Source organism: Nocardia sp. NPDC049526, assembly GCF_044465765.1.
Lineage (GTDB): Bacteria > Actinomycetota > Actinomycetes > Mycobacteriales > Mycobacteriaceae > Nocardia.
The window spans coordinates 1-56864 of sequence record NZ_JBITMA010000028.1; the positions used below are offsets into that span (position 1 = coordinate 1).

Annotated in this window: 53 protein-coding genes (1 of these 53 running past the window's edge); 24 read left to right on the top strand and 29 right to left on the bottom strand. The window is 67.0% G+C overall.

The window, feature by feature from the left end:
* The first annotated feature begins 200 nt into the window (after positions 1-200).
* Complete coding sequence (locus ACIBW7_RS41935; RefSeq protein WP_397056525.1) at positions 201-920, top strand: hypothetical protein; 720 nt, start codon at positions 201-203, stop codon at positions 918-920.
* 105 nt (positions 921-1025) lie between these two features.
* Positions 1026-2432: a DNA repair protein RadA gene (radA, locus tag ACIBW7_RS41940; RefSeq protein WP_397056527.1), complete on the top strand. Its 1407-nt coding sequence runs from the start codon at positions 1026-1028 to the stop codon at positions 2430-2432.
* Between the two features lie 26 nt (positions 2433-2458).
* On the opposite strand, the gene ACIBW7_RS41945 is transcribed toward radA, so the two are convergent.
* Both ACIBW7_RS41945 and ACIBW7_RS41950 read right to left on the bottom strand, forming a co-directional pair.
* Complete coding sequence (locus ACIBW7_RS41945) at positions 2459-3142, bottom strand: hypothetical protein (RefSeq protein WP_397056529.1); 684 nt, start codon at positions 3140-3142, stop codon at positions 2459-2461.
* Positions 3143-3263: 121 nt separating this feature from the next.
* Positions 3264-3887, bottom strand: a complete 624-nt coding sequence (locus tag ACIBW7_RS41950; RefSeq protein WP_397056531.1) for a carbonic anhydrase — start codon at positions 3885-3887, stop codon at positions 3264-3266.
* A 147-nt stretch (positions 3888-4034) separates the two neighbouring features.
* Here ACIBW7_RS41950 and ACIBW7_RS41955 point away from each other — a divergent pair, with 147 nt between their 5' ends.
* Positions 4035-4919, top strand: coding sequence for an A/G-specific adenine glycosylase (locus ACIBW7_RS41955; RefSeq protein ID WP_397056634.1), 885 nt, complete (start codon positions 4035-4037; stop codon positions 4917-4919).
* An 80-nt stretch (positions 4920-4999) separates the two neighbouring features.
* Here ACIBW7_RS41955 and ACIBW7_RS41960 read toward each other — a convergent pair whose 3' ends face one another.
* The 4 genes from ACIBW7_RS41960 to mrf form a co-directional block, all read right to left on the bottom strand.
* Positions 5000-5752 (bottom strand): alpha/beta fold hydrolase, encoded by a 753-nt coding sequence (locus ACIBW7_RS41960; protein WP_397056533.1) that lies wholly within the window; start codon positions 5750-5752, stop codon positions 5000-5002.
* A 447-nt stretch (positions 5753-6199) separates the two neighbouring features.
* Positions 6200-6373 carry a 50S ribosomal protein L32 gene (gene rpmF / locus ACIBW7_RS41965; RefSeq protein WP_397056535.1) on the bottom strand — a complete coding sequence of 58 codons (174 nt, stop codon included), beginning with the start codon at positions 6371-6373 and terminating at the stop codon, positions 6200-6202.
* A 1-nt stretch (position 6374) separates the two neighbouring features.
* The gene (locus ACIBW7_RS41970) at positions 6375-6656 is read right to left on the bottom strand and encodes a type B 50S ribosomal protein L31 (protein ID WP_397056537.1); all 282 of its coding nucleotides are present in this window, start codon (positions 6654-6656) and stop codon (positions 6375-6377) included.
* Complete coding sequence (mrf, locus tag ACIBW7_RS41975) at positions 6653-7918, bottom strand: ribosome hibernation factor-recruiting GTPase MRF (protein ID WP_397056539.1); 1266 nt, start codon at positions 7916-7918, stop codon at positions 6653-6655. The genes ACIBW7_RS41970 and mrf overlap by 4 nt, the downstream gene beginning before the upstream one ends.
* Positions 7919-8150: 232 nt before the next feature.
* Here mrf and rpmB point away from each other — a divergent pair, with 232 nt between their 5' ends.
* Genes rpmB through rpsR form a run of 4 tightly spaced genes read left to right on the top strand, consistent with a single transcriptional unit; the run spans position 8151 to position 9197 of the window.
* Complete coding sequence (gene rpmB / locus ACIBW7_RS41980; protein WP_329413492.1) at positions 8151-8423, top strand: 50S ribosomal protein L28; 273 nt, start codon at positions 8151-8153, stop codon at positions 8421-8423.
* Between the two features lie 10 nt (positions 8424-8433).
* Positions 8434-8604, top strand: coding sequence for a 50S ribosomal protein L33 (gene rpmG, locus ACIBW7_RS41985; RefSeq protein WP_397056542.1), 171 nt, complete (start codon positions 8434-8436; stop codon positions 8602-8604).
* The gene (gene rpsN, locus ACIBW7_RS41990) at positions 8604-8909 is read left to right on the top strand and encodes a 30S ribosomal protein S14 (protein WP_063036845.1); all 306 of its coding nucleotides are present in this window, start codon (positions 8604-8606) and stop codon (positions 8907-8909) included. The genes rpmG and rpsN overlap by 1 nt, the downstream gene beginning before the upstream one ends.
* Before the next feature lie 33 nt (positions 8910-8942).
* A complete protein-coding gene (rpsR, locus tag ACIBW7_RS41995; RefSeq protein ID WP_040695439.1) occupies positions 8943-9197 on the top strand; it encodes a 30S ribosomal protein S18 in 255 nt (84 codons plus the stop codon).
* A gap of 60 nt (positions 9198-9257) precedes the next feature.
* Here rpsR and ACIBW7_RS42000 read toward each other — a convergent pair whose 3' ends face one another.
* Positions 9258-9848 (bottom strand): LysM peptidoglycan-binding domain-containing protein, encoded by a 591-nt coding sequence (locus tag ACIBW7_RS42000; protein WP_397056545.1) that lies wholly within the window; start codon positions 9846-9848, stop codon positions 9258-9260.
* A 246-nt stretch (positions 9849-10094) separates the two neighbouring features.
* Here ACIBW7_RS42000 and ACIBW7_RS42005 point away from each other — a divergent pair, with 246 nt between their 5' ends.
* Complete coding sequence (locus ACIBW7_RS42005; protein ID WP_397056547.1) at positions 10095-10553, top strand: hypothetical protein; 459 nt, start codon at positions 10095-10097, stop codon at positions 10551-10553.
* Here ACIBW7_RS42005 and ACIBW7_RS42010 read toward each other — a convergent pair.
* The 7 genes from ACIBW7_RS42010 to ACIBW7_RS42040 form a co-directional block, all read right to left on the bottom strand.
* Positions 10550-12115: a family 20 glycosylhydrolase gene (locus tag ACIBW7_RS42010; RefSeq protein ID WP_397056549.1), complete on the bottom strand. Its 1566-nt coding sequence runs from the start codon at positions 12113-12115 to the stop codon at positions 10550-10552. The two genes, ACIBW7_RS42005 and ACIBW7_RS42010, sit on opposite strands and share 4 nt — an antisense overlap.
* Positions 12116-12322: 207 nt before the next feature.
* The gene (purH, locus tag ACIBW7_RS42015; protein ID WP_397056551.1) at positions 12323-13897 is read right to left on the bottom strand and encodes a bifunctional phosphoribosylaminoimidazolecarboxamide formyltransferase/IMP cyclohydrolase; all 1575 of its coding nucleotides are present in this window, start codon (positions 13895-13897) and stop codon (positions 12323-12325) included.
* Positions 13894-14526, bottom strand: a complete 633-nt coding sequence (gene purN / locus ACIBW7_RS42020) for a phosphoribosylglycinamide formyltransferase (RefSeq protein ID WP_397056553.1) — start codon at positions 14524-14526, stop codon at positions 13894-13896. Before purN ends, purH begins: the two co-directional genes overlap by 4 nt.
* A gap of 168 nt (positions 14527-14694) precedes the next feature.
* Entirely contained in the window at positions 14695-16281 is a 1587-nt protein-coding gene (locus tag ACIBW7_RS42025; RefSeq protein ID WP_397056555.1) for a DUF6350 family protein, read from the bottom strand.
* Between the two features lie 83 nt (positions 16282-16364).
* On the bottom strand, positions 16365-17432 hold the full coding sequence (locus ACIBW7_RS42030; RefSeq protein ID WP_397056557.1) for a DUF5336 domain-containing protein: 1068 nt from the start codon (positions 17430-17432) through the stop codon (positions 16365-16367).
* 247 nt (positions 17433-17679) lie between these two features.
* Positions 17680-17937, bottom strand: coding sequence for a hypothetical protein (locus tag ACIBW7_RS42035; protein WP_040695446.1), 258 nt, complete (start codon positions 17935-17937; stop codon positions 17680-17682).
* Positions 17938-18020: 83 nt separating this feature from the next.
* Positions 18021-21152, bottom strand: a complete 3132-nt coding sequence (locus ACIBW7_RS42040) for a BTAD domain-containing putative transcriptional regulator (protein ID WP_397056559.1) — start codon at positions 21150-21152, stop codon at positions 18021-18023.
* A 384-nt stretch (positions 21153-21536) separates the two neighbouring features.
* Between ACIBW7_RS42040 and ACIBW7_RS42045 the strand changes: the two genes are divergently transcribed.
* Positions 21537-22478, top strand: a complete 942-nt coding sequence (locus ACIBW7_RS42045; RefSeq protein WP_397056561.1) for an undecaprenyl-diphosphate phosphatase — start codon at positions 21537-21539, stop codon at positions 22476-22478.
* Positions 22479-22535: 57 nt separating this feature from the next.
* Here the strand turns inward: ACIBW7_RS42045 and sucD are convergent, their stop codons facing one another.
* Together sucD and sucC are read right to left on the bottom strand one after the other, a co-directional pair.
* Positions 22536-23450 (bottom strand): succinate--CoA ligase subunit alpha, encoded by a 915-nt coding sequence (gene sucD / locus ACIBW7_RS42050; RefSeq protein ID WP_364340945.1) that lies wholly within the window; start codon positions 23448-23450, stop codon positions 22536-22538.
* 11 nt (positions 23451-23461) lie between these two features.
* A complete protein-coding gene (gene sucC, locus ACIBW7_RS42055) occupies positions 23462-24628 on the bottom strand; it encodes an ADP-forming succinate--CoA ligase subunit beta (RefSeq protein WP_063036868.1) in 1167 nt (388 codons plus the stop codon).
* A 705-nt stretch (positions 24629-25333) separates the two neighbouring features.
* Between sucC and ACIBW7_RS42060 the strand changes: the two genes are divergently transcribed.
* Together ACIBW7_RS42060 and ACIBW7_RS42065 are read left to right on the top strand one after the other, a co-directional pair.
* The gene (locus tag ACIBW7_RS42060; protein WP_397056564.1) at positions 25334-26419 is read left to right on the top strand and encodes a peptidoglycan DD-metalloendopeptidase family protein; all 1086 of its coding nucleotides are present in this window, start codon (positions 25334-25336) and stop codon (positions 26417-26419) included.
* A gap of 1049 nt (positions 26420-27468) precedes the next feature.
* Positions 27469-28314 (top strand): M23 family metallopeptidase, encoded by an 846-nt coding sequence (locus ACIBW7_RS42065; RefSeq protein WP_397056636.1) that lies wholly within the window; start codon positions 27469-27471, stop codon positions 28312-28314.
* 404 nt (positions 28315-28718) lie between these two features.
* On the opposite strand, the gene ACIBW7_RS42070 is transcribed toward ACIBW7_RS42065, so the two are convergent.
* Both ACIBW7_RS42070 and pcrA read right to left on the bottom strand, forming a co-directional pair.
* Entirely contained in the window at positions 28719-29144 is a 426-nt protein-coding gene (locus tag ACIBW7_RS42070; protein ID WP_397056566.1) for a hypothetical protein, read from the bottom strand.
* Positions 29145-29196: 52 nt separating this feature from the next.
* Positions 29197-31824, bottom strand: a complete 2628-nt coding sequence (gene pcrA, locus ACIBW7_RS42075; protein ID WP_397056568.1) for a DNA helicase PcrA — start codon at positions 31822-31824, stop codon at positions 29197-29199.
* Positions 31825-32204: 380 nt separating this feature from the next.
* On the opposite strand from pcrA, the gene ACIBW7_RS42080 reads away from it, so the two are divergent.
* Positions 32205-32495, top strand: coding sequence for a chorismate mutase (locus tag ACIBW7_RS42080; RefSeq protein ID WP_397056570.1), 291 nt, complete (start codon positions 32205-32207; stop codon positions 32493-32495).
* 118 nt (positions 32496-32613) lie between these two features.
* On the opposite strand, the gene ACIBW7_RS42085 is transcribed toward ACIBW7_RS42080, so the two are convergent.
* Positions 32614-34068, bottom strand: coding sequence for an NAD-dependent succinate-semialdehyde dehydrogenase (locus ACIBW7_RS42085; protein ID WP_397056572.1), 1455 nt, complete (start codon positions 34066-34068; stop codon positions 32614-32616).
* 195 nt (positions 34069-34263) lie between these two features.
* On the opposite strand from ACIBW7_RS42085, the gene pgi reads away from it, so the two are divergent.
* Positions 34264-35901 (top strand): glucose-6-phosphate isomerase, encoded by a 1638-nt coding sequence (pgi, locus tag ACIBW7_RS42090; protein WP_397056574.1) that lies wholly within the window; start codon positions 34264-34266, stop codon positions 35899-35901.
* A gap of 3 nt (positions 35902-35904) precedes the next feature.
* On the opposite strand, the gene ACIBW7_RS42095 is transcribed toward pgi, so the two are convergent.
* The 3 genes from ACIBW7_RS42095 to ACIBW7_RS42105 all read right to left on the bottom strand — a co-directional run bounded on the left by ACIBW7_RS42095 (position 35905) and on the right by ACIBW7_RS42105 (position 38057).
* Positions 35905-36327: an SRPBCC family protein gene (locus ACIBW7_RS42095; RefSeq protein WP_397056576.1), complete on the bottom strand. Its 423-nt coding sequence runs from the start codon at positions 36325-36327 to the stop codon at positions 35905-35907.
* A gap of 81 nt (positions 36328-36408) precedes the next feature.
* Positions 36409-37089: a nucleoside/nucleotide kinase family protein gene (locus tag ACIBW7_RS42100; protein WP_397056578.1), complete on the bottom strand. Its 681-nt coding sequence runs from the start codon at positions 37087-37089 to the stop codon at positions 36409-36411.
* A 65-nt stretch (positions 37090-37154) separates the two neighbouring features.
* Complete coding sequence (locus ACIBW7_RS42105) at positions 37155-38057, bottom strand: LysR family transcriptional regulator (protein ID WP_397056580.1); 903 nt, start codon at positions 38055-38057, stop codon at positions 37155-37157.
* A 71-nt stretch (positions 38058-38128) separates the two neighbouring features.
* Between ACIBW7_RS42105 and ACIBW7_RS42110 the strand changes: the two genes are divergently transcribed.
* Complete coding sequence (locus ACIBW7_RS42110; protein ID WP_397056582.1) at positions 38129-38530, top strand: nuclear transport factor 2 family protein; 402 nt, start codon at positions 38129-38131, stop codon at positions 38528-38530.
* Here the strand turns inward: ACIBW7_RS42110 and ACIBW7_RS42115 are convergent.
* Positions 38527-39204, bottom strand: coding sequence for a class I SAM-dependent methyltransferase (locus ACIBW7_RS42115; RefSeq protein ID WP_397056584.1), 678 nt, complete (start codon positions 39202-39204; stop codon positions 38527-38529). The two genes, ACIBW7_RS42110 and ACIBW7_RS42115, sit on opposite strands and share 4 nt — an antisense overlap.
* Positions 39205-39278: 74 nt before the next feature.
* Between ACIBW7_RS42115 and ACIBW7_RS42120 the strand changes: the two genes are divergently transcribed.
* Complete coding sequence (locus tag ACIBW7_RS42120; RefSeq protein WP_397056586.1) at positions 39279-40145, top strand: helix-turn-helix transcriptional regulator; 867 nt, start codon at positions 39279-39281, stop codon at positions 40143-40145.
* A gap of 235 nt (positions 40146-40380) precedes the next feature.
* Here ACIBW7_RS42120 and ACIBW7_RS42125 read toward each other — a convergent pair whose 3' ends face one another.
* Together ACIBW7_RS42125 and ACIBW7_RS42130 are read right to left on the bottom strand one after the other, a co-directional pair.
* Positions 40381-42000, bottom strand: a complete 1620-nt coding sequence (locus ACIBW7_RS42125; protein WP_397056588.1) for an acyl-CoA dehydrogenase family protein — start codon at positions 41998-42000, stop codon at positions 40381-40383.
* On the bottom strand, positions 41987-42616 hold the full coding sequence (locus tag ACIBW7_RS42130; RefSeq protein ID WP_397056590.1) for a TetR/AcrR family transcriptional regulator: 630 nt from the start codon (positions 42614-42616) through the stop codon (positions 41987-41989). Before ACIBW7_RS42130 ends, ACIBW7_RS42125 begins: the two co-directional genes overlap by 14 nt.
* A 54-nt stretch (positions 42617-42670) precedes the next feature.
* Between ACIBW7_RS42130 and ACIBW7_RS42135 the strand changes: the two genes are divergently transcribed.
* Both ACIBW7_RS42135 and ACIBW7_RS42140 read left to right on the top strand, forming a co-directional pair.
* Positions 42671-43444 (top strand): crotonase/enoyl-CoA hydratase family protein, encoded by a 774-nt coding sequence (locus ACIBW7_RS42135; protein WP_397056592.1) that lies wholly within the window; start codon positions 42671-42673, stop codon positions 43442-43444.
* A gap of 2 nt (positions 43445-43446) precedes the next feature.
* Positions 43447-44763, top strand: coding sequence for a hypothetical protein (locus tag ACIBW7_RS42140; protein WP_397056594.1), 1317 nt, complete (start codon positions 43447-43449; stop codon positions 44761-44763).
* A gap of 325 nt (positions 44764-45088) precedes the next feature.
* Here ACIBW7_RS42140 and ACIBW7_RS42145 read toward each other — a convergent pair whose 3' ends face one another.
* Positions 45089-46330 (bottom strand): FAD-dependent monooxygenase, encoded by a 1242-nt coding sequence (locus ACIBW7_RS42145; RefSeq protein WP_397056596.1) that lies wholly within the window; start codon positions 46328-46330, stop codon positions 45089-45091.
* Positions 46331-46407: 77 nt separating this feature from the next.
* Between ACIBW7_RS42145 and ACIBW7_RS42150 the strand changes: the two genes are divergently transcribed.
* The 3 genes from ACIBW7_RS42150 to ACIBW7_RS42160 all read left to right on the top strand — a co-directional run bounded on the left by ACIBW7_RS42150 (position 46408) and on the right by ACIBW7_RS42160 (position 49251).
* A complete protein-coding gene (locus tag ACIBW7_RS42150) occupies positions 46408-46959 on the top strand; it encodes a TetR/AcrR family transcriptional regulator (RefSeq protein ID WP_397056598.1) in 552 nt (183 codons plus the stop codon).
* A 149-nt stretch (positions 46960-47108) separates the two neighbouring features.
* Positions 47109-48299 (top strand): NAD(P)/FAD-dependent oxidoreductase, encoded by a 1191-nt coding sequence (locus ACIBW7_RS42155; protein ID WP_397056600.1) that lies wholly within the window; start codon positions 47109-47111, stop codon positions 48297-48299.
* Between the two features lie 10 nt (positions 48300-48309).
* A complete protein-coding gene (locus tag ACIBW7_RS42160) occupies positions 48310-49251 on the top strand; it encodes a sigma-70 family RNA polymerase sigma factor (protein WP_397056602.1) in 942 nt (313 codons plus the stop codon).
* A 79-nt stretch (positions 49252-49330) separates the two neighbouring features.
* On the opposite strand, the gene ACIBW7_RS42165 is transcribed toward ACIBW7_RS42160, so the two are convergent.
* Positions 49331-50008 carry a pyridoxamine 5'-phosphate oxidase family protein gene (locus ACIBW7_RS42165; protein WP_397056604.1) on the bottom strand — a complete coding sequence of 226 codons (678 nt, stop codon included), beginning with the start codon at positions 50006-50008 and terminating at the stop codon, positions 49331-49333.
* 81 nt (positions 50009-50089) lie between these two features.
* Here ACIBW7_RS42165 and ACIBW7_RS42170 point away from each other — a divergent pair, with 81 nt between their 5' ends.
* From ACIBW7_RS42170 to ACIBW7_RS42185, 4 genes are all read left to right on the top strand, one after another.
* A complete protein-coding gene (locus ACIBW7_RS42170; protein WP_397056606.1) occupies positions 50090-51487 on the top strand; it encodes a PLP-dependent aminotransferase family protein in 1398 nt (465 codons plus the stop codon).
* A 547-nt stretch (positions 51488-52034) separates the two neighbouring features.
* Positions 52035-52280: a DUF2630 family protein gene (locus tag ACIBW7_RS42175; RefSeq protein ID WP_327093878.1), complete on the top strand. Its 246-nt coding sequence runs from the start codon at positions 52035-52037 to the stop codon at positions 52278-52280.
* Positions 52277-53707 carry a dihydrolipoyl dehydrogenase family protein gene (locus ACIBW7_RS42180; protein WP_397056609.1) on the top strand — a complete coding sequence of 477 codons (1431 nt, stop codon included), beginning with the start codon at positions 52277-52279 and terminating at the stop codon, positions 53705-53707. The genes ACIBW7_RS42175 and ACIBW7_RS42180 overlap by 4 nt, the downstream gene beginning before the upstream one ends.
* A gap of 14 nt (positions 53708-53721) precedes the next feature.
* Positions 53722-55227 (top strand): carboxylesterase/lipase family protein, encoded by a 1506-nt coding sequence (locus ACIBW7_RS42185; RefSeq protein WP_397056611.1) that lies wholly within the window; start codon positions 53722-53724, stop codon positions 55225-55227.
* Between the two features lies 1 nt (position 55228).
* On the opposite strand, the gene ACIBW7_RS42190 is transcribed toward ACIBW7_RS42185, so the two are convergent.
* Both ACIBW7_RS42190 and ACIBW7_RS42195 read right to left on the bottom strand, forming a co-directional pair.
* Positions 55229-56098, bottom strand: coding sequence for an Fpg/Nei family DNA glycosylase (locus tag ACIBW7_RS42190; protein WP_397056613.1), 870 nt, complete (start codon positions 56096-56098; stop codon positions 55229-55231).
* Positions 56099-56232: 134 nt separating this feature from the next.
* A protein-coding gene (locus ACIBW7_RS42195; RefSeq protein ID WP_397056615.1) for an NAD(P)H-binding protein crosses the window boundary here: on the bottom strand, positions 56233-56864 show its 3' portion. The gene runs 229 nt beyond the window's last position; the window shows 632 of its 861 coding nt (coding positions 230-861); the start codon falls outside the window, past its right edge — the gene reads right to left on this strand; the stop codon is at positions 56233-56235.

Below are 56864 nucleotides of genomic sequence, written 5' to 3' on the forward strand. Positions count from 1 at the left end.
CGAGTCGTCGAAGCGCATGCGACGAAGTCGCGAGTCTCGACGACTCGGACGCGAGACACCAGGGGGCCGCGAACCCGCCGCGCCGAAGGCGCGGCCAATCCAACACAGCCCCGACGCTCGTGCCGCGGAGGGTACTACTACGCTGCCTAGTTATTACTCTCCCTAGCGGAGTGAGCCCGGTCGACATGGAGGGACAACCCGTGACTGCCCTGAAAGCTGTGACCGCCTCGACAGGGGCGCGTCGTCGCATGGTTTCGGTTGCCGCGCTCGCTGCCGGAGCGGCGCTCGTGCTGTCCGGCTGTAGTGCAGGCCAGGTCGCGCAGACCGCGACCCAGGTCGCCGCGGTCAACGGCAATCACGCCGACATCGACCGGATCTCTCTGCGCAATGTGCACATCGTCTTCCCGGCCACGGGCACCGACTACACCAACACCAAGGGCGGCAAGGCGATCATCGCGCTGTCGGTCGTCAACAACGGCGAGACCGTCGCCGACGAGCTGACCAGCATCACCACCGATCTGGGCACGGTGAAGCTCACCCCGCCCGCAGGCGCCTCGGCCTTCCAGATCGCCCCGCAGCAGACCGTCGTGGCGGCGACCGCCCCCACCACCGGAACCGCCGCCAAGTCCGACGAGCACGGTGCGACGCCGAGCGGCTCCGCCGCGCCGAGCACCAGCGCCGCGCCCGACTCGCACGGGGCCGGCGACAAGACCACCGTCGATCCGGAGAAGAAGCCGGGTCTGATCGAGATCACCGGTCTGACCAAGGACATCATCCCCGGTCTCACCTACCCGGTGACGTTCAACTTCAAGCAGAACGGCACCGTGACCGTGCAGGTCCCGGTCGACGCCGGTGCGGTCACCGAGCGGCACGAGGGCCAAACCGCCGCGACCGAGGGCGAGCACAAGGGCGGACACTGATCCGCTGACCGCTCCCGGGCAACGTACGGCTGTCGTGCATTCGCGCGGCAGCCGTTTTCGTATCTGTCGAGCCCGCTTGTCGGGGGTGGTACGTAAGGTGCGCCTGTGGCCAAGACCAAGTCGATCTTCCGATGCTCCGATTGCCGGTACGAGGTCGCCAAGTGGGTGGGCAAATGCCCGGAGTGCGGCGCATGGGGCACCGTAGACGAGGTAGCCGGGTCGGCGGCGACCGCGGCATCGCCGGTCGGGCGCAAGGCCATGCTGCCGAGCACAGCCGCCGCACCCATTTCGCATATCGATTCGAAGGTCACCAAGGCCAGGCCGACCGGGGTCGAGGAACTCGACCGGGTGCTGGGTGGGGGCATCGTGCCCGGATCGGTCGTATTGCTCTCCGGTGAGCCCGGTGTCGGCAAGTCGACGCTGCTGTTGGAGGTTGCCCACCGGTGGGCCACTCAGCGCGACGAGAAGTCGCTGTATGTCACGGCCGAGGAATCGGCGGGACAGGTTCGGCTGCGCGCCGACCGGACCAATGCGGTGCACGAAAGGGTCTATCTCGCAGCGGAATCGGATCTGTCGATCGTGCTCGGCCATGTCGAACAGGTGCGCCCCACCCTGCTGGTGGTCGACTCGGTGCAGACCATGCTCGTCCCGGAGGTGGACGGCACCATCGGCGGCGTCACCCAGGTGCGCGCGGTGGCGGCCGCGCTCACGTCACTGGCCAAGGCGAGCGGGATCGCGGTGCTGTTGGTCGGACATGTCACAAAGGACGGCAATGTCGCGGGCCCGCGCACGCTCGAACATCTGGTGGATGTGGTGCTGCAGTTCGAGGGCGACAAGAACTCCACACTGCGCATGGTGCGCGGTATCAAGAACCGCTTCGGCAGCTCCGATGAGGTCGGCTGTTTCGAATTGCACGACGACGGGATCTCCTGCGTCACCGATCCGTCCGGGCTGTTTCTGCACCACCGCACCGATTCGGTATCGGGTACGGCGGTCACCGTCGCGATGGACGGTAAGCGGCCGCTGGTCGCCGAGGTACAGGGCCTGACCGTGCACACCGAGATCCCGAATCCGCGGCGGGCGGTGAGTGGGCTGGACTACAACCGGGTCGCGATGGTGCTCGCCGTACTTCAGAGCCGCGGAAGGGTGTTCCTGGGCAAGCACGACGTGTACGCCGCGACCGTCGGTGGTATGCGCCTGCTGGAACCCGCCGCGGATCTGGCTGTGGCACTTGCCATTGCGAGTGCCGAGCGCGATCAGGCACTGCCGGTCGGCTGGGTCATCCTCGGTGAGGTAGGGCTGGCGGGCGAGGTGCGCCGGGTCACCGGCCTGGAGCGCAGACTCGCCGAGGCCGAACGCCTCGGCTTCACCACCGCGCTGGTTCCACCCGGGTTGGCACGCACCAAGGGCGGCATGAAGATCCACGAGGTGACCGACGTGAAGTCGGCCATCCGTCTCGCAGGTCTGCGCAAACAGCGCGCGACAACCACCGAAACCGCCCCCGACTTCTGAGCCGACAATGGCTGTCGCACAACCCGTCAGGCGATGTTGAAGGGTTCGGCGGCGCTGCGGAGTGAGCCCAGTTGGGCGACAACGGCGTATGCGCCGGGTGGGACCTGGACGCGGTCGCCCGCACAGTTGGGTTGGGAGGTCGAGCCCGACCAGGTGACCATGAAGGCCGCCTGTTCGCCGCGGTTCAGGGTGCGGACGTCGGGAGCGCCGTCCGGGTAGCAGTCGGTGCTCGACCATAGGCGGCGCTGGCCGTCGAGGCTGGTCACCGAGACCTGCTGCAGGCCGGAGCCGACATCGCGCGAACAGGCCGTGGACGAGATATTGGTGATCACGATGCCGAATACCGGGTTCTCACCGGTCTTGTAGGTCGGCTGCTCGACGGTCACCTTCACCGCCAGCGACTGATCCGGGCAGATACCCGCGGCGACCTGGCTGCCGCTCGCAGCCGCAGCTGTGGTGCCGGAGGGCTTCGCGCTGGATTCGCCGGTGGTCGGCGGCGGCGGCGTCGAGGAGGACACGCCCGCGGGCTTATTCGTCGCCGATGCGGAACTGGTCGCGGCCGCCTTTGTCGTACCCGGCGAATCGCCGCCGCGCGTGACCGTCAATACCAACCAGATCACCAGTGCGAGCGCCACGACCAGAACACCTACGGCGAGCGCGCGGCGTCGCCAATAGATCTCCGGAGGCAGCGGTCCATTCGGTTCCAGCACGGAGTCAACGGTAAGGGCACGATCCGGTACAGCGACTCAGGACCCCGGCGTGTCGGATCGGAAAACCCGCGCGCGGCAGGTAAATTCCGCTCCCACCGCTGGATGTCTCGGATCGGCCGTATCAGGCCAGCTCACCGATATTGCCGACGACCCGCTGCAACTTGACTTCGCCCTCGGCCAGTTTGTAGGTGACGCAGGCGATCGCGCATTCACCCGTCGCAACGCGCTGCGAAATGATCATCGAGCGCTGCATGAGCAGTCGGCTGGTCTCCACCACATGCCTGGCCTCCATCTCGTCGACGGTGGACAGCCCCTCCCGGCGCCCGACCAGAATCGACGGCGTGACCCGCTCGACCACACTGCGGATGAATCCGCCGGGCACCTCGCCGCCGTCCAGCGCGTCGATGGTGGCCTTCACCGCGCCGCAGCTGTCGTGGCCGAGCACCACGATCAGCGGCACGTTCAATACCTGCACCCCGTACTCGATCGAGCCGAGCACCGAGCTGTCCACCACATGGCCCGCGGTGCGCACGACGAACATATCGCCGAGGCCCTGGTCGAAAATCAACTCGGCGGCCACGCGGGAGTCACCGCAGCCGAAGAGGATCGCGTGCGGGTGCTGGCCGCTGACGAGCTTGGCCCGGTCGACCGCGCCCTGACTAGGATGCAGCAACGTGCCGTTCACGAAGCGCTCATTACCCTCACGAAGGGATTTCCAGGCACTGATCGGGTTGGAATCCGGCATACCGACCATTGTGCACATGGCAGTGGTTACCAGCGAGTCCGGTTCGTTACGGCTCGGCAAATATCGACCGGCCGCGGGACAATAGGAACGGTGAGGGCAGTGTCGGAAGGCGGCGCAGCGCAACAGCGTGCAGGCGGAAAACCCAAGATCACGACGGGTACCAACCGGGTGGATGCCGAGTCGTTGCTGGACTGGTACCGGGCGACCGCGCGGGATCTGCCGTGGCGACGCCAGGACGTCACCGCCTGGCAGATTCTGATGAGCGAAATCATGCTGCAGCAGACGCCGGTGGTGCGGGTCGAACCGATCTGGCGGGAGTGGGTCGCGCGCTGGCCGGTCCCCTCCGCCATGGCGGCCTCGTCGCAGGCCGAGGTGCTGCGCGCCTGGGGCAAGCTCGGCTATCCGCGGCGGGCGTTGCGGTTGCACGAGTGCGCGAAGGTACTCGCCGAGGAACACGGTGACGAGGTGCCGACCGATGTGGATGTGCTGCTCGGCCTGCCGGGTATCGGCGCGTATACCGCGCGGGCGGTGGCCTGTTTCGCCTACGGACAGCGAGTTCCGGTGGTTGACACCAATGTTCGCCGGGTGGTGGCGCGCGCCGTGCACGGGCGCGCGGCGGCCGGTAATCCGTCATCGCGCGATCTGCCCGAGACCGAAGCGCTGCTGCCGCGCCGAATCGACCATGCCGCAATGTTTTCCGCCGCGCTGATGGAACTCGGCGCCACGGTGTGCACAGCGCGCACCCCCGACTGCTCGCGTTGCCCGCTGCCGCAATGCGCGTGGGTCTCGGCGGGCAGGCCGGTCTCCGATGTGGTGCGCAAGACGCAGAAGTACGAGGGCACCGATCGTCAGGCGCGCGGTCGGCTGCTCGACGTGTTGCGCGACGCGACCGGTCCGGTCGAGCGAATCCGGTTGGATCTGGCCTGGACTCGCGATCCCGGCCAGCGCGACCGCGCTTTGGACTCCCTACTCGTCGACGGCCTCATCGAACAAACCCCGGATGGGTTGTTCGCGCTGGCCGGTGAGGGCTAGAACAGCCTGTGCCGGGGTCGTCGAGGTCCTGACGAACCACCCCCAACGGGCCGTTCGCCCTGGCGAGGGCCTGAACAACCTCATACCGGAAGGTTCAGGACTTTCCGGAGGAATGCTTCGACTTCGGTGCGGTAGCGCTCCGGTTGGTCGTCGTGCACCAGATGGCCCGCGTTCGGGATCCGGACGTAGGTGGCGTCGGGATGGACGTCGGCCATCTGCCGCATCTGGCCCTCGGGGGTGATGGTGAATTCGCCTTCGATCAAGAGAACGGGCGCTTCGACCGCATGCCATTGCGCCCAGAAGTCGCGGGTGCCCCACTCCTCGGAGATATCGCGGAAGGTCTCGACCGGACCGTGCAGGCGGTAGCCATCGGGGCCGTGCTCGAAGGAGTCGAGGAAGTAGCGCCCGGCGACCGGGCCGAAGAAATCCAGCACCGCATCCGCATTCGGAAACGGCTGCGGCCAGGCCTCGATCATGGCCGCCCAGTTCGCGGCGGTGCGGCCACGGAAGTCGGGGGCAATATCCTCGACCACCAGCGCGCGCACCCGCTCCGGATACCGCGCCGCGAAGACCCAGCCGTGCAGCCCACCCATCGAATGTCCGAGGACCACCATGGGTTCGGAAATTTCGGCGGTGGCCGCGGCGAGGTCGTCGATGAAGGCCTCGGTGGTCAGTTCCGCGGGCGCGGGACGACCGTGACCGGCGGCGTCGAAGGTGTAGACGTGGCCGATCTCCCGCAGCCAGGACAGGTGATCGCGCCAGGTGCGGGCACTGCCCATCAGTCCGTGCAGCAGCAGGATCGGCACGCCCGCTCCGCCTTCGTCATACAACACTGTGACATTTTTGCAGTGTTTGATTTGCCGCGCCTTCGGCGCGGCGGGTTCGCGGCCCCCTGGTGTCTCGCGTCCGAGTCGTCGAGACTCGCGCCTGCGGCGCATGCGCTTCGACGACTCGGACGCAAGACGGGCCGCGAACTCCTCGCTCGTAAGACGCGCTCCGTAGTGGTCGCCGAGGGCGGATCGCTCGGCGCCTGACGGGCGCGTGCCGGGCGGGCGGGGCCCGCGCCTGCGTCGTCGCATGCACTTCGACGACCCGGACGCGAGACGGGCCGCTCGTAAGACTCGCTCCGCGCTGATCGCCGATGGCGGAGCGCTCGGCGCCTGACGGGCACGCGCCACGCAGGCGGACCCCACGACTTCGTCCCATGCACTTCGACGACCGGACGCGAGACGGGCGAACGGGCCGCTCGTAAGACTCGCTCCGTCGTACTTACCCGGCCGTCAAAGTCGCTCTGGATCTACAAGTCCGCGTTTGACCGCCTGCACCAAACGACGCGGCACCTTGTGCACGACCCCACCGACACTGACCGGCACCAGGTCCGGTGGGGTCGCCTTCCACTGCGAGCGGCGGCTGCGCGTATTGGACCGCGACATCCTGCGCTTGGGCACCGCCATATCAGCCCTCCCCTCGTGAAGGCTGGGACGCGGCCCGCGCCCGCTTGCCATATTTGCGCTCGAACTTCTCCACCCGGCCCTGGGTATCCAGTACGCGGTGCGCGCCGGTCCAGAACGGGTGCGAATCGGAGGTGACGTCCACGACCAGCAGCGGGTAGGTATTGCCGTCTTCCCACTCGACGGTGCGTGCGCTGGTGGCGGTGGACCGGGTCCGGAACCGCTTTCCGGTACTCGAATCCTCGAACACCACGGGGTGGTAGTCGGGATGTGAGCCAGTCTTCATTTCGCTTCTCCTCTCGGGCTTTTCGCCTGACCGTCGATCGGCAGACCGGTGGGTTCGCAGGGGTCGGCATGCCATTCGCCGAAGGGGTCCTCCCACTGCGCGACCCGCTCGGGTGCGCGTTCCACCAGGCGCAGTTCGTCGTCCTCGACCAGCGCCCAGTGCAGGGCCTGCCGGATCTCGGCCGGGTCGGCGTCATGGGCCAGGATGACCAGCGAAATATCGCGGTCGCCGAACTGCTCGTCCCAGCGCAGCGCGGCCATGGCCCGGCGCGCGGGGTCGGCCTGTTCCAACTCGCTCGGACTCATGGCGGCCAGCCACGGTCCCGCGCCGCCGACGCGCAATCCGCCACCCGCCGATTCCAGCCACACCACCTCGTTCGGCTGGGTGGCCAGCCACATCCGTCCGCGTGCGGTCACGACGCCGTCGAAAAGCACGTCGAGGGCCTCATGCAAGCGAGCCGGATGGAACGGGCGGCTCGCGGCGAATTCGACCAGGGCGACGCCGTATTCGGCGCCGAGCGGCGGCTGGCCACGCAACAGCGGCGCATGGGCATCGAAGACGCGGCCGCGCCGCGAATGGGCCGGAATGCGCGCGAGCAATGCCTCGACATCGGCCGAGTCGACCAGATCGATATCGTCGATCCAGGCCACCGGCGCTTCGGGCACGAGCCGGGACAGCACCGCGGCGAGTCGCGCCCGATCGATGGGATCGCCGGTACTACCTTGTGCCACAACGGCATCCGCGAAGTCGACCTGACCGACCGTCACCTGGGCCACGGTCCGGTCGTCGGCTGCGGTCGCCAGTCCGCGCTCGGCGAGGGTGTCCTCGCCGGTGGCATCGGTCAACCAGGTTCGCGCGTCCACGCAGGTGAGCACGGCCTCGACCCGCACATCGCGGCCCGCCGGGCCGTCGACGCGGCCGACCACACCGGTGACGACGATATTCTCGATCGCCTGGCAGATCGCTTCCGCCTCGAAGGCCGGATCCAGTTCCAGCACAATCCGATCCACCGATTCACGGGCGGCGAGCGCGCACAGCAGCGGCAGCAGATCGATGCGCAGGGTGCAGGAGATGCAGCCGTGCGCCAATTCGAGCACGGTCGCGGTCGCCTGCTCGCCGATGCGCACCGTGCGATGCACGATGCCCTCGCCGAGTCCGCTCAGGTCGTGGCGGATGGTGACGGTGCCCGGCGTCTCGCGCAGTGCGGCGGCCAGTCGTGCCACACCCGCCGCGGCCGCTCCGGAGCATCCTGCGAGCACCACGACGGGGGTTCTCCGGTCGGACTGCCTCCCGGGTGGGAGTAGGTCGGGTTCCACGCAGCACCCCTTTCGGTATCCAATTCGGCATGAGCGGAGGCCCTGCGCGGTCACGCAGGCAGCCCCCTCCGGGCCTGATCCATCCATACTGGAAACGATTTTCATTTACTGTCAGGCAACGGTACATTGTCGAACGGCCGTTGTCGAAAATGATTGTCAAATACTGGAAGGAGTCCGCATGTCGGCCCACTGCCAGGTCACCGGGCGCAAGCCTGGATTCGGCAAGTCCGTATCGCACTCGCACAAGCGGACGAGCCGGCGCTGGAATCCCAATATCCAGCGCAAGACCTATTACCTACCCAGCGAGGACCGGCGAATCACGCTGAACGTCTCCGCCAAGGGCATCAAGACCATCGACCGGGACGGGATCGAGGCGGTCGTCGCCCGGATCCGCGGGAGCGAAGCGAAGCGGTCGAAAAGACACAGCCGAGCTCGCGGCGACAAGATCTGAAAGGAGCACCATGGCCTCGAAATCGACCGAGATCCGGCCGATCATCAAACTGAAATCCACTGCGGGAACGGGATATACGTACGTCACGCGGAAGAACCGGCGCAATGATCCGGACCGCATGATGTTGCGCAAATACGATCCGATGGTGCGCAGGCACGTCGACTTCCGCGAGGAGCGCTGATGGCCAAGAAATCGAAGATCGCCCGCAATGAGCAGCGCAAGGAGATCGTCGCCCGCCATGCGGCGCGGCGCGCGGAGCTCAAGGAACTGATCCGCAAGCCGACCACCTCCGAGGAAGCCCGCGCAGCGGCACAGTCGGCGCTACAGCGGCTGCCCCGCGATGCCAGTCCGGTACGATTGCGCAATCGGGACGCCGCGGACGGACGACCGCGCGGTCATCTCCGGAAGTTCGGACTTTCCCGCGTACGTGTACGCGAGATGGCCCATCGGGGTGAACTCCCCGGTGTGCACAAATCGAGCTGGTAGACAACCACTGATCTCGAGAAGGAAACCCGTCACATGGCAGTCAAGCGAGCACCCTCGAAGAAGGTTCGCGCCGAGCAGGCCCGTCGCCCGAAGAAGAACCCGCTGATCGCGGCGGGCGTCGAGACGGTCGATTACAAGGACGTCAACCTCCTGCGCACCTTCATCTCCGACCGCGGCAAGATCCGCAGCCGCCGGGTCACCGGGCTTACCCCGCAGCAGCAGCGCCAGGTCGCCGTCGCGGTGAAGAACGCCCGCGAGATGGCACTTCTGCCGTTCACCAGCCGGTAGACACCGACGTGGCAGGGCCCCGAAGCTGAATCAGCCTCGGGGCCCTGCGTCGTCAGCACGTCACGGGATGGTGAGCACCTGGCCGGGGTTGATGGCATCCGGGTTGTCGATGCCGCTGGCGTCGGCGATCTCCTGGTAGCGGTTGCCGTCGCCGTAGAAGCGCTCGGCGATCGCCCACAGGGTGTCGCCCGGCTCGACCGTGTAGGTCTGCGCGGCCGGCGGCGGGGGCGGAACCTCTTCGGCGGCGGGCGCGGCGGCCTGCTCGGCAACCGGCTCCGGCTCCGGCTCCGGCTCCGGCTCCGGGGCGGGCAGCGGGTTGTCGGTCTGTGTGTCCGACGCCCACAGCGCGCTGCCGTCCGTGCCGTACAGCACCACATTGCGGTCGGCCTGCACGGTCAGCCGGTCCGCTTCCCGGCCATTGGTTTCGGTGGCCCAGGCGGCGCCCTCACCCTTGTAGAGCACGAAGTTGCCGTCCTCCTGCAGGACTGCACGTTCGACACCTTGATCGTGAGTCAGAGTGGACCACACGACATTTCCATCCGGTTCCGACAGCACCAGATTGCCATCGGGCTGCAGGGTCAGGGTGTACGCACCGCCGACCAGAGACTGGCCGAGCCCGAGTTCTTCACCTACGCGCAGCGTGTCGCCCACGTTCTTCCTTTCGAAGGTTTACTGTGCCAAGCATTCCGGCTCGATGCGTGCCGCTCGACGCGCATCGGCCCCCGAATGTACTGTGCGCGCCAGCAGCGCGGAGGTATTACGCGCAGGCTTAGCCGAATGTTCACTGTGTTGGCTTCATCGCTCTATCATCTTGTCGCACAATCAGACGCGACCGTCCTGTTGGTTTGCTGGCACGGTTCGCCTCGACGCATCGGCACGTGGATTAGGGTGGTCGGTATGTATCGGATGTCGCGAGTTCGGCCCGCCGCAGTCGCCGTCGCATTGTTCGTCGGCCTCGCCGTCACCGCATGCGGTGGCTCCGATAACGGTGGGACACAAGGGAAGACAACGACAACGAGTGCGGCGAAGAGCACGCCGACCGAGGGGACACCCGCCGACGCGGGCCGGATGTTCGTCGCCGATCCGACGATCGTCGGCGCGCATCCGATTCCGTTCACGTCCTGGTCACGGGTTGCCGATGATCGGATCGCGGTCAACTTCGAGACCGGATCGCCGGAGTGCTACGGCGTGGATGCCGGCGTGACCGAGACCGATTCGACGGTCACCGTGGAACTGCGATCGGGTACGCGTGCCGATGCGGTCGGCCGAATGTGCACCATGATCGCGGTTTTCGGCACCCTCGAAGTGCCACTGAAGGCTCCACTCGGCAGCCGACAGGTCCTCAGCGCGGTCTAGACGGGTTCGGCGACTACGTCCGCGAGGGCGGCGAATTCCAGGTAGGTTGCGGGTTTGGCTGGGCCCCAAGTCTTTTGCGCCATGACGCGCAACGGCATCGTGATCGATGTGGCTATCTGCGCCGGAGTTTGTGCGGTCGGGGTATCGCACCATACGTATAGACCGGAGCCGAGATTGCTCGCGCTCTGGTCCGGAGTCAGGCGCGTGCCGTCCACGAAAAGCGTTGGGTCCCAGAGCTCATAGGCCAGTGGGGCCGGAATATTGCCGATGGCGGCCGGTCCGCCGGTCACGTAATAGGCGGGCGTGAAGGCCGCATTCTTCACCTGATGTCCGGCGGCGATGAGATCCGGTGCGGTGCGCGCATTTCCGAAGAACGGCAGGGGCAGCTGCGGGATGCCGGCGCGGCTCCAGAAGTCGATGACGATACCGCGGTCGGGGATGATTGTTCCTTCGCCGGTGTGCAGTCCGTCGTTCCAGATGCGTGGACGTTTGCCGTGTGCGCGCACTATTTCGGCGCCCCAGTTGATCAGTCCGAGGTAGGCGTCGACCGGTTGGGCCTGCGGGCCGTAGGTGGCGCGGGCGTATTCGCCCAGTTGCGGGTATTCGTCGATGGATACGACGCGGGTGCCCCGCAGTAGGAACTCGTCCGCGCCGAGATGCCAATAGCCGCCGGGGAATTGGGGAAGGAATTCCTCCAGGATGTCGCGCAGCAAGTCGTAGCTTCGCGGGTTCGAGATATCGATGGCGGAGTCCGAGACGACTCCGGCCGCGCTGCGCAGCTTCAGTTCGGGACGGGCAGCCAGGATTCCGTTCATATGGCCCGGGAAGTCCACCTCGGGCACGATCTCGACCTGGTAGCGCGCGGCATATTCGATCAGATCGCGAATGTCTTGCCTCGAATAGTGTTCCGGTGCAGTGATTTCCGGATGACGCATACTCTCGAGGCGAAATCCGAAGGAGTCCGAGAAGTGCAGGTGCAGCAGGTTGAGTTTGAGCTGGGCCATGCGCCGGATCTGATCGCGCAGCATATCGACCGGCATGAATTCCCGGCCGACGTCGAGCATGAGTGAGCGTTCGCGGTAGTCGGGCCAATCCGTCACGGTGCCGCCGGGAATCGCGGTGTTCCTGCGCAGCATCTGCAATGCGGACCTGGTGGCGTAGAAGGTTCCGGCCGTGTCCGAGCCCTGGAGATCGAGGGTGTCGCCGACCGCTATCCGGTACGACTCCGGAGTGTTCGGCGCGCCGTCGACCGGACCGTTCCTTAGCACGATGTCACCCGGTCGGCCGGACGAACCCGACTGTGCCACAACATCATTGCCAGTGAGGGTGTGCAAGCCGTCGACAAGATCGACCGCGGCGTCGCGCAGCCCGTCAGCTGCGTACACGACGCGCGCATGTGCGCCGAGGGAGAATCCGGCCCCACCCGGCACCCAGCGCTTTACCGACGGCACGGTTGGCGGTGCGAAGTACTCGGCCCGGACCGGCGAGGCGCCACCGAGCGAAGCGGTCGCCGCAACCATCAAGGCGACTACCCACGAAGCCAGCACCGTGCGATCCGACATGCGGCCACTCTACGAAACCCGACACGCCACGCCCGCCACCGCGCGCCGCATATCCGATCCCGGGCCCGCCGAGGCGGGTAGACGTCTATCAGCGGTAGTCGAATGGCGGGTCCGCGCCGTCGACGGCCACCATTCGACTACCGTCGGCGGCTGCTCTGCCGTGCGGACCGGCGGGAGCCGTGGCTCCCGCCGTCCTGGCGGGGTGGCTCAGTGGGCGAAGTGGCGAGAGCCCGTGAGGTAGAGGGTGACTCCCGCTTCCCGGGCCAGGTCGATCGTGTCCTGGTCGCGGACCGAGCCGCCAGGCTGCACAATGGCCCGGATACCGGCCTGGATGAGCTGCTGCGGGCCGTCGGAGAACGGGAAGAACGCATCCGATGCGGCGACCGAACCCTTGGCGCGGTCACCGGCGCGCTGCACCGCGAGACCGACCGCATCGACCCGGTTGACCTGGCCCATGCCGACGCCGACCGAGGCGCCGTCGTGTGCGAGCAGGATGGCATTGGACTTCACGGCACGGCAGGCGCGCCAAGCGAACTCGAGATCGGCAAGGGTTTCCGCATCGGCCGCCTCACCCGCCACCAGGGTCCAGTTCTGCGGGTTGTCTCCAGGGGCGTCGAGGATATCGCGGCTCTGCAGCAGTGCACCGCCGCTGATCGGGCGCAGCTCCGCACCAGCGCGCCGCGGCGGCTCGGCGACCAGGATGCGCACATTCTTCTTGCGCTGCAACACCTCGACGGCGCCATCGGCATAGGACGGTGCGACGATCACCTCGGTGAAGATATCGGCGACCTGTTCGGCCATCTCCACGGTGATCTCACCGTTGGCCGCGATCACACCACCGTAGGCGCTCACCGGATCACATGCGTGCGCCTTGCGGTGCGCCTCGGCGAGATCCGCGCCGATCGCGATGCCACAGGGGTTGGCGTGCTTGATGATCGCGACCGCCGGTGCCGAATGGTCATAGGCGGCGCGCCAAGCGGCGTCGGCATCGGTGTAGTTGTTGTACGACATTTCCTTGCCGTGCAACTGCTTTGCCTGCGCCAGGCCCCGACTGCCGTCGTTCTGGGTGTACAGCGCGGCGGCCTGATGCGGGTTCTCGCCGTAGCGCAGCACCGAGGCGCGCTCCCAGGAGCCGCCGATCCAGCTCGGGAACTGCTGTGCGGCAGCCTCATTCGGCTCGGTGGCCGGGGTGAGCACGCTGGTCATCCAGCTCGCGACCGCGACGTCGTAGCTTGCGGTGTGCTGGAATGCCTTGGCCGCCAACGCGGTCCGCTCGGGCAGCGTGAAGCCGCCCGCCTGCACCGCGGCGAGTACGTCGTCGTAGTCGCCGCTGTCGACGACCACCGCGACCGACGGATGGTTCTTGGCTGCCGCACGCACCATCGACGGACCGCCGATATCGATCTGCTCGACGCATTCGTCATTGCTCGCACCGCTGGCCACGGTCTGGGTGAACGGGTACAGATTCACGACGACGAGCTGAAATGCCTCGACGCCGAGCTCGACCAGCTGGTCGACGTGTTCGGCCTTGCGGGTATCCGCGAGAATGCCCGCGTGCACCCGCGGGTGCAGGGTCTTGACCCGGCCGTCCAGGGTCTCCGGGAATCCGGTCAGATCCTCGACCTTGGTCACCGGGATGCCCGCGTCGGCGATCTTGCCCGCCGTCGAACCGGTCGAAACCAGTTCGATACCGGCGGCGTTCAGCCCGGTCGCGAGCTCGATGAGCCCCGTCTTGTCGTAGACGCTGATCAGCGCCCTGTGAATCCCCTTACGCTCACTCACCGAAGTACCCGCTCATCTGGAATTACTGCCTTTCGTCCGTCGGAGACAATGCCTCTGGTGGCGACGGCGGCGACAACCTCCGCCAGCAACCGTCGCTCGACAACCTTGATGCGCTCGTGCAGGGTGGCCTCGTCGTCATCGTCGAGCACCGGCACCGCCTCCTGGGCCAGGATCGGTCCGGTATCGATGCCGGAATCGACCAGGTGCACGGTCGAACCGGTGACCTTCACCCCGTAGGCGAGGGCGTCACGGACCCCGTGCGCGCCCGGGAATGCGGGCAGCAGCGCGGGGTGGGTATTGATGATCCGGCCGCCGTAGCGGGCCAGGAAGACCGGGCCGAGGATCTTCATGAATCCGGCCGAGACCACCAGATCGGGTTCGTAGGCGGCGACCGCATCGGTCAGCGCGACATCCCAGGCGGCGCGATCGGGGAAATCCTGCACGGCCATCCGGAAGGCCGGAATCCCCGCGGCGGCCGCGTGTTCGGTGGCCTGGCAGACGCGGTCCACGCCGACGGCGACGACGGTCGCCGGATACTCCGGAGCGGCGGCGGCCTCGATCAGGGCGCGCAGCAGGGAACCGGTGCCAGAGGCCAGCACGACGACGGTTGCCGGGGTCGCGGATGCCACCCACGGGGCATTCGAAGACGGCTGGGGGGCGGCAGCCGGCGAAGCCGGCGGGGTGGGCAAGCGCTGGGTGTCGGCAGCCGACGGAGTCGGCGGGGTGGGTAAACTCAGCGGTCCACTCCTGCATGTCGGTCGAAAGGGCGGAGGCGGTATTACACCGCCGGGTAGAGCCTAACGACCGTCCACCCGGTCACTTTCCGGCAGGTCCGCCTCGACCACTTCGGCATCGACGATGTCGGGGAAGGAATTGCTGCCCGCGGCGCCCGAGGTGGCGATGGCGGGCTGCTCGTCGACAAGTTCGCCGTCGAGTTCCACTTCGAAGTCGGGACCGGCGTAGTCCTCGTATTCGTCGTCGTAGTCGTCGTATCCGTCGTATCCGTCGTATCCGTCGTGTTCGTCGTAGTGCTCGTCCTCGTAATGATCGTCGTAGCGATCGCTGTCGTCGTAATAGTCGTCTTCGTAGTAGTCGTCGTAATCGGCGTACTCGTCGTCGTACCCGGTCACCGGCGCGCCGATGGGAACGACGAACCAGCGCGCGAACATCAGACCCACATATCCGGCTACGGCCAACCAGCCGAAGGCCACCACCGCGAAGATCGGCAGGTCGAGCCCGAACTGTCCGAACGTTCCGAGGTCGCCGCCCGCCACCACGCCGAGCAGCACCAACGTCACGGTCGCCACCCCCGCTGAGGTCAGCGTCGCCCACGGCGCGCCCGCGCGGTCGTGGGAGGTCCGTCCGATATCGAGCCCGCCGAGCACACCCACCGCGGCCGGAATCAACAGCAGCACCGGCCACCAGCCTTCGGCGGGTCCGGTCGGCACTGCCGCCATCAGCGGAACGGCCGGAATCGGGCCGCCGACAACGGAAAACACGCCGATCGACGCATCCCCGAACTGCGCGCCGGAGCCGACGAGCACGCCGACCGTCGCGATCACCACATTGGGCAGATACGCCAGCGAGAGCAGGATCAGCCCGAGCACACCCGCCGCATTGCCCGCGGCATGAAAGGTGTCACCGATGCGCGACCAATGCGCGAGGAAAGACACGATGACGACCGCGGTGGCGCAGGTCAGCAGGCGTACGACTGTTCGACCCGCGCCGAATGTGCCCGCGATCGCCCACTCCGGCAACCGCAGCAGGGTTAACAGCCGACGCCGACTCCGGCTCGCGATGCCACCGACCGCGGCGACCAGGTGCACGGCGCCGACCCAGCCGAAGGCGGCCAGCGTATTCGGCGGCTGCAATGCCACGACACCGGAGGCGTCCTCGGCGACCGCCAGACAGACGGCAGTGACCAGCAGCGGTCCGGCCAGCGCCGCACCGACGATCCAGCCGAGATCCGCGCGCGAACTGTCCGGCTCGACCGCGCGGGCGCAATCGCGACCGGTCGCCCAGACCAGCAGTCCGGTCGGCAGCAGCGGGAGCAGCTCGACTGAGGTTTTGCCGATCACCAACGGAACCTGGTGTGCCGCAAGCCAACCCGCGGCGATCGCACCCGAGGTACCGGCCAGGTTACTGCCCGAGGACAGTAGGGCGGCCAGCATGAGGACGACGACGGCGACGAGCGCGTAGGTCGTCGGCCGGGCCGCGACCAGGAGCAGCACGCGGGCGCGCTCGGGGGTCAGCGATAGAAATCCGGCCTCGTCGAAAACGTCCGCGGATGTGCGCGGCGTCGATCGGTCGCTCCGCGCCGAACGTTCCGGCGCGCCGCGGGACTCGGGGGTCCGGCGAACAAGAGAAGGTCTCGAGGAGCTCATGGAAATTCAGCGTGGCAGGTCCCCCGGCGCGAGCGGGTCAGGCGCGCCGACCCGGTCTGGGGCGCGCCGGGAGAGCCGACGAACTACTTGTTCTCGTCCGGACGGAATGCGTGGGTGGCGTCCGAGGACGGGTCCGAACCGGATTCACCGCCGAACGGCTGGTTCTGCTGACCCTGCTGACCCTGCTGGCTCTGCTGCCCCTGGCCGAAACCCGGTGTGCCGTACTGCTGTCCGGACTGCGGGGTCCCGAAGTGCTGGGTGGCACTCTCATCCGGGCGCGGCTGCGCGGCAGGCGACGAACCGTAGGGCGAACCCTGCTGCGCTGCACCGTATCCGGGCTGCTGACCATAGGAGGGCGGCTGCTGACCGTAGGACGGCGGCTGGCCCTGACCATAGGTCGGCTGGCTCGGCTGACTCTGACCGTAGGGCTGCTGCGACTGGTACTGCGGGGCGCCCTGGCCGAACTGACCCGGCTGGCTCTGGCCGAACTGACCCGGCTGCCCCTGACCGTACTGGCTCGGCTGCCCCTGACCGAAGGCCGAGGGCTGACCCTGTCCGAACGCACCTTGTTGGCCGTAACCGCCGGAGCCGAAACCGCTCGGCGGGGCCTGCGGGGTGGCGGGCTTGGGTGCGGGCGGGGTCAGGATGCCGGATTCGAAGAGCACGGCGACGACGGCGACGGCCGTCTGCACGAACGCGAGGAATAGCAGCACGTACGCGCCCCACTTCAGCTCGACGTTCAGATCGTCGGGCGTGGTGAAGGACAGGAACAGCGTGCCGAGGAAACCGGCGGCCGATGCCGCGGCCGCGGCGCCGGTCCAATTCTGCTTGGGCAGCAACGAAAGTCCGGCGAGCAGGCCGCCGAGCAGCAGGATGGCCAGCAGTCCCGCCGCGCCGAAGTACTGGAAGAGACTGAGCGTGTCATTACCTTCGACCGTGACACCTCTCACTTCCCGCGGCTTCTGACCGAAGAACGGCAGGAAGCCGAGCAGGAAGTTGATCACACCGAGCGCGGCGACGCCGACCACCAGGAAGTAGGGCAGGCCCTTCGCAGTGGGCTCGGTGCCGGTACCGGCCGATTGGCCGGAGCTGGAAGGTGCGGGTGGCGTCGCGGGTGCGTTGTACCCGGAGCCCCCGGTCGGGTATGACATGGTCGTCGTCTCCTAGGTCGAGTCGTACGTCGTCTGAACGGCTGGATCTCTACCCGACGCTACTGCACTCGCTGGCCCAGGTCACCCTTAACCAACTGGCCGGGCGACCGAAAAACGGCGTCTACGCTGGTCCTGTGTGAATCCGCGCCGACCGATAACAATTCGGCGCTACCACCTCCGATGGGAACGCACTTCGGCCCGGAGCCAGCTGCTCCGGGCCGAATCCCCTCCGGTGCACCCCGGGTGACTAGCGGGGCACGACGTACCAGGCGCCGTAGCTGCCGACGCAGTCGAAGTCCTGCCATTCGCCGGTCCGGATGCCCTCGTTGCCGCGGGCGAGGCACTGGTGTTCGTATTCGAAAGGGCCGAGGTTGCCCGGCTGGGCCTGGGCCGATCCGGTGCCGAACGGGCCCGCGACGGCGGGGGCGATGCCACCGACGAAGCCGGCGACGGTGAGGGCGGCGATGGCCGCGATGCGGGCGGGGCGGATGCGATTGATGGTCATTGTCTGCGCCTTTTGCTCTGGTTGGTTCCGTTGGCGATGACCAGAGTTCCGTGCGGCCGTCTCAGCGCGATTTCATCCGCATTTCACGAGGTAGTGCCCGGTTTTTCGAGTCTGTTGAGGTAGCGCTGCCAGCCGAAGCCACTGGTCCGGTAGGCGGACCGGGTGCGCTCGACCAACTCACCGTCCGGGTCGCCTTGGGCGTGCCGCAGCGCGACTTCGATCGCGCGGGCCGCGAGCGCCGGGACGCCGCCGGGAGCCGCCGCGTCGTGCTCCGCGAGCAGTGCCGCGGCCTCGTCGAGTTCGCCCTTGGCGATGAGGACGTCAGCGAGTTCGAGCCGGGCCAGGCCCGCCTCCTCTTCGTGTGCGAGGGCGGCGCGGCAATAGGATTCGGCGGCGGCGAGTTGTCCGGCGGCCAACGCGACCGCGGCACGGGTGAGGTCGTTCAGCGGCAGGATCTGTCGATCGTCGAGGCGGCGGGCGTAACGGTCGGATTCTTCGACCATCGCCAGTGCGTCCTCGGTGCGGCCCAGATCGAGCAGTGCCTTGGCCTGATTACTCAGGCCGCGGGAGAGGCTGTGCTCATCGTCATTGGCGCGGTCGACCTCGGTGGAGCGCTGGTAGGCGGCGAGAGCGCCTGCTGCGTCACCCGAATACAACAGCGCGGTACCGAGTGCGTCGGCGAAGGATGAGGCCTGCGTGACGCGCACCGCCAGCCGCTCCCCCTCGCGCAGGCGCTCGACCGCCTCCGGGAGTCGGGCGCGTTCGATATCGACGATGCCCCGGTAGTAGCGCACGGTCTGGGCGAGTTCGATGTCGTCCAGCGGCGCGGCGAATTCGCTTGCTCTGGCCAATTGCGCTGCGGCGGAATCGAAGTCGCCGGTCATCAAAGTGTGGAAGCCGGAATGGCTCAGCGCCTGCGCCAATTCGGCCGGCGAGGTTTCGGCGGGCAGTGACTCGATCAGTGCGCCGTAGTGGCGTCGTGCCTCGCGGAACCAGGCCCTGGCCAGCCAGGGGACGTGCATTGCGGTGGCGAGTCGTAAACCGGCGGCGGCTCTCGGTGTTCCGGGCGCGTTTTCGAGTGCGGCGAGGATATTCGGCCATTCGGCGAAGACCGCGGCCACGGATTCGGCCGTTGCGAAATCGTCGGGCTCGCCGATCTTGCGCACCAGATCGAGACACCAGTCCACGTGCCGAGCACGCAGCGGATCGGTCTCGTGGGTTTGCGCCAGTTGTGCGAGTGCGTAGTCGCGGACCGTCTCCAAGAGCACGAATCGTCTTGTCGCACCGTGGTTCTGAACCGTCACCAAGCTTCGGTTCACCAGGTCCGCGAGCGCGGGCGCGATATCGCCGCCTTCGAGATCCGCTGCGGGCGTGACAGCTTCGGCCGCCTCCAGCGTGCACCCGCCCGCGAATACCCCGAGCCTGCGCAGGACCGCCCGCTCCCGCTCGGCCAGCAGTTCATAACTCCAATCCAGGGCCACCCGCAGACTCGTATGCCGCCCTCCCCCGGCATCCCGCGCCCCGCCGACCAACAGCCGCACGCGGTCATCGATGCGCTGCGCGAGTTGCGAAATCGTGAGTGTCCGAGTGAGACCTGCGGCCAACTCGATCCCCAGTGGCAGCCAATCCACCGCCGCACAGATCCGTACCAGTTCCGCTCGCTCATCGACAGTGACCAATCCGTGCAATCCGGCTCGTTCGGTGAACAGTGCGACGCCATTGCCACGCTCCAGCGGACCCAGCGGATAGACCGACTCGCCTGCCACTCCCAGTGCTCGCTGCGACGTGATCAATATGCTGGAACCGGCTGCGGCAGTTGCTAATTCAGCAACAGGCTCGATCAGATGCTCGGCATTGTCGAGGATCAGCAAGACTTGCTGTGCGTTATCGCGGGTGCGGGCCGAATTCGCCGATGCCGCGATGTCACGCTGTGCACTCGAGTCGCCGCGCGCACCCGAGCCACCTCGGATGCCCGAGTCATTCGGCGGACCCGCACTTGTGCGCTCGAGGTCACGCGAATCACCCGACGCTGCCGCATTGCCTGGCGCGCCCGAATCCCCGCGAGCACCGGAATCATCTGGGGCTCCCGAAGTTCCCAGCGCCGCAACAATTCCCGGCAATAGATCATCGGGGTCGATCGGGATCCCTTCGATCAGGCCATTTGTCTCGAGTGTTGCGAGGACTGCGGGCAGCACGTCCTCGGCTCGGGCCAGGGGTGCCAGTTCGACGAACGCGACCGGGCGGCCGGAGTTGGCGGCGGCGCGGGCGAGTTCGGCTGCGAGGCGGGACTTTCCGCTGCCTGCGACGCCGACCAGGGTGGCCAGGCCGGGTTCGGTGAGGCGGGTGCCGAGGGTGTCGAATTCGCGGCCGCGGCCGATGAAACTGGTCGCCGGGCCCGAGACGACCGGGTCGGGGTGGGGTGCGACGGTTGCTGTTTCGGTGGTGACAGGGGTTGCGGGGATCGGCGCGGCATTCGCGGGACGCAGGGTCGGATCGTGGTCGAGGATGCGCAGTTCCAGCGTGGCCGTCTCCGGTGCCGGGTCGACACCGAGTTCCTCGGCGAGATTCCGGCGCAGGCGGGCCAGCCGGTCGAGTGCGTCCGCTTGCCGCCCAGTGCGATACAGCGCCAATGCCAGCAGCCCCGAGAGCGGCTCGTGCAGCGGATAACGCGCCACCAGACCGGTCAGTTCGGTGACGACCTCCCCGGCCGCTCCCAATTCCAGATTGGCTTCCAGCCCCGCCACGGTCAGCGATAGCCGCCAATCGTCGAGCCGGTCCCCCTCGGCCGCCGCATACGGCACACTGCGCAGATCGGCCAGCGCGGCCCCGCGCCACAATCCCAGCGCCTCCCGCGCGACCGCCGCGACAACGGCATGGTCACCAGCCCGGCGCGCGGCATACAGCCGCTGCGCCGCCGCCTCCGCGGTCACCAGATCCGATGCCCTCGAGCTCGCGTGATATCCGGCAGGCGTCCGTCCGATGACCTCCGCATGCGCCCCGAGCGCCGCCCGCAACCGCGAAACCACCACCCGCAGCCGCTGTACCGGCCGCTCGACGTCCGCGCCCCACAGATCCTCGGCCAGCCGCCCATCCGGAACCGGCACACCGTTCGCCATAGCCAACCGCACCAGCACGGCCCGCTCCAACGGCCGATCGATAGCGATACCGGCTTCGCCCGCCCGAACTTGCACTGGGCCCAACACCAGCACATCCACGCACACAGCATGACAGTGTCAGGGCACCGCTGCCCAGCCGCCGCCTCGGCGAGTATGCCGCCGATGGCATTGCGCACTACTCGGTGATCGACATCGTGGATCTCGAATCGATCGGTTCGACGGTGTACCGCTTGAACGATGACACCGGCGAATACGAAATCGCACCACGTGTGACCGGCGTCAGCTCGAGGCTCCGCTTCCACTCACCAGCGATCTCGACAAGCGGTCCGGACCACGACACAACAGTGGAACCGGATCGGCCGAATCGACTGCGACGATCCCGGTCACCGACTGAAACCCCCACGGCGACAAGCATTCCAAAACGGACACAGGTCTGTTTCAGGGCGGTGTCGTGGCGGGGTTGGCGTGCCAAGCTGTCAGGCGATGCTCACGTACACCCAAGCCGTTGTTATCGGCGCACTGCAAGGCATAACCGAACTGTTCCCGATTTCCAGCCTGGGTCATTCCGTTTTGGTGCCCGCGTGGCTGGGTGGGTCCTGGAGCGATCTGGTCACTCAGGGCGATTCCGATTCCGGCACACCGTATCTCGCGTTCGTGGTCGGGCTGCATGTGGCGACGGCGATCGCGCTGTTGGTGTTCTATTGGCGCGACTGGGTCGAGATCTCGGTCGGCTTCCTCACGACACTGCGCACTCGCCGGATCGAGACCTCGACACAGCGCCTGGCCTGGCTGGTGGTCCTGGCGACCGTGCCGGTCGGCGTTCTCGGGTTGCTACTGGAACATCCGTTGCGCACCTTGTTCGCGAAACCCCTTGCGGCGGGCCTATTTCTGACGTTGAACGGAGTCGTGCTGGTCACCGGTGAGGTGATGCGCCGCCGCAGCCAGCCGACACTGTCCGACTACGGCCGCCGCTTCGCCGAGTCCGAGGCACGGGCCAAGGCCATCGAAGAGGGATATTTCGTCGCGACCGTGGAGGAGCCGACCGGCCTCGGCGATCTGTCGGTCAAGGACGCGTTGATCATCGGTGTATCGCAGGCCGGCGCACTGTTCGCGGGCATCAGCCGCTCCGGCATGACGATGGTCGGCGGCCTGCTGCGCGGTTTGGACCATGAGGACGCGGCGAAATTCGCCTTCCTGCTTGCCACTCCGGTCATTCTGGCGGCGGGCGTGCTGAAATTGCCGACGCTGGCCGGTCCGCAGGGCGAGGGCATCCTCGGTCAGGTGCTGGTCGGATCGATCGTCGCGGGCGGCGCGGCGTATCTGGCGGTCCGCTTCCTGGAGCGCTACTTCAAATCGAATTCGCTGCTGCCGTTCGCGATATACAGCCTCGTCTTCGGAATCGCTTCGGTAGTCCACTTCTTCTGATACAACGCCGAAGGCCGCCACCCCGATCGGGACGGCGGCCTTCGTTCGATCAGCGAATCAGGCGGTGACGCTTGCCTTCTCCAGGATCTCCCGCGCCAGCGCGGCGGTCTCGGACGGCGTCTTGCCGACCTTCACACCGGCGGCCTCGAGCGCATCCTTCTTCGCCTGGGCGGTACCGGCCGAACCGGACACGATGGCACCCGCGTGGCCCATGGTCTTACCCTCGGGCGCGGTGAAGCCCGCGACGTAGCCGACGACCGGCTTGGTGACATTGGCCTTGATGTAGGCCGCGGCCCGCTCCTCGGCGTCGCCACCGATCTCACCGATCATCACGATCAGCTTGGTCTCCGGGTCCTTCTCGAACGCCTCGATGGCGTCGATGTGGGTGGTGCCGATGACCGGGTCGCCGCCGATGCCGATGGCGGTGGAGAAGCCGAAATCACGCAGCTCGTACATCATCTGGTAGGTCAGGGTGCCGGACTTCGACACCAGGCCGACCGGGCCCTTGCCGGTGATGTTGGCCGGGGTGATGCCGACCAGCGACTCGCCGGGGGTGATGATGCCGGGGCAGTTCGGGCCGATGATCCGGGTCTTGTTGCCCTTCTCCACGTTGTAGGCCCACGCGTACGCGGTGTCCTGCACCGGAATGCCCTCGGTGATGACCACGAGCAGCGGGATCTCCGCGTCGATGGCCTCGATGATGGCGTCCTTGGCGAACTTCGGCGGCACGAAGGCGATGGAGACGTCGGCGCCGGTCTCCTTGATGGCCTCGGCGACGCTGCCGAACACCGGCAGCTCGACCGCGTTGCCGTCCTTGTCGGTGTGCGCGACGGTGGTGCCCGCCTTACGCGCGTTGACGCCGCCCACGACCTGGGTGCCGGCCTTGAGCATCAGCGCGGTGTGCTTGGTGCCCTCACCGCCGGTGATGCCCTGGACGATGACCTTGGAATCCTTGTTGAGGAAGATAGACATTTCCGGTTTCCTTACTTGGCCGCTGCCAGTTCGGCGGCCTTGTCGGCGCCTTCGTCCATTGTCTGCGCAAGTGTGATCAGCGGATGCGCGGCATCGACGAGAATCTTGCGACCCTCGTCCACCTTGTTGCCGTCGAGACGGACGACCAGCGGCTTGTTCGCCTCGGCACCAAGGATTTCCAGCGCCTTCACGATGCCGTTGGCGACCGCGTCACAGGCGGTGATACCACCGAAAACATTGACGAACACGCTCTTGACCTGGGCATCACCCAGGATGACATCGAGGCCGGCGGCCATGACCTCGGCCGAGGCGCCACCACCGATGTCGAGGAAGTTGGCGGGCTTGACGCCGCCGTGGTTCTCGCCCGCGTAGGCGACCACGTCGAGGGTGGACATGACCAGACCCGCACCGTTGCCGATGATCCCGACCTCACCGTCGAGCTTGACGTAGTTGAGGTCGTTCTCCTTGGCCTTGAGCTCCAGGGGATCGGTCGCGTCCTTGTCCGCGAAGGCCTCGTGATCCGCGTGGCGGAATTCGGCGTTCTCGTCCAGGGTGACCTTGCCGTCGAGCGCGAGGATCTCGTTGTCGGGGGTGCGGACCAGCGGGTTGACCTCCACCAGGGTGGCGTCCTCGCCGATGAACACCTCCCAGAGCTTCTGGATGGTCACGGCCGCGGCGTCGAGCACGTCGGCGGGCAGGTGGCCCTGCTCGGCGATCGAGCGGGCGAACGCGAGGTCGACACCCTTGACGGCGTCGACGGGCACCTTGGCGAGGCGCTCGGGCTTGGTCGCGGCGACCTCTTCGATCTCCATACCGCCTTCGACCGAGCACATGGCCAGGTAGGTGCGGTTGGAACGGTCCAGGAGGAAGGAGATGTAGTACTCCTCCGCGATGTCCTTGGCTTCGGCGACAAGGATCTTCTTGGTGATGTGGCCCTTGATATCCAGGCCGATGATGTTCTGCGCGTGCGTGAACGCGTCGTCCGGGGTGGCGGCGAACTTGACGCCACCCGCCTTGCCGCGGCCACCGGCCTTCACCTGGGCCTTGATCATCACCGGCTTGCCGATTTCCGCGGCGATGGCGCGGGCGTCCTCGGCCGTGTCCGTGACGCGGCCCTCGGACGAAGGCACTCCGTGCTTAACGAAGAGCTCCTTCGCCTGATATTCGAAGAGATCCATGTACTCACCGTCTCGTCTGCGTTGTGATGACAACGTCTTTGTTGGCGGCCCGACGTCGGAAGCGGGTCGGGTCGGACTTTAACCAGTCACATGGAGGGCCAAACGGCCACGTTCATCCTAAGTGGCGCAGGTCACGGGGTGGTGCCCAGGGCGGGAAAACGCCTGGCCAAGGCTACTCGCCAGTAGGTTGCCGATGGCGCGGCAGGTAGAGCCGCCGAACCGGTCGACCGACGGCCTTCTACTACGGTTCGTCGTCGCTCAGCCTCACCCGCGTGCCCCGATCACAGTGAGATATTCCGGTGCGTTACCGTGATCAATCTCACATGTTTGGATTGATCGCACGTAGCGCTTGCGGACCTCGCAATCGTTTCGTTACCGTCATTGCGGTCGATGTCACAACACGGTCACGACTAGGAGGACGGCAAGCTTGACGCAGCACAGCGCTCCGCAGACGGAGAGCCGTTCCTTAACGTCTCTGATCAGGCAGTTCGACACCGCGGTCTCTCGCTCGATGATGTGGCACCACCGATGAACCATCGCTCGACCTTCGCAACCGAAAATCGCGCTCGCTCCGGACATCGTTACCGGTCCGATGATGACGAGGGATTCGGTGGACATTCCAGTGCTGCGGTAGATCCATTCGGGACTTCGTCGCGGCGTGCCGGTGGGCATCGATATGCGACCGGCGGACACGAGGACAGCTCGTTGAGTGCGAACGATTCTTGGGCACAATCCGATTCCGCTTGGGGGCAGTCGCAGGCCGACTCGTCGCCACAAGTCGATTCGTGGGGACAGTCGCAGGCCTGGGAGCAAGGCGATTCCTGGTCCGATGGCGGTGCGTGGGCGTCCGAAGATTCTTGGACTCCCGAGGGCAACGAGACCTGGAACGCCGACTCCGAGGCGTCATGGACGCCGGAGGCGGACGGGTCCTGGGACGCCGACGAGTCCTGGGATGGCGACGGATCGTGGGATGGCAGCGACTCTTCCTGGGAGTCCGAGGATCCGGAAGGGCCGGCCCGGCCCACGGTGATCCCGGGCCGCCGCGCGAATCGCGGTAATGGTGGCGCGCATCGGATGCCTGCGCCCCCCGCCTCGCTCAAGGGCCGCGCCGCGGTCGTCGCCGTCGCCGCGGGTGCGGTGGTCGCCGCCGGACAGGCCGCCTTCGCCTCGCCCGAACAGCCTTCGCAGGCCGTCGATTACGAGGCCGCCGGACAGATTCACGAAATCGCGGCGCAGTCGGTCAGCGTGGCCGATCCGAATACTTCGCCGGATTCGCCTCAGGTGCTCAATGTTTCGGCGCCGACCAATCTCGGTCAGTTCGGCGACATGCTGCAAAAGGGGCAGAAGTTCGCCGACGATCTGGCGGCGCAGGAGGCCTCGAAACTCCGCCCGCTGTTCACCAAGTTCGCGGCAGGCAATTTCACCTCCGGATTCGGCGCCCGCTGGGGCGTACAGCATCTGGGCGTCGATATCGCGGGTCCGATCGGCACGCCGATCTACGCCGTCGCCGACGCCACCGTGATCGAAGCAGGTCCGGCGTCCGGATTCGGTATGTGGGTGCGACTGCTGCACGACGACGGCACCGTCACCATCTACGGTCATATCGACACCGCGACGGTGTCGCAGGGTCAGCGTGTGCTGGCCGGTGATCAGATCGCCACCATCGGCAATCGCGGTTTCTCCACCGGCCCGCACTGCCATTTCGAGGTGTGGTTGAACGGTGTCGACAAGGTCGATCCGCTGCCGTGGTTGGCGACGCGTGGTATCAGCTTGGGTCCGCAGCGCGACTGAGTTCGCTCTCCAGCCGTATACGACTCGCCTCAGCGCTTCTCTGTGCGCTCGGAGCCGAATTCGAAGTGCAGCAATGAAATTCATCGGATGACCGGTTGCGGTACCGCTATCGATTCGTTACCGTCGATGAACTCGTTCCCCTTCAGTAGTTGTGACCAGAGGATGAAGATCTCGATGCGCGTTGCGAACACCCCGAGCGCCGCCCCTGCCACTCGAAGACCAGGAACTTTCGAACTTTCCTCGCGTTCAGGACAATTCGGGCGCACCAATGGCGTGATGCGGTCACAGCGATGACGCGAGCGAGGGTATCGGACTCCGATGGGCAAGGAGTGCCGGTTCAGCATTATTCAGATAACTCTTGGCAATCTTCAGTCCAGTCCAACGGCGTCGAATCCTGGCAACTGAATGATCAATGGTCGCAAGCGGATTCGCCGTTCGATAGTGGCAATCAGAGCTACAGCGGGCGACAGAATTACGCCGTGTGGCAGGACCGCGCGTGGCAGAGCTACAGCGGCAGTCAGGATTACGGCACAAGCCAGACCTACAGCGCAGGCCAGGATCAGGGCGCTGGCCAGATCTACGACGCAGACCACGATTACGGCGATAGCCCGCTTTACAGCGCCGGCAACGGAAGCTGGCACGGGTTCCCCGACGGCCGCGATGGGAGCCTGGACTGGAACGGCGGCGCTACCCGGGATCACGGCGCTGGCCAGAGCGACGGCACAAGTCCGAGCCACGACGCAGGCCGGAACTACGATGCAGAACACGATTACGGCGACAGCCTGATTTACAGCGCGAGCGATGGCAGCTGGGACGGCTTCGACGACGGCCGCGATCGGAACCTCGACTGGAACGGCGCAAGCCAGGAGCACTACGCACGCCCGGGCCATGACACAACCCAGAACGACGGCGAAAGCACGGATTCCGGCGAGAGTCTGGATGACGGCCGGGGCAACGGCGGTTGGCGTGAGTTCGGTGACGGCCGCGATGAGGGCGTGGACTGGGGTGGGATCGCGCTCCAGGATCGCGATGTCGCTCGGCGCGACGCTTTGCGGAATCGCGGCGGGGCCTGGGGTGGTAGCGGTTTCGGGGGCGTGGGCGGTGCTCGGGATGTCGAGGGGCGGGCGGGGGCAGGTGCTTCTGCCGATTCGGTAGACCGGGTGGGGCGGCGGAGGCGACGGGGTGGTGCGCATCGGGTGCCCGCGCCGCCGCGGGCGTTGAAGGGGCGGGCTGCGGTTATTGCGGTGGCGGCGGGGGCGATCGTGGCTGCGGGGCAGAATTTGGCGGCGGGTAGTGAAAAGTCGCCGCAGACAGCGGAATTGCAGGCTGTCGGGCAGCAGCAGGCGTTGGAGCCGGTGAGCGGTGAACTGCCGACGACGCCGGAGTTGCTCGACACCGCCACACCGACGGACCTCGGGCAGTTTTCCGATGTGCTGGAGAACGGCGATAAGTTCGCGCAGGATCTGGCGGCGGAGGTGGAGGCGAAGCTGCGGCCGCTGTTCACGAAGTTCGCGTCGGGCACCTTCACTTCCGGGTACGGCGAGCGCTGGGGCGTGCTGCATCCCGGTGTCGACGTCGCCGCGCCCATCGGCACACCGATCTATGCGGTCGAGGACGGCACCGTCATCGACGCCGGCCCGGCAGCGGGTTTCGGCATGTGGGTACGCATGCGCGGCGACGACGGCACCGTCACGGTGTACGGCCACATCAACACCGCGCTGGTCTCGGTAGGCCAGCACGTCATCGCGGGCGACGAGATCGCCACCGTCGGCAACCGCGGCGAATCCACCGGCCCGCACTGCCACTTCGAGGTCTGGCTCAACGGCACCGACCGCATCGACCCCCTCCCCTGGCTCGCCACCCGCGGCATCAGCCTGGGCCAAGAACGCGACTGACCCCCACTAACAGCCCTCACCCCAAAGACTCAGCAGGGACTGCGTCTGCAACATACTTACAGCCCTCTCCGAGAACCGATCCGGCTGCCATCGTGCCGCCACTCCCGACAGCCGCCCCCGGTATCGAGCACCCGGTCTGGCATTGGTCAGATGTTCACCATGCGCTGACGACGGCATCGGTCGAGAAGGCCCTACCGCCAGCGCATTCTCGACTTGCTGCATTGTGAGGGTGTCGCGGGTGGCGGCGATTAGGGTGTTGTCGCTGTCTAATTCGACGACCCGGAGTTGTCCAGCGGGAGCCTGCATTTCGATGCTGCCACGGCAGTCACCTCGGTATATCTCCGGCCGTGTCCGCCGATTGGGTGGCCAATCCGACGCGGAACGGTCAGGCATCGAAGCCGGGGCTACGGCGCGGCGGCGATCGCCAGGCCGAGCAGGCCCACGACCTTGACTACCTCCAACCCCACATACCAATAGTGAGCGTGCGAGCGCGGTAACTCCGCGCCCGCCAGCACGCGGTCCGAGCGGCGGGTCAGCAGTGGCCGGACCGCGAGGAGTTGGATCGCGAGAATCGCGGCGGCGATGCCGAGCCAGATCCGAACGGCACCGCCGGGTGCGACGACCAGGGTCGCGACGATCAACAGGGCCGCGAGGGCAGTCTCCACGATATTGAGCGCCCGGAATACCAGCCGTCCAATGCCGAGGCCGAGCGGCACGGTGATGCCCGGCGCCCGGAACTTCAGCGGCGCTTCCAGGAACGAGATGGCCAGCACCATGCCGAGCCACAGCATCGGAAGCAACCACAGCAGGTACTGCGCGACGGTTTCCATGTTGCGCACGCTACCGACAGCATCATCGATAGATCAGGGTCGAAGGCCCCTATCAGAGCTTGACCAGGGTGCGGCTGTACTGCGGGATCAGGCGGATCTTGCCAGCGGTGCCGAAGTCGATGGTGACGGTCGCCAGGGGGCCGAAGCCTTCGGCGGCTACTACGCGGCCGAGGCCGTACTTGTCGTCGCTGACTCGATCGCCCACAGCCAGTACGAGGTTGGCATTGTTGCGGCTTGCACCGCCGGGAGCGGGGCGGCGTGGGGCACGGTCGCTGACGCCCGGACGCTGCTGGTTCCAGCCGTCGCGGGTCCAGTCGTGTTCCAGGCCGTCGTCGTCACCGCGGCGGCGGATGCCACGGGTGAGCGGCGACCCCTTCGGCTCCAATCGCTTCCAGTCGACGAGGTGAGCCGGAATCTCTTGCAGGAATCGGGATTCCGGATTCGAGACCGGCTGCCCCCAGCCGGAGCGCACCACCGCGCGGGTGACGTAGAGCCGTTGCCTCGCCCGGGTGATGCCGACGTAGGCGAGGCGGCGTTCCTCGGCCAGTTCGGTCGGATCGCCGAGTGCGCGCATATGCGGGAACTGCCCGTCCTCCCAGCCGGTCACGAAGACCACCGGGAATTCCAGGCCCTTGGCGGTGTGCAGCGTCATCATGGTGACCACGCCGGTGCCCTCCTCGGGCAGCTGATCGCTATCGGCCACCAGCGAGACGCGTTCCAGGAAGGCGGCGAGCGAGCCCGGGTCGGGTTCGCCCTCGGCCACCTCCGGCACCAGTCCCTCTTCCCGGGCGGCCTCGGCATTGTTGTATGCCTCGGAGCTGAATTCCCGTGCGACGCTCACCAATTCGTTCAGATTGTCGAGCCGGGCACCGTCCTGCGGATCGTCGGAGCCCTCCAACTCGGCCCGGTAGCCGGTGCGGTCGAGTACCGCCTCGACCATATTGCCGAGGTCGGGGAAGTCCTGGTCCGCCTGCGCACCGGCCGCCCGCACCTCTTCGAGCAGGTCGAGGAATCCGGCGATCGCGCGCTGCGCCCGTGTATTGAGCAGTGCCACTTTGCCATCGGCCGCATCGCGCAGTGCCTCGGCGAAACCGATGCCGCGCTGTTCGGCGTGTACCGCCACACACGCCTCGGCCCGGTCGCCGATGCCGCGGCGCGGGGTGTTGAGGATGCGGCGCAGGCTCACCGTGTCATCCGGATTGTCGAGCACGCGCAGGTACGCGACGATATCGCGCACCTCCTTGCGCTCGTAGAAGCGCACGCCGCCGACCACCTTGTAGGGCAGTCCCATGCGAATGAAGATTTCTTCCAGCGCGCGGGAGTTGTTGTTGGTGCGGTAGAAGACCGCGACATCGCTGTAGTTGGCATCGCCCGCGTCCACCAGCCGGTCGATCTCGCGCGCCACGAACGAGGCCTCGTCGTGCTCGTTGTCGGCGACGTAGCCGGTGATCAGATCGCCCTCACCGGAATCGGTCCACAGCCGCTTGTCCCGGCGCTTCTCATTGCGCGATATCACCGCGTTCGCGGCGGACAGAATGTTCTGGGTGGAGCGGTAGTTCTGTTCCAGCAGAATGGTTTCCGCATCGGGGAAGTCGCGTTCGAATTCCTCGATATTGCGGATCGTCGCGCCGCGGAACGCGTAGATGGACTGGTCCGCATCACCGACGACGCACAGTTCGCTCGGCGCGACCGCGTCTTCGGCCCGCTCTTGCGCGTGATGTCCGACCAACTCGCGGACGAGGGTGTACTGGGCGTGGTTGGTGTCCTGGTACTCGTCGACCAGCACATGCCGGAACCGGCGGCGGTAGTACTCGGCGACCTGCGGATGGTTCTGCAGCAGCGCCACCGTTTCGCCGATCAGATCGTCGAAGTCGAGTGCGTTCGCCGAACGCAATCGGCGCTGATATTCGGTGTACACGCGGGCGACGAGTCCGGGCAGTTCGGTTTCGTCGGTTTCGGCATCGGCGGTGGCCTGCTCCGGACCGATGAGCTCGTTCTTCAAATTCGAGATGGCGGTGGCCAGCAGCCGCGCCGAATATTTCTTGACGTCGATATCGAAGTCGCGGCTGATCATGGTGAGCAACCGCCGGGAATCGTCGGCGTCGTAGATGGAGAAATTGGAATTCAGGCCGGGCAGCAGCGCGGCCTGCATGCGCAGGATGCGGACGCAGCTGGAGTGGAAGGTCGAGACCCACATGTTGTTCGCACGCGGACCGACCAGCCCGCTCACCCGCTCGCGCATTTCGGCGGCGGCCTTATTGGTGAAGGTGATGGCCAGGATCTGACCAGGGGTTACGCCCCGAGCGGCCAGCAAATAGGCGATGCGCCGGGTGAGCACGGCGGTCTTGCCCGAACCCGCGCCCGCGACGATCAACAGCGGCGCACCGGCGTGTACGACCGCGGCGCGCTGCTGCGGGTTGAGACCGTCGAGCAGCCGCTCGGCCTCCTCCGCGCGACGTTGCTCACGTTCGGCGCGGCGCTTTTCTTGTTCGACACGGTGCTTGTCGTCCACGACACGCCGCGACGCTTCATCGACGGCCGGATGCGGGACCCCCGCCGCGGTGGGCACTGCAGAGTCGCCCATCTCCTCGGTGCGAGCAGCGTCGACCTGCGGTTTCTGGGCTGAATCCTGGTGCCGAGTCCGCCCGGCCTGCGTCTTGGGAGCCACCGTGATGTCCATCGCCCATCCACGCTACCGGCGGGCACCGACAGAGATGAAGTCCCGGTCGACATCGGTGTCCATACAGCGAACGGCAGGTGAACCGCCCCGGGTCGACACGGGCGTCGCAACGTGCAAGCCTTACTCAGGAGATTCACAAAATGAGGTGTTTTGCATTGCTTCGGCCCCGTGGCAGACTGGCCCATATGACCTGCGCGACTACCGCGAAGTATCCGATTCGGCTTATGGCCGGATATCGTGATCGCGGACTTTGCACCTGAGCGCGCTACCTGGGGGGAGGATTGCAAGATCTACCAGGTTTGTTTTGCACGGTGAAAGAACCGATCGGTAACGAGCTCGGCTCACCGGCCGATCCATGTTCTGACACGAGGAGATGAATGATGAGCACCCCCGCCACGACCGGGTCCGATTCGGCTCTGCCCCACACCGAGGCCGAGATCGACAAGCTCCGCAAGGAGATCGACCAGCTCGATGCGGAAATTCTGGCCGCCGTCAAACGCCGCACCGAGATCTCCCGGATCATCGGCCGCACGCGCATGGCATCCGGCGGCCCCCGCCTCGTACACAGTCGTGAGATGAAGGTGCTCGAGCGCTTCAGCGAACTCGGCCAGGAGGGCCACACCCTCGCCATGCTGCTGCTGCGCCTCGGTCGCGGCCGACTCGGCCACTGACCGTCTCAGGCCGCCACTAGCGGCACAATCGGACCACGCGACGTTCGCAAGATCGCCGCCTTCCACAAGGCCGCCCCGGGTGTATTTCACCCCGGGGCGGTCGTTTCATGTCTGCGGGTCAGGTGAGGGCGATGTACTTGGTGGACAAGTACTCCTCGATACCCTCGATACCGCCTTCGCGGCCGAAGCCGGAGGCCTTGACGCCACCGAAAGGTGCTGCGGGATCGGAAATTACGCCGCGGTTGATGCCGACCATGCCGGATTCGATGCCCTCGGCGATGCGCAGGGCGCGGTCGAGATCGCGGGTGTAGACGTAGCTCACCAGGCCGAATTCGGTGTCGTTGGCAGCGGCGAGACCCTCCTCCTCGGTTTCGAAGCCGACGATGGGGGCGACGGGGCCGAAGACCTCCTCGCGCAAGATCCGAGCATTCGCGGGGACCTCGCTGAGGATGGTCGCGGGATAGAACCAGCCGGGGCCACCGGGCGCCTTGCCGCCGAGGCGGACCTGCGCACCGACCGCTACCGCGTCATCGACCAGCTCGCTGACGGTATCGAGCTGCTCCTCATTGATCAGCGGGCCGAGCGTGGTGTTCGGATCGGTGCCCGGTCCGAGGGTCACCGTATTCGACATCGCCTCGACGAGTTTGGTGGTGAACTCTTCGAGCACGCCGTTCTGCACGTGGAAGCGGTTGGCCGCGGTGCAGGCCTCGCCGCCATTGCGCAGTTTGGCCAGCATCGCGCCCTGTACGGCGGCGTCGATATCGGCATCGTCGAAGACCACGAACGGTGCGTTGCCGCCGAGTTCCATCGAGGTGCGCAGCAGTCCATTCGCCGACTTCTCCACCAGCTTCTTGCCGACCTCGGTGGATCCGGTGAAGGTCAACTTGCGCAGGCGCGGATCGTCGAGCAGCGGCTGGGTGACGGCACCGGATCGGCTGGAGGTGATCACCGAGAGCACCCCGTCCGGCAGCCCCGCCGCACTGCACAGCTCGGCCAACGCCAACATGGTCAGCGGTGTGGCCGAAGCGGGCTTGACGATCATCGTGCAACCCGCGGCCAGCGCGGGTCCGATCTTGCGGGTGCCCATGGCCAGCGGGAAGTTCCACGGCGTGATGGCCAGACACGGGCCGACCGGCTGCTTGTGCACCATGATCCGCCCGGTGCCGGAGGGCGCGTGCAGATAGCGTCCGTGCACCCGCACCGCCTCCTCGCTGAACCAGCGGAAGAATTCGGCGCCATAGCGCACCTCGTTGCGGCTCTCCGGCAGCGCCTTGCCCATCTCCAGCGTCATCAACAGCGCGAATTCCTCGGCGCGCGCGGTCAGCTGCTCGAAGACCCGGCGCAGGATCTCGCCGCGCTCCCGCGACGGTGTCGCCGCCCATTCGGCCTGCACCGCGGCGGCCGCGTCGAGCGCGCGCACGGCATCTTCCGGCGTGGCGTCGGCGACTTCCACCAGCACCTGCCCGTCGGCCGGATTGTGCACCGGGAAGGTGCCGCCCCCGGTGGCATCGACGGGACCGCCGATCCACAGCTGCGTCGGCACGGATTGGAGTACTTCGCGTTCGGACACCATGTACCCCAGCCTAAGCCGCGCGCTCGCGCATCACCCTCGACTCATCGATCCGAAATTCGCCGACCTACTCGAGCGGGCTGCACCCCCGTCCGAGCGACACGCGAATGATCGCCACGGGTAGCCGTCAGGACAACATCGGCGAAAGTATGCGGTCCTTGCCTGCGCGCCCGATCGAGTGCTTGTAACCTCGCGGACGTGAGCAGCGACATCACCGCATCGGCGGCCTGGCGGAAACTGCACGAGCACCATGGCGCCGTCGCCGGACGGCACCTGCGTGAATTCTTCGCCGAGGATCCCGACCGCGGCCGCGAGCTGATCGTCCAGGTCGGGGACCTGCACATCGACTTCAGCAAGCACCGCGTCACCCGGGAAACCCTGCATCTGCTGGTCGAATTGGCGGATGAGGCCGGGGTGGCCGAACGGCGCGACGCGATGTACCGCGGCGACCACATCAACACCTCGGAGGACCGCGCGGTCGAACATATCGCGCTGCGCCTGCCCGAGGGCGAGTCGGTCATCGTGGACGGCGCGGATGCGGGCGCCGAGGTGCACGAGGTGCTGCGGCGGATGGGCGAATTCACCGACGCGGTGCGCTCGGGTGCGTGGCGCGGCGCGACCGGCGAGCGCATCAAGACCGTGGTGAATATCGGCATCGGCGGTTCGGATCTCGGCCCGGATATGGTGCACCGCGCGCTGCGGCACTATGCCGATGCCGGGATCGGCGCCCGATTCGTCTCGAATGTCGACCCGGCCGATCTGCTCGCGAAACTCGACGGACTCGATCCGGCCACGACGCTGTTCATCGTTGCCTCCAAGACGTTTTCGACGCTGGAGACGCTGACCAATGCCACCGCCGCCCGGCGCTGGCTGGTCGCCGCGCTCGGCGAGGACGCCGTCGCCAAGCATTTCGTGGCCGTCTCGACGAATGCCGAGCGGGTCGCCGAATTCGGCATCGACACCGCGAATATGTTCGGCTTCTGGGATTGGGTCGGCGGCCGCTATTCGGTGGATTCGGCCATCGGTCTTTCGGTGATGGCGACCATCGGCAAGGAGCGCTTCGCCGAATTCCTGGCCGGAATGCACGCCGTCGACCGGCATTTCGCGACCGAGCCGCTGGACCGCAACGGTCCGGTACTGCTCGGCCTGCTCGGCATCTGGTACTCGAACTTCTTCGGCGCGGAATCACGTGCGGTGCTGCCCTATTCGAACGATCTATCGCGCTTTCCGGCCTATCTGCAGCAGCTGACCATGGAGTCCAACGGCAAATCGGTACGCGCCGACGGCACCCCGGTGACCACCTCGACCGGCGAAATCTTCTGGGGCGAACCGGGAACCAACGGCCAGCACGCCTTTTACCAGCTGCTGCACCAGGGCACCCGGCTGATCCCGGCCGATTTCATCGGATTCGCCCAGCCCACCGCTGATCTGCCCACCCTCGACGGCACCGGCAGCATGCACGACATCCTGATGAGCAACCTGTTCGCCCAGACCAAGGTGCTCGCCTTCGGCAAGACTGCCGAGGAGATCACGGCCGAGGGCACCGATCCGAAGGTGGCGCCGCACAAGGTGATGCCGGGCAACCGGCCGAGCACCACCATCCTCGCGCCGCAGCTCACACCCTCGGTGGTCGGCCAGTTGATCGCGCTCTACGAGCATCAGGTATTCGTCGAGGGCACCATCTGGGGCATCGACAGCTTCGACCAGTGGGGCGTGGAACTCGGCAAGCAGCAGGCCCTCGCGCTGGCCCCCTTGCTGACGTCTCCGGAAGAGCCGCAGTCGCAAGGGGACTCGTCCACCGACGCCCTGATCGGCTGGTACCGCGACAACCGCTGAGCCTCAGCCCAGCGCTTGCGCCGTCTTGATCAGGGCGGCGACGACATCCGGGAAGTCGGCGGTGATCTCCGGTCCGATTTCGGGGCCGACGGTATCGGCGGCGTCGCCGATGATCTCGGTCCGGTAGACGACGCGGGTCCACCCCTCGCCCGCCGGCTCCAGGCGGTGCTCGGTGACGACGGTGAAATCGCCGCCGTCCATTTCATCGGTGAACAGTTCGCCGGGTTCGATCTCCACCAGGCGCATGCGAACGGTATCGCCGCCGGGCAGCGTCATGGTGAACGAAGTGCCGATCTCGAACGGGCCGTCGATTTCGATCTCGTCGAGCCCCTCGTTCCATTCGGGCCAGGACTCCACATCCGACCAGCACCGCCACAGCGCCTCCGGTGCGACCGCAGTCTCCGCGCTGTATTCGTACTCCCACATCCCGCTTGCTCCCGGCTACCTCGACACGATCTGTCGAGCGAGATCATGTCACCTCCAGCGTGATTCGGCGACGCGGCGCCATCACCCCTCGGCGGCGTAGTAGCGACCGCCGCGCTGACGCAGGACGAGGTCGGCTCCGTGCCTGGTATCGGCGATCAGATCGGCATTGGGTAGATCACCGTCGTACACCTTGATTTTCGCGGCGTCAGGGGTGCGGCCGCCGCGAATGTGACGGCGCAGCAGGCGTTGTTCGAGCACTTCGCGGGCCACGTCCAGGTACCAGACCTCGTCGAGGAATTCGCGGACTCCCGACCAGGCACCGTCGGACAGCAGCAGGTAGTTGCCCTCGGTTATGGCGATCTCCTGCCGATCGAAGACGACACCGGCGGGGGTCGGTTCCTCGATGGCGCGGTCGAAGGTCGGCCACGGCACCGGCTCGCCGAGTGGAGTATCGCGGAGGCGGCGCAGGGTTTCTACGAAGGCGGCCACGTCAAAGGTGTGCGGTTCGCCCTTGCGCTCCAGATTCGCCGTCGCGCGCAGTACGGCGTTGGGCAGGTGGAAACCGTCCATCGGCGCGATCTCGGCGATCCGGGCACCGGCTCGGTTGTTTATATCGTCGCGAATGGCCTTGGAGAGCGTGGATTTACCCGCACCCGGCGGGCCCGCGATACCTAGCACGTACCGTCGGGCGCACCCCGCCGCCCGGATCCGCAGGTGCTCGACCAGCGAGCGCAACGGCATTTCGACGGAAGTCCGTGTCATCGAAATCACAGTACTCAGCATGAGTCGGTCCGCTGCGAATTTGGGCGCGTGGCTATATGAGTCGGCTATCGAAGTCGCTGGCGGACTTCGGTGGCGAGGTCGGCGGCAACGTCGCGCAGTGCCTCGATGAAGATCTGTCTCGGGGAGTCGCCTCGTCGATAGACGACGCACGTCGCGCGAACTGCGGCGGGATGATCGATGCGGACCAGCGGGATGCCCGGCGGCAGGACCGGCACCGCGATTCCGGGTACCACGGTGCTGCCCATACCCGCAGCGACCAGCCCGAGCTTGGCGAACCAGTCGCGAGCGACGAAGGCGATCTCCGGTTCCCAGGTGGCGTCGTGCCATGCGCCGAGCAGGGTACTGCTCACCTCGGTGCTGCCGGCGATCCAGCGTTCCCCACGCAGCTGCGCCGGCGTGACGCTGGCTTGGCCCGCGAGCGCATGGTCCGGTGAGACCGCGATGAGCAGTGGGTCGTCCAGGAGTGGCTCGATCTCGGTGTCCGCGGGCAGATTCCGCGTCTGGGTTACCACCGCCAGATCCAGCCGTCCCCGGGCGACGGCGGATACCAACCGCGGACTGGTGCCTTCGCGCAGCGGGACTCGCGCGGGTCGTGGCGCGGTGGCGGCAATGGCCCTTGGCACCAGTGCGGCCATGGCGGTCGAGAATGCGCCGACTCGGAGGGTGGCGGGCGGGCGCGCGGTCAGTTCGTCGAGTTCATGCCGCGCGGAACCGAGTCCACCGAGCACCGTTTCGGCATGGCGCAGCACGATCCGGCCCGCCTCGGTGGTCTGTACGCCGCGTGCGTGCCGTTCGAACAATGCCCGGCCCGCCGCCTGCTCCATGAGAGCGATCTGCCGGGACACCGCCGACTGCGTGTAGCCCAGATTCTCCGCGGCAGTCGAGAACGACCCGCTGCGTGCGGCCTCCCGGACCACTCGCAATCCGACGATCGTGAACTCACCCATGCTGTCTACTCATATCAAATATGCGAGACTCTCGCTTGTCGCATATCTCGGCGGTGCCTAGCGTCGAATGCATGAGTGCAGCAGCCAACAAGAAGCTGATCGAGGACATCTTCGAGCAGATGTCCCAGGGCAACACCCGAGCGATGGGCGAGGCCATGGCCGAGGACTTCCGCTGGATCTTTCCGGGGAGTTGGTCATGGTCGCGCACCTGGGAGCCGAAAACGGTTGTGCTGAACGAACTTCTGCGGCCGCTGATGACCCAGTTCGCCGAGTACCGCAGCGCGGCCGACTTCGTGATCGCCGAAGACGACCGCGTCGTCGCCCAGGTCCGCGGCCACGGCATCACCACCGGGGGCGAGCCTTACGAGCAGACCTACTGTTTTATTTTCCGGATCGCGCATGGTCGCCTCACCGAGGTGATCGAGCATTGCGATACCGCGCTGGTCGAGCGGGTGCTACAGCGCGTTGGCTAGTTCGGGCGGGTGCCGCGGTAGAAGGTGACGCGACCGAGGCGACGGTGGCGCTGGGAGGCGACCACGGCACAGTCGAAGCCGACGGTGCGCAGGAGTTGAGGGATGCCGTCGCCGAGGTTGTCATGGGCATGGTGGTTGCGCAGCAGCAGCCGGGCCATCAGGCCGTCGTGCGGTGTCACCTCGCCGCCGATATCGAGGATGTGCAAGCTGCCGCCGGGACGCAGGACGCGCAGCGCTTGGGCCAGTGCGGCGGTTTTGATGTCGGTTTCGAGGTGGTGCAGCATCATCGATGACAGGACGCGGTCGAATTCTTCGTCCGGATAGGGCAGTTCCTGGGCGTAGGCGCGGTCGAAGCGGATTCCGTTCAGCCCGTTCGCCTTTCGTTCGGCACGAGCGAGCGCGAGCGGGTCGGGATCGGAGCCGATCAGCTCCGCCGCGGGTTGGGTTCGTTTGGCTCGTATCGTCAGATTGCCTGTGCCGCAGCCAATTTCCAATACACGTTGACCAGCGGCGAGTTCGGCCTGTGCGACGAGGGTTTCGTGGAGTTTGTACATGCCGAGCAGGCGGGTGAGCAGATCGTAGCCGGGTAGGAATGCGTCGCGGCCCGCGGCGGGCAGGTAGTCGTGCCGGTTGCCCATTGCTTCAACTACGGGATGTGGATGATCTTTGGTCATGTTTTTCATGGTGCCCGCAGATACAGCAGCATAATTGGGTGATAATAGGCTGAATTTGGACTATCTTCGGCACTATGACCGAGGCTACCCGGATGGTTCGGCACCGCCGTGGTGTTCCGGTGTTCGACTATCGGAGCGATCAGGTCACGCCGCCCGTATCGCTGTTGCGGTTCGATCGCCGCACCGAACGCGGCCACAGTCCGCACATTCACAACTTTCCAGCCTTGCTGTACATCCAGTCCGAAGGCGTGGTGTACGTGGTCGCGCCGGGTCAGGTGATCGCGGACGCACCCCCGCACGGGTCCGAAGGCTCGGTCGCGGTGTTCTTCGATCCCGCGGCGCTCGGCGATGCCGGACGCGCGCCATGGCCCACGTGGCGGGCGCATCCGTTGCTATTTCCTTTCCTGCACCAGCATTCGGGTGGGGTGCTGGAATTGGTCGTCCCGTTGGCACGGAAACCGTTTTGGGACAACGCGATTGCCGCCCTCGATGCCGAGCTGGCGCAGCGACAGGAGGGGTATCGACAGGCGGCGGCAGCACATCTGACGCTACTGCTCATCGATCTCGCGCGGCTGGCCGCCGATGTGGTGGGCGATCTGCGGCGCAGCGGTGAGCCGCTGCTCGCCGAGGTGTTCGATGTGATCGATCAGCGGCACACCGCACCGCTGTCGCTACGCGATGTGGCGGATGCGGTCGGCATGACACCGGGGCATCTGACCACCGTGGTGCGCCGTCGCACCGGGCGCACCGTGCAGGCGTGGATCACCGAACGGCGGATGACCGAGGCGCGCCGCTTATTGGCCGAAACGGATCTGCCGGTCGGCGAGATCGCCCGGCGGGTCGGGATTCCGGATGCGGGTTACTTCACCCGCTTGTTCCGGCGCAACAACGATCTTTCACCTCGGCAATGGCGCGCCCAACCTGCTTCCCGCGCACACTGACGCGAGGCACGCAGTGGGCTGACTCGAGTGCCTGGCCGTGCTGAGGCGAGCACCCACAGCGGGCTGACGCGGGTACCCGCCAGAAGATCCCTGGTTTTCGTACCCGTCGTCGGTGCCACACCGGGTGCTGAATCCCCGAGCGCCCGTAGCGGTGCTGACGCGCGCGCCCGCAAGGGCTACCCCGGATTTCTACCCGCGGCCGGCGCCCAGACTGGATGCGCGCGAGCGTCCGGGGTCAGGTGAGGGCGCGGGCGATGATGTCGGTGGTGTTCACGCCGGTTGGGAGGGTGCCGAAGGCGATGCCCCAGTCGTCGCCGAGGCGGGTGGCGCAGAAGGCGTCGGCGACTGCGGGGTGGCCGTGGCGAACCAGTTGCGTGCCCTGTAGGACCAGGGCCATGAGTTCGACGACGCGGCGGGCGCGGTATTCGATTTCGTCGAGGTCGGACAGTTCCTTGCCGAGCCGGGCGATGGCATCGTCGAGACGCGGGTCGGCACCGGACGCTAGCGAGACTTCGTTGAAGAAGGCCTCGACGGTTTCGGGCTGACGGCCCATGGCACGCAAGGCATCCAGCGCCGCCACATTGCCGGAGCCTTCCCAGATGGACATGAGAGGGGCCTCGCGGTACAGCCGGGGCATACCGGATTCCTCGGCATAACCATTGCCGCCGAAGCATTCCAGGGCCTCGGCCGCATGCGCGGGAGCACGCTTGCAGACCCAATACTTGGTGACCGCCAAGGCGATTCGGCGCAGGGCGGCTTCGGCGGGGTCGGTGCTCGCGCGGTCGGTCGCACCGGCCAGGCGCATCATGACCGTGGTGGCGGCATCGGATTCGATCACCAGGTCGGCCAGCACATTGCGCATCGCGGGTTGGTCGATCAGCTTGGCCCCGAACACTTCTCTATGCCGCGCGTGGTGGGCTGCGTAGACCGCGCCCACGCGCATGCCGGTGGCGGACCCGATGACGCAGTCCAGGCGGGTCATATTGACCATTTCGATGATGGTCTTGACGCCGGCCCCTTCCACGCCGACCAGCCAGCCGGTGGCGTTGTCATATTCGATCTCGGAGGACGCGTTCGACTTGTTGCCGAGCTTGTCCTTGAGGCGTTGGATCCGAATGGGATTGCGGGTGTCGTCCGGGAGGACGCGCGGCAGCAGGAAGCAGGACAGACCGCCGGGCGCCTGGGCCAGGGTGAGGAACATATCCGACATGGGCGCCGAGGTGAACCACTTGTGGCCGACGATGCGGTAGCTGCCGTCGGGCTGCGGTGTAGCGGTGGTGGTGTTGGCGCGGACGTCGGAGCCGCCCTGCTTCTCGGTCATCGACATGCCCGCGATGAGACCGGCCTTGGTCGACGGTTCGCGCAGGCCGAAATCGTAAGTGCGGGAACCGAGTAGCGGTTCGTACTTGGCCGCGAGTTCCGGATTGTGGCGCAACGCGGGCACGACGGCGTAGGTCATCGAGATCGGACACATATGCCCGGCGTCGGCGACACCCCAGGTGTAGAACTTGGCCGCGCGGGCGGTATGGGTGCCGGGCCGGTCATCGAGCCAGGGCGAGCCGTGGAGTCCGTGCGCGACAGCGACTTTCATCAGCTCGTGCCAGTACGGATGGAATTCGACCTCGTCGATGCGGTTGCCGTAGCGGTCGTGCGTGTGCAGGACGGGCGGGTATTCGTTGGCGAGGCGGCCCCACTCCTGCGCTTCGAATCCGCCTGCGAGCCTGCCGAGTTCGCGCACTTCGGGTTCAGCCCAGCCCGCGCCCTCGCGGTGCAGTCCCTCGAGCAGGGCCGGGTTCTGAGCGACGTCGAAGGGCAGAATGTCGGGAACCTGGTTGAAGACTTCATGCGTCGGCATCGGGCACTCCTGAGTCGGATTCATCGCGCACACCGAGTGCGCGTAACGCGAAACTGATGAGTTCGGGCACAACGGATTCGCTGTGCGGGGCATCGGCCAACGGGCCGACCAGGACCTCGCCGATCGCGCCGACGAGCGCGGCCGCGCTGGTCTTGGCATCCTGCGCGGGCAGTTCACCACGCGAAACACCTTCCGCGACAGCGGATTCGAAAGCTTCGGCAAAGGCCCGGCGGAAGCGCAGACGCTCGGCATCGACCACGGTATCGACGGGTTCGACGAGCAGGACGTAGGCGAGTTTCGGATTCTTCAGCGCCCGGCCCGCGAAGGTTTCCACCGCCGCGGTCACCCGCTCGACGGCCGTCCCCGAGGCGCTTGCGGTAACCACTGCGGCCACTTCGTGCGCGACCACCTTCCGGAATACCGCGCTCACCAGGTCGGCCTTGCCGCTGAAGTTCTTGTAGACCGTTCCGGTGGCCACGCCCGCCTCGGTGGCGACGGCCGCCATGGACAGTCCGGCATAACCCGCGCGGGACAGCACCTTGGTCGCCGCCTGCACGATCAGGCCCGCCTGGGCATCGAGGCGGGCCTGCACAGCAGGGGTTCTGCGGTAGGCCATACAAGAAGTGAACCACAAATTCATTTCTTCACACAAGGGTACTTCCGACGGCGTATGGTCGTCCCCGTGACTGTGCGAATCGAACGCAACGGGCCCGTGACCACCGTGATCCTGCACCGCCCAGAGGCACGCAATGCCGTCGACGGGCCGACCGCCGCGGCCCTGGTCGACGCATTCCGCGAATTCGATGCCGACCCGGATGCGGCGGTCGCCGTGCTGTGGGGCGACGGCGGCACCTTCTGCGCGGGCGCGGACCTGAAGGCGCTGGGCACCGAGCGCTCCAATCGGGTCACCGAAGACGGTGACGGTCCGATGGGACCGACCCGAATGCGGCTGTCCAAACCCGTGATCGCCGCGATTTCCGGATACGCGGTCGCGGGCGGACTGGAGTTGGCGCTGTGGTGCGATATGCGAGTTGCCGAGCAGGACAGCACCTTCGGCGTGTTCTGTCGCCGCTGGGGGGTGCCGCTCATCGATGGCGGCACGATTCGGTTGCCGCGCATTGTCGGCACCGGGCGCGCGATGGATATGGTGCTCACCGGTCGCGCCGTCGCCGCCACCGAGGCGCTGCAGATCGGGCTGGTCAATCGAGTGGTGCCGAACGGCGAATCCCGCAACGCCGCTGAACAACTCGCCGCCGAACTGGCCGCACTGCCGCAGACCTGTCTGCGCTCGGACCGCATGTCGCTGCTTGAGCAGGACGGTATGGACGAAGAGGCTGCGCTGGTCAACGAGTACCGACACGGCCTGAAGTCCCTGGCCGACGGAGCCCTGGACGGCGCGCAACGGTTCGCCGCCGGTGCGGGCCGTCACGGTGCGCGCACCTGACAATGGCTGCCGCCCAGCGGTTGAGCGTCGTCGACGAGATCTTCCTGCGCACGCATCGCGGGCTCGGCACCCCGATCGCGCTTCAGGGTTTGTGGCGCACGGCCGATCGCGTCGATCCGGAGCTACTGCGGCAGGTGCACGCGGCACTGCGAGTCGGACCGTTGGGGCGCAGAGTGATTCGGCCTTCGGTTCCGGGTGCGCGTAGAAGCTGGCGGGCCAACACTCGGGCATATTCGCTCGAGTTCACCGACGGCACCATCGCCACCGAGGACCTGCTCGAGTGGGCCGACGAGCAGGGCGCGAATCTCGATCCGGAATACGGTCCGGGTTGGCGATTGTCGACCGCCGCCCTGAATGACGGCGGATCGATTGTGTCGCTGACCTGTTCACATGCGCTCGCCGACGGGAGAGCGCTGGTGCTCGCGGTCGATGCTGCGCTGGACGGCCCGAGCCTGACCACCGCGCGAGCGAATGCCTCGCTGGGCCGGGAAACCCGAGCGCCGGCATCGGATTGGTCCGATGCTCGGCGGCAGTGGTCGATCGTTGTGCGCGGCACGTTTCACGCGCTTCGTCGCGGAATCCCCGAACGTCCCGCCCAGACGGCATCTACTCGCGGACCCGGGTTATCGACCCGTGAACGCGGATCGGTGGCCGGACGCGTAGGGGTTGAGAGCGCGCCGATCCTCAGCGTCGTACTGCAATGTCGCGCTCCCGACTGGGAGGCGGCGGCTGCGGCACAGGGCGGGACGGGCAATAGCCTGTTCATCACGCTGATCGCGAAGATGTTGTGGGCCAGTGGATTTCCCGGTGAGACAATCGATGCCAGCCTTCCGGTCGACACCCGCGACGAGCCGCGCGTCGACAATGACCTCGCGATGACCGAGATCACCATCGAGCGCACCGATACTCCGGCCACCATCCGCGAGAAAGCCCGAATCGCCTACGAGCGGCACATGGCCGGCCCCGGCGGGATGCCGGAAGAACTGCTGCAGGTGATTCCGGATCGCTGGGCCTACGCCTTGTCCAAGGGGGCCGGTGAACGAGACATCCTGTGCTCCAACATCGGAACGCTCCCCGACTCCCTGCGCACCCTCGGCCCACATCGCTGCACCGGCGTGGCCGCTCGCGCCATCCACCCCGGCCTCACCACGGACCGCCTCCCCCGCACCCGACTATCCGGCTATCTCTGCCGCATCGCGGACACCTACACCCTCGCGGTCGTCAGCCTCGACCCCGTCCACATCGACGCCCCCGAAACCCTTCGCGCCTTGGCGCACGAAACCGCGTCCGCCCTCGGCCTCCCGATCAGCCTCTGGTGACCGCCGGCCCTCGGCTCGGCGCACACCGCCCTGGCCAGCAGCAACATCCGCGAGCAGCGCGGCAAGCCGCTGCCACCGATGCTGATGCGCCTGGGCATCGCTCGGTGCGGTCGCTGCCCACGTACGCGCGCCCGGCGGCGGAGTCCCTGGTGGTCAGGCAAGCCCGCACCGTCCCCGCCGCACGACTACGCCACCGATATCGACGCAAGTCGAGCCGCTGTTGTTTCCTGCGGACGCCAGGGATTCGGGCCCGAGACCTCACCACAGCCGCGGATATTCCTTGCCACTTCCGCAAGCCGGGCTTGCTGCAAGCGGCGAGCACTTCTCACTCCACTCCGAGCCCGACCCGGCTTCCTGATGCGGCGGGCGTCGGTGGGTAGTCCTCGACGGTCATCGAGTTATAGAGGCGTGCGCTCTTGGTGGTGAGGCGGATGAAAGCGCGGCTGGGCCCCGCGGGCAGGGCGGAAATCAGGCGGCTGCCCTGGACCAGTCCCGACACGCCGAGGCGGGACGTGGGGATCAGGGTCTTCGCCGCGCTCAGCGCGACCACGTGGCTGCCGCGTACGTGCTCGGACATCGCGCGCTCGTAGGCGGGGAAGGCGCGCTCATGGTCGCCACCCGCCCGCGCCAGCTCCCCGGCGAGGACATACGCACCGACGACGGCCAGGGTGGTGCTGCCGCCGACAGCCGGACCGGGACAGTAGCCCGCGTCGCCGACGAGCGTCACCCGCCCCCGCGACCAGGTGTCCATGTGCAGTTGGGTGATCGAGTCGAAGTAGAACGCGGGGGTGCGGTCGAGCTCGTCGAGCCAGCGGTCCACGTCGGCGTGCATGCCGCCGAACGCATTGCGCAGCAAGTCCTTCTGCCGGGGCACGTCACGGTGGTGGTAGTCGAGCTCACACTCACTCCGGAACAGGAACAACGCCCGCGCTTCGCCGAGGTGCCGCGCGCCGTACATGCCGGCAGTACGGCCGACGCCGACGTGGATGCGGAGCTCGCCGTCGAGACCGAAGCCGTTGGGCAGGGTCAGCACCCCTAGGTATGCCCCGATGAAGGCGCTGAAGCGGGACTCGTCGCCGAAGACGAGGCGGCGCACGTCGGAGTGCAGTCCGTCCGCGCCGACAACGAGGTCGAAGCGGCGCGGCGCGGCGTTCTCGAACCGCACCTCGCCGTCGGGTGAGATCGCGGTGATCGAGTCGCCGAACACATACTCGACGTCCGCGCGCGCGGCGTCGTAGTAGATCTCGCTGAGGTGGTCACGCATGATCTCGGCGTGCCGGTCGGAGGTGGCGCCGAAGATCTTGGAGAGGTCCACCTGGACGGGACGCCGTGCGCCCTCCGGGTGGAGGGTCATCCGCTTCGTGCCGGTGGCCCGCTCCTCGACGCGTGCGAGCACGCCCATCTTCTCCGAGATGTCCATCGCGGGCCGGAACAGGTCGACCGCGTGGCCACCGGTCTTGCGCAGAGCCGACGCGCGCTCGACAACGGTGACGGAGAAGCCGTGCCTGGTAAGCCAGTACGCCAGCACCGGACCGGCGACGCCGGCGCCGGAGATGAGAATCCGCATGAGCAAATCTCCTTACTTAACGATAAGTAAGCCTAACACGGTGACTTACCTATCGTTAAGTAAGATAGGCTCGCGGCATGCCTCGTCCTTCCGACACCAAGCAGCGGATCCAAGAGGTCGCCCGCGAGCTCTTCGCACAGCAGGGTGTGCATCGGACCGGTCTGCAGGAGATCGCCGACCGGCTGGGCATCACCAAACCGGCGCTCTACTACCACTTCTCCTCACGCGAGGAACTGGTCCGCAGCATCGTGCAGCCGATCATCGACGAGGAAGAGGCGTTCCTGGAGAGGCAGGAGGCGCTGAGCGCGATCGAGCCCCGCGCCCTGCTGGAGGGCTACTTCGACTTCCACTACCGCCACCGCAAAGACATCGTGCTCATGCTCGCCGAGCTGACCACGCTCGCCGACCTGGGCCTGATCGACCTGGTGCTGGCCTGGCGTGGGCGGCTGGTGAAGCTGTTGTGCGGCCCCGAACCCACACTCGAGCAGGCCACCCGGGCGGTGATCGCCTTCGGCGGCCTCCAGGACTGCACGATCCAGTTCGCCGACGTGCCGAAGGACGAGCTCCGCCGGGCGGCCGTGGACGGCGCCTGCGCCACCCTTGGCATCGAGCCGCGGCCCGAAGCCTGACACCGTCGACGGACGCCACCCACACGACAGCCGCCCCAAACGGCCGGGCGTGAGTCGGCGTCGAGGGTGATCCACGTCACTGGAGAATGCTGTCAGGAATTCGGGGGCTGTCTCGTTCAGGAAGCACGCGAACCAGACAGGAGCGAACCATGAAGCACCGCATCGTCGTCCTCGGGGCCGGATACGCCGGAGCCTTCTCCGCCGGATACCTGGCGCGCCAACTCCACTGTGACGACTTCGAGATCACCGTCGTCAACGCCGAACCCGATTTCATCGAGCGACTGCGCCTGCATCAGCTCGCCGCCGGGCAGGATCTGCGCCATCGGCCGCTGGCGGAGGTGTTCGCGGGCACCGGCATCCGGTTACGACTGGCGCGGGTAACCAACGTCGACGCCGCGCATCGGAGGGTCACAGTCGCCGACGACGAGGGCATCGACCACCTCGCATACGACACCCTCCTCTACGCGCTCGGCAGCACCGCCGCCGACCACGGCGTTCCGGGCGTCGACGAGCACGCCTTCCACGTGGCCGCGCGGCCGTCCGCGCTGCGCCTGCGCGCACGCCTGGACCAACTGGGCGAGGACGGGAAGGTCCTGGTAGTCGGGGGTAATCTGACCGCGATCGAAGCCGCCACCGAGATCGCCGAATCTCGTCCAGGACTTCGAGTCGACCTCGCCACCAGCGACGAACTGGGCGGCTGGCTGGGCACGAAGGCCCGCCGTCACCTGCTGCGCACCTTCGACCGGTTCGGTATCACAGTCCACGAGCACACCACCGTCAAGCGCGTCGAGGAGGCGGCGGTGGTCGCCGCCGACGGCACCACTTTCGCCTCCGACGCGACCGTGTGGGCCGCCGGCTTCGCCGTCCACCCGATCGCCGCCGTCAGCGGCCTCGCGGTGGAACCCAACGGCCAGATCACCGTCGACCGTCAGATGCGGTCGGTCTCGCACCCCGATGTCTACGTTGCAGGCGACAGCGCCTTCGTCATCGGCGAGAACGGTCGGCCGTTGCCGATGTCCTGCGCTTCCGCGGGATTCACCAGCATGCAGGCCACGGCCGCGATCATCGGGGACCGGACCGGGCGCAAAATCAAGGCGACCTCGCTGGCGTACGTCGGCAACCACATCAGCCTCGGCCGCAAGGACGCGATCTTCCAGCTGGTCGACGGTGACGCGCGATCGAAGTCGTGGGCCCTGTGTGGCCGGACGGCCGCGCGCGTCAAGAAGGCAATCCTCGACACTTCCGCTTGGAGCCTGAGCCACCCGACCTTCGGAATGCCGAGTCACAAGTATCGCCTGGCCATCACCGGAGCGCACTCGCTCGACGTGGTCGCCGCATAGAGTCGCGCTCATGGACACTGCCACCGTGGCGCGTTTCGAGGCCAGCCGGAATCGGCTGGCCTCGCTCGCCTACCGGCTGCTCGGCTCGGCCGCCGACGCCGAGGACACGGTGCAGGACGCGTTCCTGCGGTGGCACGCCGCCGACCGGGAGTACGTCGAGGTGCCCGAGGCATGGCTGACCAAGATCGTCACCAACCTGGCGCTCGACCGGCTCCGTTCGGCGAAGGTGCGGCGGGAACGCGCGGTCGGCGCCTGGATGCCCGAACCGCTCCTCGACGGCGACCCGATGCTGGGCCCGGCCGACACCGTCGAGCAGCGCGAATCGGTGACCCTGGCGGTACTGACCCTCATGGAGCGTCTGTCGCCGGTCGAACGGGCCGTTTATGTGCTGCACGAGGCCTTTGCGTACAGCCACGCCGAGATAGCCGAGATTCTCGACATCACCGAGTCCGGGAGTCAGCAACACATCCACCGAGCGCGGCGTCGAATCGCCGCCGCCGGCAACGGCACCGACATCGACCGTGCCGCCGCGCGTCGAATCGTCGAGGCGTTCGTCGATGCCGCCTCCTCGGGCCGGACCGAACGGCTGGTGGCGCTGCTGACCGACGACGCGACCGGCATCTCCGACGGCGCCGGGCTGGGGCTCGCCGAGAAGCTGATCCGGTACTCGACCCCGGAGCGGATCGCGAGCGCGGTGCGGGTCGGCTTCAAACCGTCTCCGGCCAAGCGGAGACTCGCCGGTGGCTCGCCCTCGATCCATGCTGTCGTGGTCAACGGTTGCCCAGCCATGCTCGCCACGCTCGACGAGCGGGTCCTGGGAGTCGTGATCCTGGAGATCCGAGACGACAAGATCGCAGGCGTGCGCGGCATCGCCTCCCCGGACCGGCTCGGTCGCATCACCGAGCAATGGCAGCGGCAGGAGCACGACATCCCGCTGATCGAATCGTGGTAACCGACTGTCCGACACTCGATCTCACGTTCGGCCGTCAATTCCGGTTCGCGCCGGCTTCACCGAACCAGGCCAGGTCGGGTCAACGGGCGGGGACGATATCGGTTCGATCGAGTACGTCCTGTGGTACCTCGATGCCCGGCTCCAGATCGTCCGAGGAGATCGGGGCGTCCCAAACCTGGCGGAGGGGCAGGACGCCTGCCCAGACGCCGCCGGTTTCGATATCGGCGGCGTCGTCCTTGGGGCCGCCGGTTCGGACCTTCACCGATGCCTCGGTCAGGTCGAGGGCCAGGACCATGGTGGCGGCCATTTCCTTTTTGTTCGGCTGCCGCACGCGATCCCACGCACCCGGGGCGGAGTGTTCGACGATGACCCGCAGTGCGCGCATGCGCTCATCGGGGTCGGCGAGTTCGACGGCGCGGCCGCGCACTACGGCCGAGCGAAAGTTGGCGGAGAAGTGCATGGCCGAGCGGGCGTAGACGATGCCGTCGACCAATGTGACGGCGATGGAGATATCCCCGGTCAGCGCCGCGCGCAGGTTTCCGGCTCCGGTCGAGCCGTGCAGGTACAGCGTGTCGCCGTCGCGGCCATAGACGGTCGGTAGCACCACGGGACTGCCGCCGAGCAGCACGCCGAGGTGACAGACCAGGCCCGCGTCGAGAACCGCATCCAATTCGGCCCGGTCGGTCCGGCCGCGCTCCTTGGAACGTGTCAGGGTGGTACGTGGGGTAGGCGAAAGCGGCGGCCGAGAGTTCGTCATACCTCTAGCGTGGATCTGGAAGTGGCATTCTGAAATAGCCAATTCATGGAAATTCGAACAGTCCAATTCGGGAGGTGCGCGATGCTGGAGGAACTTCCGCTCGTCCTCGACCGCGAGGCTGAGCAGCCATTATCGGTTCAGGTCGCGGAAGGGCTGCGCGCCGCGGCGAGCAACGGACTCCTGCGCGCGGACGATCGACTCCCCTCGTCGCGAGCGCTGGCCCAGCGTCTCGGTGTGAGCCGCACGGTGGTCGCCGCGGCCTACGACCAACTGCATGCCGAGGGCTGGATAGCAGGCCGCCGCGGCTCGGGCACGTACCTGACGACTGCGCCAGTCGAAGCGCCCGCCCGAGCGAGTGCCCGCAGCACCGCCGAGCACCCGCAGGACCTGCTCGATCTCGGGCCAGGTGCGCCCTGCATCGAGGCCCTCGACCAGGCAGCCTGGCGACGTGCCTGGCGCGCGGCCGCCGACGACTCCCCCATCATCCGCAAGAATCGCGGCGGCGAACCGGAATACCGCGCGGCGGTCGCCGAACACCTGCTGCGCCACCGCGGCCTCGGTGCGGGCAGCAAGTCCGTAGTGCTCGCGACAGCCGGAACCAGTTCGGCGGTAGGCGAACTCGCGGCCGCCCTCCTGCGGCCCGGCGATGCCATCGCCATGGAAGATCCGGGCTATCAGCGTGCCGCGGGCGCATTCGTCGCGGCCGGTGTCCGGGTACTGCCGGTGCCGATCGATGCCGACGGCCTGCGCGTCGACCGGCTGCCCAACGGCATCAAGGCCGTGTATTGCACTCCGGCACATCAATTCCCACTCGGCACGCGCATGCAAGCGGCGCGGCGCGTCCAGCTCGTCGAATTCGCCAGGCGCGCCGGCCTACTCGTCATCGAGGATGACTACGACGGCGAATTACGCTACGACACTGCTCCTTTGCCACTGCTGGCCGCGATGGCTCCGGACGTCGTCGTCCACCTCGGCACCACCAGCAAGATCCTCTCCCCGACCTTGGGGATCGGCTGGCTCGTCGCCGCCTCGGATATCACCGATGCCGTTGTCGCGCACCGTGAACGAACCGGTACCGGCCCGAGCTCCGCCGGCCAGCGAGTGCTCGCCGCATTCGCCGAGCACGGCGATCTAGCCAGACACCTGCGCCGGCTGCGCCGCGCGGTGCCCCCACGCCGCGCCCTGGTCGTGGACGAGCTTCGCCGCCGCGGACTCGAAGTACTCGGCGACGATGCCGGTTCACACGTGGTGGTGCCCCTGGATTCGGCCGAAGCCGAGCAGCGTGCCGTGGCAGTGGGCCGAACGCGTGGTTTGGCGCTGGACGGACTGTCCCGCCATCACCTTGTGGCACAACAACATCCACTCGCAGCGGCAGTTGGTCCGCACACCTTCGGCATCGCGCTCGGCTACACCGCACTGAGCTGGACCGAGCTGCGTACCGCGATTCCGGTTGCCGGAGAATGCCTTACACAGCCATAGCGGCTTGTCACAAAAGTTGCATCGCTGGCCATCCGGTCAGAGGACCTGCTGCCCCCGCAGCGATTCGCGCGCCTGTTACTCCCCGCGAATTCGTGGGTGGCGTACGAAAGGTGCGCGGCGCCGAGACCATCGCCTTACACAGCCATAGCGCCTTGTCCCAAACATTGCATCGCCGGCCATCCCGTCAGGGGACCTGCTGCACCCGCAGCGATTCGCTTGCCTGTTACCCCACGAGGTGCGCGGCGCCGAGACCATCGCCGCCGGCGACGGCGCGGTGCTGGTGACCGTGGTCGGGGCCGTAGCTCCAAGAATCCGACCGGCCCGGCGCTCAGTTCACCCCGTTGGAATGGGACGCCTTCACCGCAGGCGTTCCGACGGCGAGTTCGACCGCGCGTAGTCCCCGCGAGAACCAGAGCATCAGGCCCGGGCCGAACCATTCGGATCGGACCTTTTCGTGCCGATGGAACCAGCCGCTCCGGAGCCGATCAGGCCCGGGCCGATTCCCGAAGGACCGTAACCGAGCCGACGCGGTCGTAGCATGGTCCCCATGACCGAACAGGACATCCTGGCGCGTATCAAGAATCTGGTCGATCGCGAGCACGATTTGCGGTCCAAGGCGACGGCCGGTGCGGTCGATCCGGTAACCGAGCGGCAGCAGCTCGCCGCACTCGAGGTAATGCTCGATCAGGCCTGGGATCTGCTGCGGCAGCGCCGGGCGCGCATCGATGCCGGGGCCACGCCCGAGGAGGCCCAGGAGAACCCGGCCCGTCAGGTCGAGGGTTACCTGCAGTGACCTCCGGTTCCGCCGCCGAATACGACGTCATCGTGATCGGTGGTGGGCCGGCGGGCGAGAACGCCGCCGCCTACGCCATCGCGAAAAGCGAGCGCACCGCCGTGATCGTGGAACGGGAACTGGTCGGCGGTGAATGTTCGTATTGGGCATGTATGCCGAGCAAGGCGCTGCTGCGACCGGCCCACGTGCTGTCCGGCGCCGAGGCGATGGCCGGAATCACCGCGAGCGGGCTCGATGTCGACGCGGTCTTGAAGCGGCGCGATGCCTTCACGCACAAGCACGACGACAGCTCGCAGGTCGACTGGGCCAACGACAATCGCATCGAGGTGGTCCGCGGGACGGGACGGCTCGCGGGCGAGCGACTGGTCGAGGTCGGCGGCCGACACCTGCGGGCGCGGCACGCGGTGGTGCTGGCCACCGGCACCAAGGCCGCGGTTCCCGATGTGCCCGGATTGCGCGATGCGCTGCCGTGGATTTCCCGGGACGTGACCAATCTGCACGAGGTTCCGCGCCGAGTGGTGATCATCGGCGGCGGTGTGGTCGCGTGTGAGGCGGCAACCTGGCTTGCCGCGCTGGGCGCGAGTGAGATCACCATGCTGGTCCGTGGCAATGCGCTGCTGGGCAATGCCGAACCGTTCGCGGGAGAACGCGTGGCCGCGGCGCTGTCCGATGCCGGTGTTCGGGTTCGATTCGGCACACAACCCACTCGGGTAGTGCGCGCCGATGCGAAGGACTCCGGCGAGGGTTGGATTCACGGCGGTGTGGTGACCGTCGAGATCGACGAGGGCGAGATCGAGGCCGACGAGATCGTGGTCGCCGCCGGGCGCGGACCGGCGACGGCGGAACTCGGGTTGGGCTCGGTCGGGCTCTCGGACGGTTATGTCGAGGTGGACGACCAGTTGACGGTGCGCGGCATCGACGGCGACTGGCTGTATGCGGTCGGCGATGTGAATCACCGTGCGGCGCTTACACATATGGGGAAGTACCACGCCAGGGTGTGCGGTGATGTCATTGCCGCGCGGGCCGAGGGGCGCGCGCTGGCGGATGCGCGATACGCGGCGACGGCCGACCACGGGCAGGTGCCGCAGGTGGTATTCACCGCGCCGGAAGTCGCGTCCGTCGGGCAGACCGAGGCGGCGGCGCGTAAAGCGGGCTATGCGGTGGAAACCGTGGAGCTCGATATCGCGGTCGCCGGATCGGCGCTGGCCCGCGACGATTACGCGGGGCGGGCGAAGATCGTCATCGATACCGCGACCGACACGCTGCTCGGGGCCACTTTTGTCGGACCGGAGGTCGGCGAGCTGATCCACGCGGCGACCGTTGCCGTAGTCGGCAAGGTGCCGCTCGCGACGCTATGGCACGCAGTGCCAGCCTATCCGACGGTGAGCGAGCTCTGGTTGCGTCTGTTGGAGGCCCGCCGCTCGTAGTTACCATCGGAAAGATGTCCGATATCACGACCGCCGACGGAGTTGTCCGCGGTTACCGCGGCCGTCGCGTCCTGCGCTGGCGCTCCCTGCCCTATGCCGCCCCTCCGGTCGGCGACCTGCGATTTCGCGCACCGCAGCCGGTGACGCCATGGACTGGTGTCCGCGAGGCCACCGCATTCGGGTTCGCCGCGATGCAGCACCGGACCGGTGCCAGGATCGGGCCGCGCCGGTATCAGCCGACCAGTGAAGACGCCCTGACACTCAATGTCGTCGCACCGATCGAACCATCGTCGACACCCCGGCCGGTGCTGGTGTTCATTCACGGCGGTGGATATCTGATCGGCACCTCGGCGCTCGGTCTGTATTCCGGTGCGCGACTGGTGGTCGGCGGCGACGTGATCGTGGTGTCGCTGAACTACCGGCTCGGCGCATTCGGCTATGTCGATTTCGGTGAATTCAGCACGCCCGAGCGGGCTTTCGACAGCAACCTCGGGCTGCGTGATCAGGTCGCGGCGCTGGAGTGGGTGCAGCGCAATATCGCGGCGTTCGGCGGAGATCCCGGCAATGTCACCATTTTCGGTGAATCCGCCGGTGCCCATGCGGTGCTCTCCCTGCTGGCCACGCCTGCGGCCAAGGGACTGTTCCATCGCGGCATTGCACAGAGCCCGCCCGCCGATTGGGGTATGAGCGCCGAGGATGGGCGCGCTTTCGCCCGCCGATGTATAGACGCGCTCGGAGCCACACCCGATGCCGCAGCCCAAGCACTGATCACCTCCGGTGCCAACGACATTCGGCGCGCGGTCGACAAGACCAGCGATAAGGTGTTGCGGGAGCGTCCCGGACTGTTCCCGATCGCGCCGGTCGTGGACGGCGAATATTTGCCGCAGTCCCCGATCGATGCGATCACCGGCGGTGCCGCACATCAGGTTCCGCTCATCATCGGCACCAATCGCGATGAGGGCACATTGTTCGCGAGGTTCGGCGATGAACTGCCGACCACCCCGGATCGCCTGCATGCCCTGCTCACCCGTGCCGGTGGTACGGAACTCGAATCCCGAGTTATCGCAGCCTATCCCGGCTATCCGGATGCGAAGGCCGCCGTTCGTGCCGGTGGAGACTACGTCTTCTGGCGGCCGTCTGTCACCGTAGCGGCGGGTCACAGTCGCTACGCACCGACCTATGCCTACCGCTACGACTTCGCCCCGCGCGCACTGCGTCTCGCGAGAATCGGCGCGACTCATGCCACGGAGCTGATCCCGGTCTTCGGTGCGGCCAATTCACCGATCGGCCGGGCCTTCACAGCGGCGGGCGGGCGGCGTGGGCTGCAGTCGGTCACCCGGCAGTTCCAGGACAATTGGCTCGCGTTCGCGCGGACCGGACGACCACTCCCCTCGTGGCCCGCCTATACCGAGGACCGGCGCACGACGCTGATCATCGATGAGATCACCCGGTTGGAAAACGATCCGGACGAGGCCAAACGTATTGCCTGGCAGGGCATCCGGGTGCCGACGTTGATCTGAACTACTTCAGTAGGCGCGACATGCGGCGGTCCGCGAGTACCTTTCCGCCGGTCTGGCAGGTCGGGCAGTACTGGAAGGAGCGCTCGGCGTAGGAGACCTCGCGGACGGTGTCGCCGCAGACCGGGCAGGGCAGGCCGGTGCGGGCGTGTACCCGCATGCCGGAACGCTTTTCGCCCTTGAGGCGGGCGGCGTCCTGGCCGACCGAGCGCTGCACGGCGTCGATGAGCACCGAGCGCATCGCCTCATAGAGCACCGAAACGGTTTCCGCCGACATGGTTTTGGTATTGGCGAAGGGCGAGATCTTGGCGGTGTGCAGGATCTCGTCGGAGTAGGCGTTGCCGATTCCGGCGAGCAGGGTCTGGTCGACGATCGCGGTCTTGATGCGTTGCGATGCGCCGTGCAGGATCTCGCCGAATTGCTCCTCGGTCACCTCGAGTGCGTCCGGGCCGAGGCGGGAGATGCCGGGCACGAGTTTCGGATCGTCGACGATGTACACCGCGAGCCGTTTCTTGGTGCCCGCCTCGGTCAGGTCGAATGCCGGCGTCATGCCCTCGGGGTTGAAGAAGTGCACCCGCAGCGCGAGCGGGCTCTTGCCGCCCGGTTTGGGCGGTGTCTGGCTCGGCTCATCGACCCATCGCAACCATCCGCCGCGCGACAGATGGGTGATCAACCAGAGCCCGTCGCACTCCATTCCGAGAAATTTGCCCCACCGGCCGGCCCCGGTGACATCGCGCCCGGACAGCGCCGTAACCGGCGGATCGAACGTCTTGACCGCACTCAAGGCCGCCACATCGACACGTCCCACCACAGCGCCGACCGCGTGCTCCCGCAGGAACTGCGCCAACGCCTCCACTTCCGGTAGCTCGGGCACGCCCCCACGCTACCCGGCCCCACCGACATCGGCGCAGTTCACGCGAGCGGGTGGATCAAGATCAGGTGGCACTGGTGGCGGGGGCTTCTCGGGCGATGCCGCCATGGATTCCACCTGATCTTGATCGCCTGGCGCTAGGCGGCGGCGGGCGCGAAGTGGGTGCGGTGGTGCTCGGCCCAGGTGCGGAAGGGCCGGGGTTGGGTTCCGGTGATGCGCTCGACGGTGGGGTGTACGACCGAGGTGAAGGTCGCGAGGGCGGTGGCGCGCAAGGCCATGATCGCGTCGGCCATTTCGTCGGGGACGCCGTGGTCGATGATCGACTGGCGGGCGGCGGCGGGCTCCACTTCGACGTAGCGCAACGGGCGGCCGAGTACGTCGGCGAGGATTTCGGTCTGCTCGCCGGGGGACAGCGGCTGTGGGCCGCTCAGCGTATAGACCTCGCCCTCGTGGCCGTCGGTGGTGAGTGCCGCAGCGGCCACGGCGGCGATGTCGTGCGGGTCGACGACGGCGATGCGGCCCTGGCCGAAGGGCGCGTAGACCGCGCCGTGATCGCGAATCGAACCGGCCCAGTGCAGCGCGTTGGCCATGAATCCCAAGGGGCGCACCATCGTCCATGGGACTCCGCTGTCGCGGACCGCCTGTTCTCCGGCGCGGTGCCAGGTGGGAATCGGATCGGTCGCGGTGTCGTCACCGGTCCGGCCGGATGACAACTTGACGATGTGCCGAACGCCCGCACCGGCCGCCGCCCGCGCGAGATTCGCGTCGT

Bases quoted from the DNA above. Each gene is read 5' to 3' on its own strand.
- ACIBW7_RS42185 (WP_397056611.1), top strand. From the start codon at position 53,722: ATGTCCGATATCACGACCGCCGACGGAGTTGTCCGCGGTTACCGCGGC.
- ACIBW7_RS42100 (WP_397056578.1), bottom strand. From the start codon at position 37,089: ATGACACGGACTTCCGTCGAAATGCCGTTGCGCTCGCTGGTCGAGCAC.
- ACIBW7_RS42165 (WP_397056604.1), bottom strand. From the start codon at position 50,008: ATGACGAACTCTCGGCCGCCGCTTTCGCCTACCCCACGTACCACCCTG.
- sucD (WP_364340945.1), bottom strand. From the start codon at position 23,450: ATGTCTATCTTCCTCAACAAGGATTCCAAGGTCATCGTCCAGGGCATC.
- ACIBW7_RS42005 (WP_397056547.1), top strand. From the start codon at position 10,095: ATGTATCGGATGTCGCGAGTTCGGCCCGCCGCAGTCGCCGTCGCATTG.
- ACIBW7_RS42030 (WP_397056557.1), bottom strand. From the start codon at position 17,432: ATGTCATACCCGACCGGGGGCTCCGGGTACAACGCACCCGCGACGCCA.
- ACIBW7_RS42170 (WP_397056606.1), top strand. From the start codon at position 50,090: ATGCTGGAGGAACTTCCGCTCGTCCTCGACCGCGAGGCTGAGCAGCCA.
- ACIBW7_RS42130 (WP_397056590.1), bottom strand. From the start codon at position 42,616: ATGGCCTACCGCAGAACCCCTGCTGTGCAGGCCCGCCTCGATGCCCAG.
- rpmF (WP_397056535.1), bottom strand. From the start codon at position 6,373: ATGGCGGTGCCCAAGCGCAGGATGTCGCGGTCCAATACGCGCAGCCGC.
- ACIBW7_RS42080 (WP_397056570.1), top strand. From the start codon at position 32,205: ATGAGCACCCCCGCCACGACCGGGTCCGATTCGGCTCTGCCCCACACC.
- ACIBW7_RS42045 (WP_397056561.1), top strand. From the start codon at position 21,537: ATGCTCACGTACACCCAAGCCGTTGTTATCGGCGCACTGCAAGGCATA.
- rpsR (WP_040695439.1), top strand. From the start codon at position 8,943: ATGGCAGTCAAGCGAGCACCCTCGAAGAAGGTTCGCGCCGAGCAGGCC.
- ACIBW7_RS42035 (WP_040695446.1), bottom strand. From the start codon at position 17,937: ATGACCATCAATCGCATCCGCCCCGCCCGCATCGCGGCCATCGCCGCC.
- ACIBW7_RS42115 (WP_397056584.1), bottom strand. From the start codon at position 39,204: ATGACCAAAGATCATCCACATCCCGTAGTTGAAGCAATGGGCAACCGG.
- ACIBW7_RS42140 (WP_397056594.1), top strand. From the start codon at position 43,447: ATGGCTGCCGCCCAGCGGTTGAGCGTCGTCGACGAGATCTTCCTGCGC.
- ACIBW7_RS42120 (WP_397056586.1), top strand. From the start codon at position 39,279: ATGACCGAGGCTACCCGGATGGTTCGGCACCGCCGTGGTGTTCCGGTG.
- ACIBW7_RS42025 (WP_397056555.1), bottom strand. From the start codon at position 16,281: ATGAGCTCCTCGAGACCTTCTCTTGTTCGCCGGACCCCCGAGTCCCGC.
- ACIBW7_RS42135 (WP_397056592.1), top strand. From the start codon at position 42,671: ATGGTCGTCCCCGTGACTGTGCGAATCGAACGCAACGGGCCCGTGACC.
- ACIBW7_RS42160 (WP_397056602.1), top strand. From the start codon at position 48,310: ATGGACACTGCCACCGTGGCGCGTTTCGAGGCCAGCCGGAATCGGCTG.
- pcrA (WP_397056568.1), bottom strand. From the start codon at position 31,824: ATGGACATCACGGTGGCTCCCAAGACGCAGGCCGGGCGGACTCGGCAC.
- ACIBW7_RS42085 (WP_397056572.1), bottom strand. From the start codon at position 34,068: ATGGTGTCCGAACGCGAAGTACTCCAATCCGTGCCGACGCAGCTGTGG.
- rpmB (WP_329413492.1), top strand. From the start codon at position 8,151: ATGTCGGCCCACTGCCAGGTCACCGGGCGCAAGCCTGGATTCGGCAAG.
- ACIBW7_RS42010 (WP_397056549.1), bottom strand. From the start codon at position 12,115: ATGTCGGATCGCACGGTGCTGGCTTCGTGGGTAGTCGCCTTGATGGTT.
- ACIBW7_RS42095 (WP_397056576.1), bottom strand. From the start codon at position 36,327: ATGTGGGAGTACGAATACAGCGCGGAGACTGCGGTCGCACCGGAGGCG.
- ACIBW7_RS42175 (WP_327093878.1), top strand. From the start codon at position 52,035: ATGACCGAACAGGACATCCTGGCGCGTATCAAGAATCTGGTCGATCGC.
- ACIBW7_RS41970 (WP_397056537.1), bottom strand. From the start codon at position 6,656: ATGAAGACTGGCTCACATCCCGACTACCACCCCGTGGTGTTCGAGGAT.
- ACIBW7_RS42070 (WP_397056566.1), bottom strand. From the start codon at position 29,144: ATGGAAACCGTCGCGCAGTACCTGCTGTGGTTGCTTCCGATGCTGTGG.
- ACIBW7_RS42145 (WP_397056596.1), bottom strand. From the start codon at position 46,330: ATGCGGATTCTCATCTCCGGCGCCGGCGTCGCCGGTCCGGTGCTGGCG.
- rpsN (WP_063036845.1), top strand. From the start codon at position 8,604: ATGGCCAAGAAATCGAAGATCGCCCGCAATGAGCAGCGCAAGGAGATC.
- sucC (WP_063036868.1), bottom strand. From the start codon at position 24,628: ATGGATCTCTTCGAATATCAGGCGAAGGAGCTCTTCGTTAAGCACGGA.
- ACIBW7_RS42110 (WP_397056582.1), top strand. From the start codon at position 38,129: ATGAGTGCAGCAGCCAACAAGAAGCTGATCGAGGACATCTTCGAGCAG.
- ACIBW7_RS41950 (WP_397056531.1), bottom strand. From the start codon at position 3,887: ATGCCGGATTCCAACCCGATCAGTGCCTGGAAATCCCTTCGTGAGGGT.
- ACIBW7_RS42150 (WP_397056598.1), top strand. From the start codon at position 46,408: ATGCCTCGTCCTTCCGACACCAAGCAGCGGATCCAAGAGGTCGCCCGC.
- ACIBW7_RS42155 (WP_397056600.1), top strand. From the start codon at position 47,109: ATGAAGCACCGCATCGTCGTCCTCGGGGCCGGATACGCCGGAGCCTTC.
- ACIBW7_RS42125 (WP_397056588.1), bottom strand. From the start codon at position 42,000: ATGCCGACGCATGAAGTCTTCAACCAGGTTCCCGACATTCTGCCCTTC.
- ACIBW7_RS42105 (WP_397056580.1), bottom strand. From the start codon at position 38,057: ATGGGTGAGTTCACGATCGTCGGATTGCGAGTGGTCCGGGAGGCCGCA.
- rpmG (WP_397056542.1), top strand. From the start codon at position 8,434: ATGGCCTCGAAATCGACCGAGATCCGGCCGATCATCAAACTGAAATCC.